Origin of the sequence: Halomonas stenophila (assembly GCF_014192275.1) — a bacterium.
Classification (GTDB): Bacteria; Pseudomonadota; Gammaproteobacteria; order Pseudomonadales; family Halomonadaceae; genus Halomonas; species Halomonas stenophila.
Genome location: NZ_JACHXR010000018.1, coordinates 1 through 49,120 on the forward strand (window position 1 = coordinate 1; position 49,120 = coordinate 49,120).

Consider the following 49,120-nt stretch of genomic DNA (forward strand, 5'->3'; position numbering starts at 1 on the left):
CCGCTCGTGTTGATTGAGATCTTGGTCGTGATCAATCAACAGGATACGCCACCCTTCCTACCTCCTCCCGTACACCAGAAATCACCATAGCTCCGTGGTGATCTGGCAGTCCTATAATCAGGATGGCTCCAACTATGGTATCTATGGGCAGCGCTATGCGGCTGATGGAACGGCCGCGGAAGGAGAATTTCAAGTCAATACTTTCAACTTTAGCAGTCAATCCACTCCGTCCGTAGCCGCTTTGGCCGATGGCGGCTTTGTGGTGAGCTGGCATTCCAATGGTCAGGATGGCTCCGGTTGGGGCATCTACGGCCAGCGCTATGCAGCGGATGGCACGACCGTGGCGGGGGAGTTCCAGATCAATACATACACTACGAGTACCCAAGCAAATCCGTCTGTGGCAGCCTTGGATGATGGCGGCTTCGTGGTGACATGGGAGTCCTGGGAACAGGATGGCTACCTCTCTGGCATTTACGGTCAACGCTATGATGTCGAGGGCAATACTGTCGGAGTCGAGCAATATTTGCATGCATCAACCCTCAGCAGTCAGAGCCAATCCAAGGTCGTAGAACTCTCGGATGGCACCATCGCCATGGCGTTTCTAGATTCATCTGAAGGCTTGGTGGTTTCCCTCGATGGTGAGGCACCAGCCATAGGAGGAGAAACCGCTTCCTTTGCAGCGGACGATGCCGTCACTAGCACAAGCCCTTATTCAAAGGGTTTACCCGTCCCTGGCAAACATATCACGCCTTTGGCCGATGGGGGCTACGTGGTGACCTGGGTATCCTATGATCAGGATGGATCCCAGTATGGTGTCTATGGGCAGCGCTATGCCGCCGATGGCACCGCCGTGACAGGTGAATTCCGTGTCAATACGACCACTACGGCTAATCAATATTATCCTTCGGTGGCTTCCCTCGCTGATGGTGGCTTCGTGATGACCTGGTCATCTTATGATCAGGACGGCTCCGGGTATGGCATCTATGGTCAGCGCTATGACGCCTACGGCACAGCTGTAGGAAGTGAGTTTCAGATCAATACCTATTCGGTGGACGATCAGCGTTATTCTTCAGTGGCCGCGCTGGAAGATGGAGGTTTCATGGTGACCTGGTCATCGGATGGTCAGGACGGCTTCGGGTATGGCATCTATGGCCAGCGCTTTGCGGATGACGGCACGGCTGTGGAGGGCGAGTTCCAGGTCAATGCAACCACGGCGAGCAACCAGCTGCGATCATCGGTTGTTTCCCTAGCCGATGGTGGCTTTTTGGTGACCTGGGAATCCTCTGGTCAGGACGGCTCCGGTTGGGGCATCTACGGCCAGCGCTATGCAGCGGATGGCACGACCGTGGCGGGGGAGTTCCAGATCAATACATACACTTCGAGCACCCAAGCATCTCCGTCTGTAGCTGCCCTGGTTGATGGCGGCTTCGTGGTGACTTGGCAGTCCTTTGGCCAGGATGGCTCCAACAATGGTATCTATGGGCAGCGTTATGCCGCCGACGGCACTACCGTAGGGGGGGAATTCCAAGTCAATACATACACCACGGGTAACCAAGTGTGGCCGTCGGTGGCCTCCCTCGCCGATGGCGGATTCGTGGTGTCCTGGGGATCTCAAGATCAGGATGGCTCCGAGTATGGCATCTATGGTCAGCGCTACGATGCCGATGGCATGGCCGTGGGCCCCGAGTTCCGTCTTTCGCAAGAGGTTTCTGGTCAGCAAGCTAGCCCGAGCATCGTGGAACTCGCCGGCGGAAGCCTGGCGCTGGCTTATCAGGAGGGTAACCAGATCGCCGTACGGCATCTGGTGGATTTAAACCAAGAAATTGCCATATCTAAGGATATCACCGGCACCGAGGGAAACGACACCCTGATCGGCAGCGATGTCGCCGACACCCTGGATGGGGCGAGCGGGGACGATAGCCTGACCGGCGGAGCTGGTGACGACACCCTGACCGGCGGGACGGGCAATAACCGCTTTATCTTCGAGCCGGTCGACGACCTCGGCGTCGATACCCTCCTCGACTTCACCATGGGCAGCGGCGAGGACGCGGATGTGCTGGTCGTCGCTCCCCTGTTGCAGGGCTACGACCCGCAGACGTCCACGCTGGCGGATTTCGTCCAGGTCCGGGAGGAGAACGGCGATAGCGTGGTCAGCGTGGATCGCGACGGTGCCGGGGAGGCGTATGCGGCCGAGGATGTGGCCGTTCTGGTGGGCGTGAGCGGTATCGATGCGGACGCGCTGCTGGCAAACCAGAATCTAGAGCTCCTCTGATCGCTCGCCGGTCTCGGAGGCGCCGCCTGGTGCACCTTGCCAGGCGGCATGTTGTTACTGCCATGACGCATCGGTGAACGGGGAGCCATGCCAAGTATTGTTCGTACCTTAACATGGCCCATGTCTGCATGATGTGCGTTCGATGATCATGATATCAAGACGTTACTAAGTTGTTATCGGGTGGCTATTAAACTCTCGACTACTTTATTGAAGGGGCTTTTGTAACAGCGGAGCTTATGTGCCTTACCCGATGATGCTGCTTGGACAAGGCCATGTCCGGAGCGCTGGTGATAGGGCGGAAGGCAGTTAGTCACTCATTGAAGTGGTAGGGAGGATGGCATGGCTGACCCCCATTCAAACGATGAGCTTTGGCAAGTCCTGGGAACCTGCCGCAAATCCTTCCTGATGGTCGGGTTCTTCAGCCTGTTCATTAACCTGCTGATGCTGGTTCCAGCCATCTACATGCTCCAGGTTTATGATCGCGTCATCACCACCTACAGCGAGGAGACATTGCTACTGTTGACACTGATCGCGGTCTTTCTCTTCCTCGTCATGGGCGGGCTCGAACTGGTTCGTTCCCGGATCCTGGTCAGGGTCGGTAACCGGCTGGAGACGCTACTCGGCGAACGGCTCTATGGGGCCATGATAAAGAAGACCCTGACGGTTCCCGGCCTGCCGTCGGTGCAGCCCCTCAACGACCTGGCCAGCATCCGCCAGTTTCTTACGGGTAACGGGCTCTTCGCCTTCTTCGACGCGCCCTGGATTCCGCTCTACTTGGGCGTCCTGTTCTTGTTCCATGTGTGGCTTGGGGTCTTTGCCACCGTGGCGGGCCTCCTGCTGCTGGCATTGGCGATCGCCAATGAGATATCGACCCGGCGACTGCTGTCGGCCGCTACCAGCGAGAACATCCAGTCCCGGGACCTGGCCAGCAGCAATCTGCGCAACGCCGAGGTGCTGCAGGCCATGGGCATGGTGCCTCAGGTCATGCAGCGGTGGGCGTCGAGGCATCACGATGCCCTGTGTTATCAGTCAGCAGCCAGCGATCGGGCGGGCATCCTGATCAACCTTTCCAAGATGCTGCGCATCATGTTCCAGTCCCTGATCCTGGGGCTAGGGGCCTACCTGGTACTCCAGAGGGAAGTCTCGCCGGGCATGATGATCGCGGGCTCCATCATCATGGGCCGCGCGTTGGCTCCCATCGACCAGATGATCGGTGGCTGGAAGGGCGTGGTCGGGGCCCGTGGCGCCTATCGGCGTATTGCCGACTTGCTCGCCAAGATACCCCCCGATGGCGACAGCATGGAGCTGCCGCCCCCGAAGGGCCATGTCAGCGTGGAAGCCGTCGCGGCGGCGGCCCCGGGGGAGCGACAACCGGCCATTACTGGCATCCACTTCACGGTACAGCCAGGCGAACAGGTCGGAATCGTCGGGCCCAGTGCCGCGGGCAAGTCGACCCTGGCCAGGGCCGTGCTGGGCATCTGGCCTGCATTGGCGGGCACGGTGCGCCTCGATGGTGCCGATATCACGCAATGGAATCGACAGGAGGTGGGCGCCTACCTCGGCTACCTGCCCCAGGACATCGAGCTCTTCCATGGCTCTATCAGCGAGAATATTGCCCGCTTCGATGAAATCGACGCCGCTCAGGTCGTAGAGGCGGCCAGAAAGGCGGGGGTGCATGAGATGATCCTTCGCCTGCCTCAAGGATACGATACCCAGATCGACGGCAACGGCACCCTTTCCGGCGGTCAACGCCAGCGCATCGGGCTGGCTCGGGCCCTCTATGGTCGCCCGGTATTGGTCGTGCTCGATGAGCCCAACGCCTATCTCGATGCTGAGGGGGACAAAGCACTCACCGCATGCCTCCAGCAGCTGAAGCGAGAGGGCACCACCCTGTTCGTGATCAGCCATCGCTCGGCGATCCTCCAGGGAGTGGACAAGCTGTTGGTGCTGAAGGAGGGGCGCATGGATCGATGGGGGACTGCCTGCGAGGTCCTTGGTCAGATCACCCGGCCTGCGACAGGCGTCAGGCTGAATGGCAAGGGGGTGGGGGTGAACGGGCGCTTGTCTCCCTTGAGTCAGTCCGTTAACGAGGCCGCCACCCAACGGGGTGGCGGCGAGGAGCCGTCCTGATGAGCCACCCAACGCCAGCGTCGAGTGTGAAGGCTCGCCCCACAACGCTTCCCCTTGCCGACCAGGCCTGTTGTCGCTGGGGATTGGCGCTGCTCCTGGTGGCTTTCGGGGGATTCGGGGGCTGGGCGCTTTCCGCCAATCTCGCCGTCGTGGTGGTCGCACCCGGCTCCCTCTCGGTGGAATCCTTCAAGAAGACCATCCAGCACCTTGAAGGGGGCATCGTCGAGCGGATTCTCGTCGAGGACGGCCATGGCGTTGACGCCGGTGAGCCCCTGTTGGTCATCGACGATACCCAGGTGCGTGCCGCATTGCAGATCGCCCAGTCCCAGTACGCCATCGCCCGGGCGCGCGAAGTTCGCCTGCTGGCCGAACAGGCCGGGGAGGCCACCTTGGCGTTTCCGCAGGACCTGATCGATGTCGGCTCGTCGCGAGTGGCGGAGGTGATCCGTGTCCAGGGGCGCCTCTTCCATGCCAGGCGTGAATCCTTGCAGGGCACCCTGTTGTCCCTCGATGCCCAGGTCGTGCAGATGCAGGAACAAATCGCCGGGTTGGAGACCAAGGACCGGATCATGTTCCAACGCATTGATTCGCTGAGCCGCGAGGCGGCGGATCATCGTGCCCTGCTCCGGCAGAGACTGGGCAACAACGTCCGCTTGCGAGAGGTGGAGCGGCAGATCCTCGAGTTCGAGAGCGAGATGGCGGAGGACCGTGCCCGCGTCGCCAGCCTGAAGGCGCAGATCGGCGAGACCCTGCAGAACAAGGAGGTCCGCCTCCAGGAGTACCAGCAGGAGGTTGGCGAGAGGTTGTGGGACGTCCAGGCCCTGGTCACGGACGCCGAGGAGCGTATCGCGGCCCTTCAGGACGAGGCACGCCGTACCTTGGTGACGGCCCCCGTGGCAGGCACCGTGGTGGATCTGAAGGTGCACACCCTGGGGGCCGTGGTGGGGCCAGGAGACCCCCTGCTGGATATCGTGCCCAGCGGCGATGGCCTCGTGGTCGAGGCCCGGGTCGTGGACCGGGACGTCGACAACGTCTATGTCGGCCAGCCGGCCGAGATCCGCTTCAGCGCCTTCAACCAGCGGCTGTCCAACGTCATCGAGGGAAGGGTCGTGCATGTCTCGGCGGACAGCTTCGTGGATGAGGCTACCAGCACTCGGTATTACAGGGTACGAGTCCAGGTGACCGAGCGGGGCCACGAGGACATGACCGATAACATGCAGTTGCTGTCCGGTATGCCCGCCGAGGTGATGCTGCGTACCGGGGAACGGACACTCGCCAGTTATATCGCCAAGCCCATCAACGACATGCTGGCGCGCGCCATGCGCGAAGACTGACTCCTTGGTAGCGTAAGGCGCGTGGAAGGGAGGGGCCTGTAATGGATACTGAGGTTTCGATGTGTTGAGTCTTGGGGAAACGGGGCCATCACGTCGCTCCCGCCGGAAAATCCCGCTCGGCCGAGGCCACCGCGCGCACCAAGCGCCGGGGCTGAGGGACAGCCCCGGGGTCAGCCCCGTCGGCGCAGCAGCGCCTTCTCCGCCTCGACGATCAGCAGCACGGCCACCGCGGTGGCCAGGATCGCCACCCAGTGTGCCGGGGCCAGGCCCGCGGCGCCGAACAGCCGCTGCAGGACGGGCACGTAGGTCCAGGCCAGCTGGATCACGGCGATCAGGCCGATGGCCACCCACACCGGACGGCTGCCGAACAGCCCCTGTCGGGACAGCACGCTGCGGGTCAGGTAGCGGCTGTTGATCAGGTAGGCGGCACAGCCGGCCACCAGCATGTTCACCGCGCCGGCCCGAGCCTGGGCGATGTCGCCTCCCTGGGCGTTGTGGATCCAGGAGAAGACGCCGTAGGTGGCCAGCAGCAACAGCGTCGAGACGAAGATCACCCGCCACAGCAGGAAGAGGTCCAGTAGCGCCGCATCCGGGTCCCGCGGGGGACGTCGCATCAGGTCGTGCTCGCCGGGCTCGAAGGCCAGCGCCAGGCCCAGGGTCACGGCCACCACCATATTGACCCACAGCGCCTGGATCGGGGTCACCGGCAGCAGCGACCCGGACAGCACCGCCAGCATGATCGCGAGTCCCTGGGCCCCGTTGGTGGGCAGCAGGAAGGTGATGGTCTTGCGGATGTTGTCGTAGACCTTCCGTCCCTCGCGGATGGCGGCGACGATGGTGGCGAAATTGTCGTCGGCGAGGACCATCTCCGCGGCCTCCCGGGCCGCCGCGGTGCCCTGGCGGCCCATGGCCACGCCGACGTCGGCGCGCTTGAGGGCCGGGCCGTCGTTGACCCCGTCGCCGGTCATGGCGCAGACCTTCCCCCGGGACTGCAGGGCCTCGACCAGGCGCAGCTTGTGCTCGGGGGCGGCCCGGGCGAAGACATCGACCGTCAGGACGGCATCGGCCAGCGCCGCGTCGGATAGCGTCTCGAGCTCGTGACCGGTGATCACCCGCTGCGTCTGCTCGAACCCCAGGCGCTCGGCGATCGCCCGCGCCGTGGCGGCATGGTCGCCGGTGACCATCACCGGCCGGATGCCCGCCGCACGGCACTCGGCCACGGCGGCGGCGACCTCCTCCCGGGGCGGGTCCCACATGCCCACCAGGCCCAACAGCACCAGCCCCGCCTCGACGTGTTCGTCGGTCAGGTCGTGGAGGTCGTGCAGCGGCTTCTCGGCCAGGGCCAGCACCCTCAGGCCGCGGCTGGAGAGGGCCTGGAGGCGCTGCTCCCAGAGGGCAGGGTCCAGCTCGGCCTCGCCCTGCGCGGTGCGCACGCTGTGGCACCTCGCCAGCAGCCGGTCGGGGGCGCCCTTGACCAGCAGGACCGGTTCCCCTTCCACCTTGTGGAGGGTGGCCATGTACTGGCGCCCGGACTCGAAGGGGATGGCGTCGTGCCGGTCGTGATCGCCGCGGATCTCGGCCGCCGACAGGCCGGCCTTGGCCGCGGCCACCACCAGGGCCCCTTCGGTGGGGTCGCCGTGGATGCGCCATTCTTCACCTTCGCGGACCAGCTCGGCGTCGTTGCACAGCACACCGACCTTCAGGAAGTGACGCAGGGCTGGATGGTCGTCGAGGTTCAGCGCCTCCCGGCGGGCCGCGTCGCCCTCGACCGCATGCAGCTCGCCTTGCGGGGCGAAGCCCGTGCCGTCGAGACGGATCTCGCCTTCGGGCAGCCAGATCGCCTGGGCGGTCATCTCGTTGCGGGTCAGGGTGCCGGTCTTGTCCGAGAAGATGGTCGACACCGAGCCCAGGGTCTCCACCGCGGGCAGGCGGCGGATGATGGCCTGGCAGCGGGCCATGGCCTGCACCCCGAGGGCCAGGCCGATGGTGACGATGGCCGGCAGGCCCTCGGGAATGGCCGCGACCGCCAGTCCCACCGCGGCCATGAACATCGCCGCCACCGGCTGGTCGTGGATTATCACCCCGATCACGGCCGTGACCACCGCACACGCCAGGATGAGCGTCGCCAGCACCCGCCCCGCCCGGTCCAGCTGGCGCAGCAGCGGCGTGCGCAGCTTCTCGACATTGCCGAGCAGCGCGGAGATGCGGCCGAGCTCGGTATCCGCCCCGGTCGCCACCACCAGGCCCCGGGCGCTTCCCTGGGCCACCAGGGTGCCGGCATAGGCCATAGCGCTGCGATCGCCGAGCTCGGCGTCTTCCGGCACCGGAGCGCTGTCCTTGTCCACCGGCAGCGACTCGCCGGTCAGCGTGGCCTCCTGATGGCGCAGCCGGCGAGCCTCCAGCAGGCGCAGATCGGCCGGTACCCGATCGCCGCTCTCGAGCAGCACGATATCCCCGGGGACCAGCGCCTCGGCGGCGATATCGCAGCGGCGACCGTCACGCAGCACCTGGGCCCGCGGGGCGAGCAGGTCGCGGATGCGGGCCAGGGCCTGTTCGGCGCGGCCCTCCTGGATGAAACCGATCAGGACGATGATGCCGACCACGCCGAGGATGGCGGCGGCGTCCACGACCTCCCCGAGCACCAGGCTGCCGACGGCGGCCACGACCAGGATGAGCATCAGCAGGTTCGCGAACTGGGCCAGCAGCCGCCGCCAGGCGGAGCGGGGGCGCGCCTGGGGCAGGCGATTGGGGCCGAAGCGGCGGTAGCGGGTCTCGGCCTCGGTGGCGGCGAGCCCCTCGGGGCGGCTGTCCAGGCGGGCGAGCGCCTGCTCGACGCTCAGGGCGTGCCAGGCAGGGGGAGTGGGGCGATAGCCGACATCCATGGTCGAGGCCTCCGGGGCGAGGACGATGAAGACGACTATGCTGCAGCGCAGCGCGGGCGGCAAGGATGGGGCGGGATCCGCTATCATCGCGGGGACCATCCTTGATCCGGATCAAATACCATGACCGACACCGATCCCTGCCCCTGCGGCAGCGGCCTGCCGCTTGCCGACTGCTGCGGGCCCTATCATCGAGGCGAGCCGGCACCGACCCCCGAGGCACTGATGCGCTCGCGCTACAGCGCCTTCGCCCTGGGGCTCACCGACTACCTGCTGGCCACCTGGGCGCCGGAGACCCGGCCGGCCTCACTGCCGCCTGACGACGCCACCCGCTGGGTTGGCCTGGAGATCCTCGACCACGAGCACGCCGGCGACACCGGGCGGGTGCACTTCCGCGCCACCTTCCGCGAGGGGCGTCGCTGGGGCGTGCTGGAGGAGGTCTCCCGCTTTCGCCGCGAGGCGGGACGCTGGCGCTACGTGGACGGCGCCCCCTCGGTGACGCGTCTCAAGCCGGGGCGCAACGATCCCTGCCCCTGCGGCAGCGGCAGGAAGGGCAAGGCCTGCTGCGTGCGCGGATAGCCCGCCCCCAGTGCGTAGGACTGATCGACGATGCGAAGAGGCCCTGCCGGTAGGTAGCGGCGGGCCTCCTGTATCTGGCCTGGGAGGGGGCCGGATGCCTAGAGCGTCATGGCGGCGAGCCAGCCGAAGGCGATCAGCGGGAGGTTGTAGTGCAGGAAGGTCGGCACCACGCTGTCCCAGATGTGGTCGTGCTGGCCGTCGGCGTTGAGGCCGGCGGTCGGCCCGAGGGTGGAGTCCGAGGCCGGCGAGCCGGCGTCGCCCAGGGCGGCGGCGGTGCCCACCAGGGCGATGGTGGCCATGGGCGAGAAGCCGAAGTTGATGGCCAGGGGCACGTAGAGCGAGGCGATGATGGGGATGGTCGAGAAGGACGAGCCGATGCCCATGGTGATGAACAGGCCGACCAGCAGCATGACCAGGGCGGCCAGGCCCTTGTTGTCGCCGATCAGCTCGGTGGAACTCGCCACCAGGGTCTCGACCTGGCCGCTGGCCTGCATGACGCTGGCGAAGCCGGCCGCCGAGATCATGATGAAGCCGACCAGCGCCATCATGCGCATGCCCTCGGTGAAGATGCCGTCCTGCTCGTGCCAGTGGAAGACGCCGCTCACCGACAGCAGGGCGAAGCCGAACAGCCCCCCGAGGACCATGGAGCCGCTCATCAGCTGCACCACCACGGTGCCCACCAGGGCGAGCGCCAGTACGCCCATCTGCCAGGGCTTGAGGTGCCGCGCGGCCTCGGCGGGCGTCTCGTCGCCATGGGCCAGGTCACGGTCCTCGTAGTCCCGCTTGCCGCGATAGCTCACCAGCACCGCCACGGCGAGCCCCAGGGCCATGCCGGCGATGGGCACCACCATGGCCATCGGCACCATCTGCGCGGTGACGTCCAGGCCGTTGTCGTTGAGGTTGGCGAGCAGGATGTCGTGGAGGAAGATCGAGCCGAAGCCCACCGGCAGCAGCATGTAGGGGGCGGTGATGCCGAAGGTGATCACGCAGGCCACGACGCGGCGGTCGAGCTTCAGGTGGTTCATCAGCTTGAGCAGCGGCGGCACCAGCACCGGGATGAAGGCGATATGCACCGGGATCAGGTTCTGGGAGCTGACCGAGAAGGCCAGCAGCACGCCGAGCAGGGTGAGGACGATGGCGCGGCGGTGGGGGATGCCCGCGTCGAGGTGCAGGCCGGCGATGGCCTTCTGGGAGAGCAACTGGGTGACGCCGGAGCGCGACAGCGCCACGGCGAAGGCGCCGAGCACGGCGTAGGAGATGGCCACGGTAGCGCCGTTGCCGAGGCCGTCGTTGAAGGCGTCCATGATCTCGCCGACCGGCATGCCGGCGTAGAGGCCCCCCACCAGGGAGGCGGCGATCAGCGCGAAGACCACGGAGACGCGGGCGAGACTCAGGGTGACCATCACCAGGATGGCCAGGACGACGGCATTCATGAGCGGTCCTTGCGGGGCGACGACTTTAGGGGGCGAATCAACGAAGCGCCCCATTGTAGTCATCTGGGCCCTCGATGCCAGGAAACCGGGAGCGCCGGCAGGGCAATCGCAGTTGGGGCTGGCGAGGGGCGCCGGGGACAGGTCGAAGAGGGGGTCCTACGCCATGGGTGAGGAGGATTCCTCCGAACGGGCTGGCCATGGATGGCCAGCACCGGACCTGCAAGCGGAGCGGGACGCGAGAGCGCCGCAGGGCGTCGGTAGCGCCCAGGGAGGGGTTCACAGCGCCCCCTCGCAGACCTGTCGACGGATCGGCCCCGAGCGACAACGCTAACTGCGATAGCCCTGGGAGCGCCGGCCCGTGGCGGGCCGGCCTGTCGTGGGGCCGGATCAGAGCGTCATGGCGGCGAGCCAGCCGAAGGCGATCAGCGGGAGGTTGTAGTGCAGGAAGGTCGGCACCACGCTGTCCCAGATGTGGTCGTGCTGGCCGTCGGCGTTGAGGCCCGCGGTCGGTCCGAGGGTGGAGTCCGAGGCCGGCGAACCGGCGTCGCCTAGGGCGGCGGCGGTGCCGACCAGGGCCACGGTGGCCATGGGCGAGAAGCCGAAGTTGATCGCCAGGGGCACGTAGAGCGAGGCGATGATCGGGATGGTCGAGAAGGACGAGCCGATGCCCATGGTGATGAACAGGCCGACCAGCAACATGATCAGCGCGGCCAGGCCCTTGTTGTCGCCGATCAGGTCGGTGGAGCTGTTGACCAGCGCCTCGACCTCACCGCTGGCCTGCATGACGCTGGCGAAGCCCGCCGCCGAGATCATGATGAAGCCGACCAGGGCCATCATGCGCATGCCCTCGGTGAAGATGCCGTCCTGCTCGTGCCAGTGGAAGACACGGCTCACCGACAGCAGGGCGAAGCCGAAGATGCCACCGAGCACCATGGAGCCGGTGACGAGTTGGGTGGCCACGGTGCCGCCCAGGGCGATCGCCAGGACGCCGAGCTGCCAGGGCTTGAGGTGCTGGGCGGCCTGGGCCGGGGTTTCGTCGCCATGCGCCAGGTCCAGGTCCCGATACTCGCGCTTGCTGCGGTAGCTGAACAGGGTGGCGACCAGCAGCCCCAGCGCCATGCCGCCGATGGGCACGATCATGGCGGTGGGCACCATGCCGGGGGTCACGTCGAGCCCCAGGGCGCCGCCCGCCTCGTTGAGGTTGGCGAGCAGGATGTCGTGGAGGAAGATCGAGCCGAAGCCCACCGGCAGCAGCATGTAGGGGGCGGTGATGCCGAAGGTGATCACGCAGGCCACCGCCCGCCGGTCGAGTTTCAGGTGGTTCATCAGCTTGAGCAGCGGCGGCACCAGCACCGGGATGAAGGCGATATGCACCGGGATCAGGTTCTGGGAGCTCACCGAGGCGGCCAGCAGGATCCCGAGCAGGGCGAAGACGATCATCTTGCGATGGGGTATCCCCTCATCGAGATGCAGGCGGTCGATGGCCCGCTGGGACAGCAGCTGGGTGATGCCGGAGCGCGACAGCGCCACGGCGAAGGCGCCGAGCACGGCATAGGAGATGGCCACGGTGGCGCCGTTGCCGAGGCCGTCGTTGAAGGCCTCGATGATCTCGCCGACCGGCATGCCGGCGTAGAGGCCCCCCACCAGGGAGGCGGCGATCAGCGCGAAGACCACGGAAACGCGGGCGAGACTCAGGGTGACCATCACCAGGATGGCCAGGACGACAGCATTCATGTTGTGGATGCCCCTTGGGAATCGATGGTTGTTGTTGGGTCGCGCGAGGACCGTCCGCCTCCCCATGAGGGAAGCGGATGGTCGGTCGGGATGGCGTCAGTGGCTGGGCAGCAGGTCGCCGGGCACCAGGCGACTGAGGGTGCGCTTGGCCAGCAGCTCGCTGGCCGCCTCGATGTCCGGCGCGAAGAAGCGATCCTCGTCGTAATGGGCGACACGCGCGCGCAGCGCCTGACGCGCCTCCTCCAGGGCCGGCGTGGTGGTCAGGCCGTGGCGCATGTCGATGCCCTGGCTGGCGGCCAGCCATTCGATGGCCAGGATGCCGCGCACGTTGTCGGCCATCTCCCACAGGCGCTTGCCGGCGGCCGGCGCCATGGAGACGTGATCCTCCTGGTTGGCCGAGGTCGGCAGGCTGTCGACGCTGTGCGGATGGGCCAGCGCCTTGTTTTCGCTGGCCAGGGCCGCGGCGGTGACCTGGGCGATCATGAAGCCGGAGTTGACCCCGCCTTTCTCGACCAGGAAGGGCGGCAGCTGGGACATGTGCTTGTCCATCATCAGCGAGATGCGCCGCTCGGTGAGCGAGCCGATCTCGGCGATGGCCAGCGCCAGGTTGTCGGAGGCCATGGCCACCGGCTCGGCATGGAAGTTGCCGCCGGAGAGGATGTCGTCCTGCTCGGCGAATACCAGGGGGTTGTCCGAGACCGCATTGATCTCGACGGCCAGCACTTCGGCCACCTGGCGGATCTGCGTCAGGGCGGCGCCCATCACCTGGGGCTGGCAGCGCAGGGAGTAGGGGTCCTGGACCTTGTCGCAGTCGGCATGCGAGTCGCTGATCTCGCTCCGGCTGCCGAGCAGGTGGCGATAGGTGGCGGCGGCGTCGATCTGGCCGCGCTGACCGCGCACTTCATGGATGCGGGCATCGAAGGGGGCTCGCGACCCCAGCGTCGCCTCCACGGTCAGGGCACCGCAGACGCTGGCGGCGGCGAACAGGTCCTCGGCCTCGAACAGGCCCTTGAGGGCGTAGGCGGTGGACACCTGGGTGCCGTTGAGCAGGGCCAGTCCCTCCTTCGGGGCCAGGGTCAGCGGCTCGAGGCCGGCGATCTTCAGGGCCTCGGTGGCCGGCAGCCACTCGCCCCGGTGGCGGGCCTTGCCTTCCCCGAGCAGCAGCACGCTCATATGGGCCAGCGGGGCCAGGTCGCCGGAGGCGCCCACCGAGCCCTTCAGCGGGATCTGCGGATAGACCTCGGCGTTGACCAGGGCGATCAGCGCATCCAGCACCTGGCGACGGATGCCGGAGAAACCGCGCGCCAGGCTGTTGACCTTGAGCACCATGATCAGGCGCACCAGGGCGTCGTCCATGGGCGCCCCGACACCGGTGGAATGGGACAGCACCAGGGAGCGCTGCAGGTCCTCGAGCCGGTCGTCCTCGATGCGGGTCTGGGCCAGCAGGCCGAAGCCGGTATTGATGCCGTAGACGGTGCGACCTTCCGCGACCACACGGTTGACGCAGTCGACGCCCCGCTGGATGTCGGCATCGGCGCTCTCGGGCAGGCTGACCGTCACGGGGGCCTCGAAGACCCGGCGCGCCTGGGCCAGGGTCATGTGACCGGGGGGGATCTCGATATGCGACATGGGTGATTCACTCATGGGTGTCATTGGGTTGACCCTCGACAGGGCCAGGTCGTTCTCGGTGCCCGCCGCCGGCGCTACATCGCCGGCGGCGGGCGGTTGAGGGGAGGCGCGGGTGACCCGCTCAGCGCTGGGTGGCCTCGACCATCGGCAGGTCGAGGCCGTTCTCGACGGCGCAGCGCTGGGCGATGTCATAGCCGGCATCGGCGTGACGCATCACCCCGGTACCCGGGTCGTTGCGCAGCACCCGGCCGAGGCGGACGTGGGCGTCCTCGCTGCCGTCGGCGACGATCACCACCCCGGCGTGCTGGGAGTAGCCCATGCCCACGCCGCCGCCGTGGTGCAGCGACACCCAGGTGGCGCCGCCGGCGGTGTTGAGCAGGGCGTTGAGCAGCGGCCAGTCGGACACGGCGTCGGAGCCGTCCTGCATCGCCTCGGTCTCGCGGTTGGGGCTGGCCACCGAGCCGGAGTCCAGGTGGTCGCGGCCGATCACCACCGGCGCCTTGAGTTCGCCGTTGGCGACCATCTCGTTGAAGGCCTGGCCGAGGCGCGCGCGATCCTTGAGGCCGACCCAGCAGATCCGCGCCGGCAGCCCCTGGAAGCTGATGCGCTCGCGGGCCATGTCCAGCCAGTTGTGCAGGTGCGGGTCGTCCGGGATCAGCTCCTTGACCTTCTGGTCGGTCTTGTAGATGTCCTCGGGGTCGCCGGACAGCGCCGCCCAGCGGAACGGGCCGATGCCCTGGCAGAACAGCGGGCGGATGTAGGCCGGGACGAAGCCAGGGAAGTCGAAGGCGTTCTCGACCCCTTCCTCCTGGGCCATCTGGCGGATGTTGTTGCCGTAGTCGAAGGTCGGGATGCCCTGGGCCTGGAAGTCGAGCATGGCCTGGACGTGCACCGCCATGGACCGCTTGGCGGCCTGGACCACCGCCTCGGGCTCGCTCTGGCCGCGGGCCACGTACTCGTCCCAGGTCCAGCCGGAGGGCAGGTAGCCGTGCAGCGGATCGTGGGCGCTGGTCTGGTCGGTGACCATATCCGGCCGCACGCCGCGCTTGACCAGCTCGGGGAGCACGTCGGCGGCGTTGGCGCACAGGCCGATGGAGATGGCCTGGCCCTCGGCGGTGTAGCGCTCGAGGCGGGCCAGGGCGTCGTCCAGGTCCTCGGCCTGCTCGTCCAGGTAGCGGGTGCGCAGGCGGAAGTCGAGGCGCGACTGCTGGCACTCGATGTTCAGCGAGCAGGCGCCGGCCAGGGTGGCGGCCAGCGGCTGGGCGCCGCCCATGCCGCCGAGGCCGGCGGTGAGGATCCAGCGGCCCTCGAGGTTGCCGTCGTAGTGCTGGCGGCCGGCCTCGACGAAGGTCTCGTAGGTGCCCTGGACGATGCCCTGGGAGCCGATGTAGATCCAGGAGCCGGCGGTCATCTGGCCGTACATCATCAGGCCCTTGCGATCCAGCTCGTTGAAGTGCTCCCAGTTGGCCCAGGCCGGCACCAGGTTGGAGTTGGCGATCAGCACCCGGGGAGCGTCCTTGTGGGTCTCGAACACCCCCACCGGCTTGCCGGACTGGATCAGCAGCGACTGGGTGTCTTCCAGGCGCTGCAGGGTCTCGACGATCCTGTCGAAGCACTCCCAGTCGCGGGCGGCGCGGCCGATGCCGCCGTAGACCACCAGGTCCTCGGGGCGCTCGGCGACGTCCGGGTGCAGGTTGTTCATCAGCATGCGCAGCGGCGCTTCGCTGAGCCAGCTCTTGCAGGACAGTTCGGGCCCGGTGGGGGCGGCGATCCGGCGGCTCGGGTCGTGACGCTTGTCGGTAGGGGACATGCTCGGAATCCTCGCTGGGTTTTCGCGGTAAGGGGGCTGACGGCTGGCGTGCCGGTTCAGCCGTTCAGGGTCAGCAGATGGACGAGCCGCGCCGCCGCCTTGGCGGTGCGGGCGTCCACGTCGAAACGGGGGTTGCACTCGGCCAGGTCGGCCAGGCGCAGCTTGCCGCTGTCGCGGACCGCCTCGAGCAGTGGTTCGAGCAGGGCCAGCGACACGCCGCGGGGGGCGGGCGCGCTGACGCCCGGCGCCTCGGCGGCAGGCAGCACGTCCAGGTCGATGGTGAGGTAGAGGTGGTCGCAACGGGCGGCGAAGCGCCCGACGTCGCGCCGGATGGCGTCGAGGCGCAGCGGGTCGAAGTCGCGATCCTCCCGGACCAGCACGTCGAGTGCCTCGGCACGCTGGAAGAGGGCGCGGGTATTGGCGGCCCGGCTGACGCCCAGGCAGGCGTAGCGGAAGGGCCAGCCGCGGGCCTGGCAGCGTTCGGCGATCTGGGCGAAGGGCGTGCCGGAGGAGCGCACCTGGGCCGGGTCGCGCAGGTCGAAGTGGGCATCGAAGTTGATGATGCCGATCCGGGGCGCGCGCTCCCGGGGCTCGATGTGCCTGGCCAGCCCGGACCAGCTGGCGTAGGCCACCTCGTGGCCACCGCCCAGCACGATGGGCAGGTGGCCGGCGTCGAGCAGCGGCGCCAGGCGTTCGGCCAGGGCCTCCTGGGCGGCCTCCAGGGCATCGCCCTGGCAGCGCACGTCGCCGGCGTCGTAGGCGGGCCCGTCGCGGTGCCAGGCCAGCGGGGCCAGGGCGCGGCGGATGGCCGAGGGGCCTTCGGCGGCACCGGGGCGCCCCTGGTTGCGGGCCACGCCGGCGTCGCTGGCGAAGCCGATCAGCACGCTGCCCGGGAGGGCGTCGTCCTGCAGGGGGCGGATGCACTGATGCCAGCGCTCGCTGTTCGGCTCCGGATCCGTGCGGCCCTGCCAGAGGGTCATGTCGACGGTGGGACAGTCACGCTTGGACGTCATGGCTCGGGACTCCCTGGAAGACACGTTGACGCAGGCGGCCCGGCTGGACGGCGTAGGCCAGTTCCGCCGGCGAATCGATGTTCCACACGCAGAGATCGGCCGGCGCCCCTTCCTGGATCCGGCCCAGCTCCGGTCGACCCAGCGCGGCGGCGCCATGGGCGGTCATCCCGGCCAAGGCCTCGGAGGGCGTGAGACGGAAGAGGGTGCAGGCCAGGTTCAGCATCAGGCTCGGCATGAACAGCGGTGAGCTGCCGGGGTTGGCGTCGGTGGCCACGGCCAGGGGGACGCCGGCCGCGCGCAGGGCGGCGATCGGCGGCGCCTGGGTTTCGCGCAGGGTATGGAAGGCCCCGGGCAGGATCACCGCCACGCTGCCGGCCTCGCGCATGGCCTGGATGCCGGCCTCGTCGAGGTATTCGATATGGTCCGCGGAGAGGGCGCCGTGGCGTGCCGCCATGGCGGTGCCGCCGAGGTTGGAGAGCTGCTCGGCGTGGGCCTTGATGGGCAGGCCATGGGCGCGGGCGGCCTGGAAGACCCGTTCGCACTGGGCCACCGAGAAGGCGATCGTCTCGCAGAACACATCGACGGCATCGGCCAGGCCCTCGTCGGCGGCCGCCGGAATCATCTCCTCGCAGACCAGGTCGATGTAGGCATCGGCGTCGTCCCGGTATTCCGGCGGCAGGGCGTGGGCGCCGAGCAGGGTGGTGACCACGCGGACGGGCAGGGCCTCGCCGAGGCGGCGGGCCACGCGCAGCATCTTGAGTTCGTCCGCCACGGTGAGGCCGTAGCCCGACTTGATCTCCACGGTGGTGGCGCCGTCGGCGATCATCGCCTCCAGGCGGGGTAGGGCGGCCCGGAAGAGCGTCTCCTCGTCGGCCTCGCGGGTGGCACTCACGGTGCTCAGGATGCCGCCACCGCGACGGGCGATCTCCGCGTAGCTGACGCCCTCGAGCCGGGCCTCGAACTCGTCGGCGCGGCCACCGCCGAAGACGATATGGGTGTGGCAATCCACCAGCCCCGGGGTCATCACCCCGCCACGGCCCATGTCCTGACAGGCGTCGGCCAGGCCGGCCTCGAGGTCCTGCATCGGGATCAGGCGCGCGATGCGCTCGCCCTCGACGAGGACCGCCATGGGCTCGGGCCGGGTGGCCAGCCCGTCGAAGACGGTCACGTCGCGCCAGAGTCGGCGGGTCGCTGTGGTCTGGGTCATGGGGGAGCCCTCCTGCTCGATTTGTATATACAAATGCTAGTCGATCTTTCGCGACGCGTCACCCCCTGCCTGCGATTCCGTTTCGACGGTGAAAGAGGCGGGAAGAGGGCGCGGAAACGGATTAAACACAAACAAAAACAATAGGATATTTTTTCTTGTGGTCGCGGAGTGAGGTCATTCGGCAAGCGGCATAGACCAAAGTATGAGGCGTGGCGCCGGGAGATTGTTGGCGCTCCGTACGGCCTTATTGTATATACATTACACGGCACCCCGAGGCCGCCACCACAACGACAACCCAGGAGCGTTCCATGTCTGTTCCTCCCTCCATTCCCCGGGCCGAGCGCCGGCATTCGGCCGCCACCGTGCTGAAACTCTTCCTGCCCAGCCTGCTGGGCGTGCTGATCTTCTTCGTGCCGCTGACCCTGGGCGGCACGACCACCATCCCGCTGGATCACATGGTCACCGGCGCCAGGCGGCTGCTGGGCGAGGCCAGCGGCGTCTATGCGCTGGCGCTGATCGTGGCGGGGGCCCTCTACCCGCTCTACACGGGCAGCTGGCGGCGCAGCCTGACGGACGGGATCTTCACGGTGCTCAAGTTCGCCGGCATCCTGACCGCGGTACTGGCCCTGACCGGCTGGGGGCCGGCCTTCCTGCACACGCCGGACATGCTGCCCTTCCTGTTCGAGAAGCTGGTCATCCCGGTGGGCCTGATCGTGCCGATCGGTGCCGTCTTCCTGGCGCTGCTGATCGGCTTCGGCCTGCTCGAGCTGATCGGGGTACTGGTCCAGCCGATCATGCGCCCGATCTGGCGGACGCCGGGGCGCAGCGCCATCGACGCCGTGGCCTCCTTCGTGGGCAGCTACTCCATCGGCCTGCTGATCACCAACCGGGTCTATCAGGCCGGCGAGTATTCGGCCCGGGAGGCGGCGATCATCGCCACCGGCTTCTCCACCGTCTCGGCGACCTTCATGATCATCGTCGCCAAGACCCTGGACCTGATGAGCGTCTGGAACGCCTATTTCTGGCTGACCCTGGTCATCACCTTCCTGGTCACTGCCATCACCGTGCGTATCCCGCCGTTGTCCGGCATGGATGACGCCAAGACCGACCCCGAGCCCGAGGCGGTGCCCGGCAAGCGGCTGGCCACCGCCTGGCATACCGGGCTGGACGTGGCCGCCAAGGCGCCGAGCCTGCCGGCCAGCGTGGCGCTGAACGTTCGTGAGGGGCTGGTGATGGCGATCAGCATCCTGCCCTCGATCATGTCGGTGGGACTGGCGGGACTGCTGCTGGCCAAGTACACCCCGGTGTTCGAGTGGCTCGGCTGGCTGTTCTACCCCTTCGTCGCCGTCTGGGGCCTCGAGGAGGCGGCGGGCGTGGCCCAGGCCGCGGCGGCGGGGCTGGCCGAGATGTTCCTGCCGGCCCTGCTGATGGGCGATGCCGGCTTCGTGGCCCGCTTCGCCACCGGCGTGGTCTCGGTGTCCGCGGTGCTGTTCTTCTCCGCCTCGATCCCCTGCATCCTCTCCACCAGCATTCCGCTGTCGGTGGGACGCATCGTCATCGTCTGGTTCCTGCGGGTGGCGCTGAGTCTGCTGCTGGCGGTGCCGGCCGGCTACCTGGTACAGCCCCTGCTCGGCTAGGCGGGGCGCCGGCCGAGTCGGCGGGGAGAGACGGGAAGGGAGGCCCGCAGCGGCCGGAGGCGAGAGGCCTCCGGCCGCACTGTATGGGGGAGGGCGTCAGCCGGTATGCAGGGAGGAGCGCAGCTTGTAGCGGTCCCCCGGGTGGATCAGCCGGGCATAGCTGACCAGGTGGTCGCCGGACCAGGTGCGCCGGATCATGCGCAGGCAGGGCTGTTCCGGGCGAATCTCCAGTCGGTCGGCGGTGGTGGCATCCACCAGCACGGCCTCGACGACATGTTCCACGTCGCTGATCGGGCAGGCCGCCACCAGCACCTCGTTGGGCGTCACGGTGGTGAAGTCCGTCTCCAGGTAGTGGGGCACATGGCGCGGATTGACGTAGCGGTCCTCCAGCTGGATGGGCACGCCATCCTCGCGATGGATGATCAGGGTATGGAAGACCCGGGTGCCCAGGCGGACCCCGAGGCGCATCGATACCTCGTCGCTGGCCTCCAGGGCCTCGGCGGACAGCACCTGGCTGGTGTGGCCATGGCCGCGGCCGGCCACCTCGGCGGCGATGTTGTGGACCTCGACCAGGGAAGACTCCGCCTTGTGGTCGGTGACGAAGGTCCCGACCCCCGGCTGGCGCGTCAGGTAGCCCTGCTGCACGAGGTCGCGGATCGCCTTGTTGGCGGTCATGCGACTGACGCCGAAGTCGCGGGCCAGCTGTTCCTCGGGGGGAATCTGGTGATGAGGGGGCCATTCGCCGCCGCGAATCTTCTCCAGCAGGTGCTGCTGGATCCTGAGGTAGAGCGGGAGAGTACTGCCCATGGTCGGCCGTGAATCCTTCACTGTGGTGTCGATGGCGTCGTGCCGAACAGTCTACCCGGGGGCGTGGCCCGGAGCACCCCATGACGGCCGCGTTGAGGCGCCGGGAGCCCCATTCGGCGGTGCGGCATGGTGGCTTCACTTGCCGGGACGTCGAACTTCCACGATGTTGATATCAATGCGTCCCCTGACGCGCGGGTCGACGAAGTCGCCACAAGCATTCCACGGGGGAAGTTCGCGACGGGAAGTGGCAGGCACGGGGAGAGGTGCACCTTGTGGCGTCGTGTCGCCCGCTCCAGCAAGTGGAGGGTGAGTCATGTCACGTCTCTATTTCCTGACGCCTGACCTGGATACGACCGTCAACATCGCCCAGGAACTCGACGAACTCGGGCTGACCCGCGAACAGGTGCATGTCACCGGGCGCGACTGGCAGCATCTCGAGGAACGCGGGGTCAACAATGCCACGCTGCGCCAGACCTCGGATGTGGTTCATGCGGCCTATCGGGGGGTACTCTATGGGGCCCCCCTGGGGGGGCTGCTGGGGGTGCTGGTGTATTTCGTCCTGGGCTCGGACATCGGTGTCGGGGCCATGGCCATCATCGTCGGCATGGCCATCGGCGGTGGCCTGTTCGGGGTGTGGGTCAGCACCATGGTCGGCGTATCGGTGCACGACGCCAAGGTCGACAAGTATGAGGACGAGCTCGAGCGAGGCGCCTTCTTGATGATGGTCGACGTCTCGGATCAGCGCGAGGAGCGGATCCGCTCGATCATCCACCGCCACCACCCCGACGTCACCATCGACAAGGTCACCGCCTGGGAGCGCCAGCATCACCTGGGGACGGGCGACTAGGAGCCACCGGTGTCCCCGGGAGAGGTGGGCCGGGACGACGTCGCGGCGTCCGCCGGGTTACCATCGCCTGCCCCAGTGACGCGACAACCGAGGTGACCATGACCGATGCCCGCCTGCAGAGCCCCGCCGCATCGCGCAACCGTGTCCCGATCCTCGAGGTGTTGGCCGGGCTCCTGCCCGAGCGGGCCCGGGTGCTGGAGCTGGCCGCCGGTAGCGGCGAGCATGCGCTCCACTTTGCCCGCGCGATGCCCGGTTGGGACTGGCAGCCCAGCGACCCGTCCCCTCGGGCCCGGGCATCGATCGCCGCCTGGCGGGATGCGCTCGGGCCGTCCAACCTGCGTGTCCCCCTCGAGCTGGATATCACGAGCGACTGGCCCGACGGCGAGTTCGAGGCGATCGTCGCCATCAACCTTCTGCATATCTCTCCCTGGGACGTGACCGCAGCGCTGATGGCCCGGGCCGGGCGGTACCTGGTGCCGGGGGGCGTGCTCTTCCTCTATGGTCCCTATCGGCGGAGTGGGCGGCACACCTCGGACAGCAACGCGGCCTTCGACGCGAACCTCCGAGCCCGTGACCCGCGCTGGGGGGTGCGAGATCTCGAGGCCGTGGTCGCCGAGGCCCACCCTCATGGCCTGGTTCTGGAGTGTATAGTCGAGATGCCGGCCAACAACCTCGGCCTGGTCTGGCGCCGCCCCTGACACCGCGCCCTGGTTGGCGATCTCCCAGGCGAGTCACTAGAGTGATCACAGAGGTCTGCCATTCGCGCGCTGCGAGGCCGTGTGGCGGGCAAGGGGGGCCACCGATGGCGATGGCGATTGCCTTGATCGTACTGGCCGGGGGCTCGGTGTTGTTCTATTTCCTGAGCCCTTGGCACCTGACTCCCCTGGCGTCCAATTGGGGGGCCATCGATGTCACGATCGGCATTTCCTTCTGGGTGACCGGCGTGGTCTTCCTGGCGATTTCCCTGTTCATGGCCGTCGCCCTGATCCGCTATCGCCACCAGCGCCACAGGCGCGCCCTCTACGAGCCGGAGAACAAGCGGCTCGAGCTCTGGCTGACCGGCATCACCACGCTGGGCATCGCTGCCCTGCTGGCCCCCGGGCTCTTCGTCTGGGGCGACTTCGTTCGCGTTCCGGACGATGCCCACGAGGTCGAGGTGGTCGGCCAGCAGTGGCATTGGAGCTTTCGTTTCCCGGGCCGGGACGGTGTCTTCGGCGGCGCCCGCAATGCGCTGATCGACGAGGCCAATCCCTTCGGCCTCGTCTCCGATGACCCGCATGGCCAGGATGATGTGCTGGTGGATCGTCCCGGTGTGCTGTTGCCCGTCGACCGCCCGGTGAAGGTGCTGCTGCGTTCCAAGGATGTGCTGCACAACTTCAAGGTGCCGGCGTTCCGCGCCAAGATGGATGCCATCCCGGGCCAGGTCTCCTACTTCTGGTTCACCCCCACGCGTACCGGTGAGTTCCAGGCGGTGTGCGCCGAGCTGTGTGGTATCGCGCACTTCGCCATGCGCGCCCGGGTGCAGGTGGTCGAGCCGGAGCGCTTCGAGGCCTGGCTGGCCGAGCAACCCACCCATGGCGAGCTGATCGCCCGTGGTCCGGGAAACCCCGAGGCGGGCAAGGCGCACTATGCGGCCTGCCAGGCCTGCCACGGGGCCCGGGGCCAGGGCCAGCAAGCCACCAACGCGCCACGCCTCGCCGGCCTGGACGCCGACTACCTGCGCCGCCAGCTGCACAACTTTCGCGTCGGCGCCCGTGGCACCCGGGAGGGTGACGACTATGGCCGGCAGATGCGGCCCTTCGCCCAGTCCCTGCCGGACGAGGCGGCGATCCGCGACCTGGCGGCCTATATCGAGACGCTGCCGGTGGCGCCCACGGCCGCGACCGTCGAGGGCGATCGGCGGATGGGAGAGCGGCTCTACCGCAGCTGTGCCACCTGCCACGGCCCCCAGGGGCAGGGACGGTCTGCCTATCGGGCCCCGCGCCTGGCGGGCATGAGCGACTGGTACCTGGTGCGTCAGCTCCAGCACTTCCGCGCCGGCATCCGCGGGCGACATCCCCGGGATGCCTATGGCAACCAGATGGTCGACATGGCCCAGGTCCTGGTGGATGATGCCGCCATCCGTGACGTGGTGGCCTATATTCACGACCTTCCCGGTACCGCCTCGGCCGTGGCGAGAACGCCGGGCGAGGAGGAATGAGCCATGCACGAACGCGAATATGACGCCAGCTCCCAGGCGCCCCCCGCCGAGGTCGAGGAGATGGAGCTCGTCCATCCCAGGACCTTCCTCGGCAAGTACATCTGGAGCCAGGACGCCAAGGTCATCGCGGTCCAGTACGCGCTCACCGCCACCGCCATCGGCCTGGTGGCCTTGGTGCTGTCGCTGTTGATGCGCCTGCAGCTGGGCTTTCCCAACAGCCTCTCGCTGATCGACCCCGGCAGTTACCTGCAGTACGTGACCATGCACGGCATGATCATGGTGGTCTACCTGCTCACGGCGATCTTCCTGGGGGGCTTCGGCAACTACCTGATTCCGTTGATGTGTGGCGCACGGGACATGGCCTTCCCGTACCTCAACATGCTCAGCTACTGGGTCTACCTGGCGTCGGTACTGATCCTGGTGGCCGGCTTCTTCGTGGACGGTGGCAGTTCCGGCGCCGGCTGGACGCTGTACCCGCCGCAATCGATCACCCCGGGCACGCCGGGGGCCGACGCCGGCATCATCCTGATGCTGGTGTCGCTGGCGGTGTTCATCATCGGCTTCACGATGGGGGGGCTGAACTATGTGGTGACCGTGCTCCAGGGGCGGGCCCGGGGCATGACCCTGATGCGCCTGCCGCTGACGGTGTGGGGCATCTTCATGGCCACGGTGATGGCCCTTCTGGCCTTCCCGGCCCTGCTGGTGGCGGTGCTGATGATGCTCCTCGACCGGACGCTGGGCACCAGCTTCTTCATGCCGGAGATGCTGTCGATGGGGGAGGGCGGGGACCACCGCGGTGGCAGCCCGCTGCTGTTCCAGCACCTGTTCTGGTTCTTCGGTCATCCCGAGGTCTACATCGTGGCCCTGCCGGCCTTCGGCATCGTCTCGGACCTGATCGCCGTCCATGCCCGCAAGAACATCTTCGGCTACCGCATGATGGTCTGGGCCATCATCATCATCGGCGCGCTGAGCTTCGTGGTCTGGGCGCACCATATGTACGTCAGTGGCATGAGCCCCTACTTCGGCTTCCTGTTCGCGACCACGACACTGGTGATCGCCGTGCCCACGGCGATCAAGGTCTACAACTGGGTGCTGACCCTGTGGCGGGGCAACATCCATCTCACCGTGCCCATGCTGTTCGCCATCGGTTTCCTGTTCACCTTCGTCAATGGCGGCCTCAGCGGGCTGTTCCTCGGCAACGTCACCGTGGACGTGCCGCTGTCGGACACCTACTTCGTGGTCGGCCACTTCCACATGGTGATGGCGGTGGCGCCGGTCCTGGTGATCTTCGGTGCCATCTACCACTGGTATCCCAAGGTGACCGGCCGAATGCTCGACCCCACCCTGGGCAAGGTGCACTTCTGGGTGACCTTCCTGGGGACCTATGCCATCTACTACCCCATGCACTTCATCGGTCTGCAGGGCGTGCCACGCCGTTACTACGCCTACGGCGAGACCACCTTCATCTCCGATTCGGTCCAGAGCCTGAACGCCTTCATCACCATCGCGGCCTTCGTGGTGGCCCTGGCCCAGCTGCTGTTCCTGTTCAACCTGGCCTGGAGCTACTTTCGGGGGCGCGAGGCTGGCCCCAACCCCTGGCAGGCCACCACCCTCGAGTGGCAGACCCCGCACACCCCGCCGCGTCACGGCAACTTCGGCGAGGAGCTGCCGGTGGTCTATCGCTGGCCCTATGACTACAGCGTCCCCGGCGTGAGGGCAGACTTCATTCCGCAGAACGTGCCACCCGAGGCCGTGGAGCGTGAGGCCCCGGCGGGGCAGGGAGGCGGGTCATGACCCTCACCCTGGTGCTGATGGCGGTATTGATGGGAGGGATCGCCCTCTGGCTGTTCCGTCAGTCCCTGCACGTGCAGCCCTGGGTGGCCGAGTCGGGGCCCGGGCGCAGCGTGCCGGCCCCCATGACCGCGTCACGCACCGGCCTGGGGGTGTTCCTGGCGGTGGTGACCTCCGTGTTCTCGTTGACGATCAGCGCCTACCTGATGCGACGGGAGATGGGCACCGACTGGCGCTCCCTGACGGTGCCGGGGGTCATATGGGTCAACAGCGCCCTGCTGGTGCTGGCCAGCCTGGCCCTGCAACTCGCCTGGCGGGCCGCCGGACACGGGCAGGAGGGACGGCTGAGGCAGGCTCTGTTGGCGGGAGGCGGACTGACGCTCGCCTTCGTGGCCGGCCAGGGCGTCGCCTGGGTGCGACTCGAGGCCGCCGGCTATTATCTGGCGGCTAACCCGGCCAATGCCTTCTTCTACCTGTTGACGGTGCTGCATGCCCTGCACTTGCTGGGCGGCCTGGTTGCCTGGGGGCGGGTGCTGGTGCGCGCCCGGGGCGGGGCACCGGCCGTACAGCTGCGTCCCAGTGTCGAGCTTTGTGCGCTCTATTGGCATTTCCTGTTGCTGGTCTGGGTCGTGATCCTCGGCCTGGTGCTGGCAACCTGAGGGGAGGACGACACCATGGGGGAGACGACGCCACGAGGCCCGACCCTGGAGCCCGGCCTGCGAGGGCTGGTCACGGACCTGGCCTCCGATCAGCGTGCCTTCAAGAACGTGCCATGGAGCAAGGCGATGATGTGGCTGTTCCTGCTCAGCGACATCTTCATCTTCGCCTGCTTCCTGGTGGGTTACATGCAGGTGCGGATCACCACGACGGTGGCCTGGCCGAATGCAAGCGAAGTCTTCGCGCTCGAGATCGGCGGGGTGCACATGCCGCTGCTGCTGATCGCGATCATGACCTTCATCCTGATCAGCAGCAGCGGGACCATGGCCCTGGCCGTCAAGTCTGGCTATGAACAGCGGCGCCTGGCCACCGGTGTGCTGCTGATCCTGACGGCGCTGCTCGGGGCCTCCTTCGTCGGCATGCAGGCCTTCGAGTGGACCAAGCTGATCGGCGAGGGGGTCCGGCCCTGGTCCAACCCCTGGGGGGCGGAGCAATTCGGTGCCGCCTTCTTCCTGATCACCGGCTTTCATGGCACCCATGTCAGCATCGGGGTGCTTTTCCTGATCATCATGGCGGTCAAGGTGATGCGCGGCTCCCTGGCGGCGGGCCGCCCCGGCTTCCTGACCCGCCGCCGGGGACGTTACGAGATGGTCGAGACACTGGGCCTGTACTGGCATTTCGTCGACCTGGTATGGGTATTCATCTTCGCGTTCTTCTACCTCTGGTAGGCGGCGCGGGGGAGGCAGACATGGCGCATGGCGAGGCACAGCGACATCCCATCGGGATCTATCTCTGGGTCTGGTTCCTGCTGTTCGTGCTCAGCGTGGGTTCGTACCTGGTGGACGTCATCGGCCTGGAGGGTTACCTGCGCTGGACCCTGATCACCCTGTTCATGCTGTTGAAGGCCGGTCTGATCATCGCGGTCTTCATGCACATGGTCTGGGAGCGTCTGGCGATCATCTGCGTCGTGCTGGTGCCGCCAGGCGTGCTGCTGTTCCTGATGCTGCTGATGGCCATCGAGGGCAACCACGTCCTGTTGAGTCGGCTGGAGTATACCGGCTCTTGAGCGCCTATTCGGGGAGCTCGCCGGGCACCCGGTAGCGCACGCCTTCGGCTTGCCGCTCCTCGCGCGTCCTGGTCTCGTCCTCGGCGGGCACGCCCCACACCGTCTCGCGGCTGCCGTCGGGCCAGGTGTAGGTGGTGCAGCCGCCGGTGGTCGCGAACAGCAGCAGCGTCGCCAGCAGGAGGGCGCGATGGATTCGGGGCATGCCAGGTCTCCGGGCAAGGCGTGGGTATCGATGGCGGTGCCTGGGGCTTCGGCCGGATGCCGTCGTCGGCCGACCGGGACCGCCCGGTGCCGCCATCAAGGGATGTTGCCGTGCAGTATCACACGTGTTCGGGATCGTGTGTCCAGACCTTCACGCCGTCCTCTTCGCCGGGCACCACCACCGAGAACTCGCCCGGCCCGAGCAGGGTGACCTCATGGCCGTCACGGGTCTTGAAGGCGGGCAGGCCACGATGGATCGCACCGCCATGCGGCGGGGTGTCGATCTCCCTGATGTCGTTGTACTGATCGATGACGTACTCGTTGCCCTGTTCGTCGAAGGCGATGATGGTCTTCTCGTATTGCCGCATAGGGGTGACCTCCCGTCGAGGGTTTGCCATCAGTATCGCAATGGCTTCGCCGAAAGGCGAATGGGGCCGGCCCGGCGGCTTCACGCCGGCGCTTTCCGGGCGTCTCCGGCCGGTTGTACGATGATTTCCTAATGGACTCCGGGGCATGACTTGCTAGGATGCAGGACTCGAGACGTTGCCGGAGAACAAGATGCGTTCGATATTCCTGTTGCTGAGTGTTGCCCTCGTGGTGGGGCTGGCGGGATGCAGCTACGATCCCGCGCGGGTTTCCACCGAACCCCTGGTCATCTTCGATGATGACGGGCACGGGGGTGGCGGCGATTTCTGTCCGCCGGGACAGGCCAAGAAGGGCAATTGCTGATCCCCACCCCGATGATGTCCCGGGCTGGCGTGTTCGCGCCGGCCCGTGGGCATGCCTCGACGCGGGACCCACGCCAGGCCAAGGCGCGTGGGCCGCCGTTTCATGCCGCTGGCCTCGAGCGGCTCATCTCAGGAAGAGATCATGTTCCCCGACTACACCTGGATCGCCTGGACGCTGATCCTGCTTTCCACCTATCTGACCGGCGTCTCCAAGGGGGGCTTCGCCGGAGGCTTCGGAAGCCTCTCCGTGCCGATCATGGCGCTGGCGATCGGGCCCATCGAGGCCGCCGGCCTGCTCCTGCCGCTGCTGCTGGTCATGGACGCCTTCACGGTCAAGGCGTGGTGGGGGCGACAGGACGGGACCGAACTGCGGCGGATGACGCCGGGGCTGGCGCTCGGCGTCGTCATCGGCACCCTGCTGATCGGCCGCCTGGACGAGGATGGCGTTCGCCTGCTGCTCGGCGTGATCTCGCTGCTGTTCGCCTTCTACATGGTGGTTCGGCCGGCCGCCGGCCGGCCCATCGCCCCCTTCTGGGCCCTGCCGGCGGGGGCCGGCTGCGGCTTCACCAGCTTCCTGGCCCATGCCGGGGCGCCGCCGGCCAACCTCTACCTGATTCCCCGGCGGTTGCCCAAGGAAACCTTCATCGCCACCAGCGCGATGCTGTTCGCGACGGTCAACCTGATGAAGCTGGGACCCTATGTCTGGCTCGGCGAGATCAACCTGACTAGCCTGTGGGCCTCCGCGCTGCTGGTGCCGGTGGCCTGGCTGGGGGTGAGGAGCGGACTCTGGCTGCAGCATCGCGTCAGCGAGGTGCTGTTCTATCGGCTGGTGATCCTGGCCATGGCCATCGTCGGCGTGCAGCTGATGCTCAAGGCGCTACTTTGATGAATCAATGTGCCCCCCGCCCGGAAGAGTCATTGCGGAGCCAGTGTGCAGGGGGTGAGCCGCTGATGACTGGCTTACCTCCTTCGGCCTGATCTGGCTTACCCATGAGATATTCGTCTTTACTCAACCGAGTGTCGGTGTTGACGCGCGAAACCGGCCGGCACCAACCGGTGGCCTGCTGGCTCTACCGTAGAAGGTGCCCAATGAGGCCCCTGCACCGTCACCCCGCGCGTCGATGGGCCAATCGGGTGGTGTGAAGAATCAATGCCACCAGGGTTCCATGGCATCGGTGTAGTCGTCGCTCCCCATCGGGTAGTGCATGTCGCTGCTTCCCTGGCTGGCGCAACCGCCCAGCATCAGGGCCATCAGCAACGCGGTGGTCAAGGTCTTGATGTTCATGTGTCACCTCACACCAGAAGGCTGCTCGGTCCTGTCATGGCGATCGTCAGGCGGGCCGTTGTCATGCGCGGATGGCGTGGCGGCGTGTGGCGAACGTCTCCTCCCCCGTTGGGGCTCGTTTGGTCGGCATATTACCCTGCCACTTACAGTCTAGCCCTGCGCTGGCAGTGTGCCGTGGGTGATGGACTGGTATGTCGAAGGAGAGGGCGCGCCTGGGGCGGGACGGTCATCAGGTGGTAGCGGTAAGTCAAAGGCTCGCTTCAACGCTTGCGACGGGCATGGGCTGCTACATTGATTGTGCAGTGCAATAACGAACGTGATGGCCGCTTTCCACGGTTATCGCTACCACGGAGGGTGTGAGCACTGTGGTTTGATGAGTCACGGATGGGCGCTTGGCCAGGGATGGCCAACTCCTCCTGCTGATGCCTCTTGCCTTAAAGGGGGGGTGTGGGTGATTCCGGTTAGTGTCACCTAGAGAATGTACCAACGAAAAACCGCCACCCGGCATGACCCGTAAGTGGCGGTTTCTCTTGATGTTCATGGTCGGAGCGACAGGATTCGAACCTGCGACCTTTGCAACCCCATTGCAACGCGCTACCAAGCTGCGCCACGCTCCGACGTTCTCTTTCAGCCTGGGCCCTGATGCTGCCTGGCCCCCGAGAACGAGGCGTATACTAGCGCGTTACGTGGCAAATGGAAAGCCCCTTTTGCGCTTTTGTTTCAATTGCTTGGCCCTCGTGGCCCGGGCGGTGCCGGTATTGCCTGGGTTTGTCACAATAAGGACCTGAAACGGATGCTGTGAGACACGAGCCGAGCGAGGGAGGGCGACGATGTCACTGATCATGGGAATGAGCATGCTGCTGGCATGCCAGATGCTTGGGGAACTGGCGGCCAGGGGGCTGGGCCTGGCGATACCGGGGCCGGTGATCGGCATGGTGATCCTGCTGGTGGCCCTGATGGCGTTCGGCAAGGTGCCGGCGAGCCTGAGGGTCACGGGCGAGGGACTGCTGCGCTACCTGACGCTGCTGTTCGTGCCGGCGGGCGTGGGGCTGATGGTCCATGGGGCCCTGATCGGCGCCGACTTCTGGCCGATCGTGGTGACCCTGCTCGGGGCGACCGCCGTGACCCTCGCGGTGACCGGCTGGGTGCTGATGCGCCTGACACGGCTCCAGGGGCGACGCCCCCGGCGGTCGTCATGAGGGCCGCGGCCCTGGATCAGCTTTGGGTCTACCTGTCGGGCAACCCGCTGCTGTCGCTGCTGATGACCCTGCTGGCGTTCCTGCTGGCGGTGAGGATCAACCGTGCCCTGGGCGGCACGCCGCTGCTGCACCCGGTGACGCTGGCCATCGCCATGCTGATCGGCTTCCTGCTGCTGGTGGACATGGACTACGCCACCTACTTCGAGGGGGCCCAGTTCATCCACTTCCTGCTCGGCCCGGCCACGGTCGCGCTGGCCATCCCGCTCTATGATCATCGCGAGCGCGTGCGGCGCCTGTTGCTGCCGTTGCTGGTGGCCTGCATTACCGGCATCGTCACCGCCGTGGCGAGCACCCTGGGGCTGGCCATGCTGTTCGGGGCGCGTCACGAGACCCTGATGTCGCTGGCGCCGCGCTCGGTGACCTCGCCCATCGCCATGGGCATCGCCGAGCAGATCGGCGGCATCCCCTCGCTGGCGGCCGGGCTGGTGCTGCTGACCGGCTCCATCGGCTGCATCCTCGGTCCCGCCATCTTCCGCCTGTTGGGGGTCACGGACCCGGCGGTACAGGGCTTCACCATGGGGCTGGCCGCCCACGGCTTCGGTACCGCGCACTCCTTTGCGCGGCTCGGCGCCGTCGCGGGGGCGTTCTCGGGGCTCTCCATGGGGCTGACGGGGCTGCTGACGGCCTTCCTGCTGCCGGGGATCACGCGCCTGCTGGGGCTCGGCTAGTCGACCCCGCGGGGCAGCAGGCCGGCGGGGTCGAGGCTTTGGGGTCAGATCTCTTCCCAGATCCGATTGCGAAAGTCCTCTGACAGCTCGGCGACCTTCTCGAGCCGCTGCATATGGGTCCGGGTGACGTGGTGCATGAGCTGCTGGTAGCACTCTTGGATGTCCTGCGGGTTGGCGGGGGTCTCGCTGCTCATGCACACGGAGAGCCGTTGGCCGCTCTCGGCCAGCGCATGCAGGCACTGTGCCTCGAACTGCATGGCTTCCGCGAGGCTCTCCATCCAGGCCAGTTGCATGCGAGCCATGGGCGTGACGCCCTGGAGCCACTGCTGGCTCCACCACTGCATCATGGCGTCATTGGGCGCCTTGAGCGCATCGGGGGCATCACCCTGTTGTTCAGTCATCACGGGTCTCCTGGAGGTGGCGGGGACGGGCATTGCGGGGGCCGCGATCATGGCGCCTTCCGCATCATCACCAGTATAGAAGGGCTGCCTGCCCCGTGGGTCCCTTTGTGCGGTGCCGTCGGGTTCGCTGATGTGGATCAACGCCCCGTCGCCGTCACGCTGGGCCATACTCCCGGGGCAGACGCCCAACGCTGAGGAGTTCGCCCATGTGGAACGTGATCAAGTCGGTGCTGGCCGCCTTCTTCGGGGTCCAGAAGGAGGCGCGTCGGCGCGAGGACTTCGCGAAGGGACGAGCCGGCCCTTTCATCGTCGTCGGCGTGGTGATGGGCATCGTCCTGGTCGTGCTGATCGCCCTGGTGGCCTCGCTGGCCGCGAAATGACGCCTCGCTGAACGTTGATAACCGCGTTTACGGGGGACGACGCCCGTCGCCGGTGTCGCGCCATCGGGCTTCTATACTCGATCAAGGCTTGGCTAATACAACAACACGATCAGGAGGGGGCGATGCGCAAGCGGCTCGTGTTGATGGCGGCGGGAACCGCCTTCACGGGACTGTCCCAGGGTGTGCTGGCCAACGGCTGGAACATGCCGGCCGGGGTGACCGACGTCAGTCGCGAGATCCACTCCCTGCACATGATCATCTTCTGGATCTGCGTGGCCATCGGGATCGTCGTCTTCGGCGCGATGTTCTACTCGCTGTACCGCTACCGTCGCTCCCAGGGGGCCAAGGCCACCCAGTTTCATGAGCACACCACGGTCGAGATCATCTGGACCGTCATTCCCCTGCTGATCCTCGTCGGCATGGCCGTCCCGGCCACCGCCACCCTGAAGACCATGTACGACGCCTCCGAGGCGGACCTCGATGTCATGGTCACCGGCCAGCAGTGGCGCTGGCGCTACGACTACCTGGGGGAGGAGGTGTCCTTCATCTCGAACCTGGCCACGCCCCGCGCGCAGATCGAGGGCAGCGACGCCAAGGACGACACCTACCTGCTGGAGGTCGACGAGCCCCTGGTCCTGCCGACGGGGCGCAAGGTGCGCCTGCTGCTCACCTCCGACGACGTCATCCATTCCTGGTGGGTGCCCGACCTGGCGGTCAAGCAGGATGCCGTGCCCGGCTTCGTCAACGAGAACTGGGTGCGCATCAACGAGCCTGGCATCTATCGCGGCCAGTGTGCCGAGCTGTGTGGTCGCGACCACGGCTTCATGCCGGTGGTGGTCAAGGCGGTGGAGCCCGAGCAGTTCGATACCTGGCTCGCCCAGCGCAAGGAGGCGGCGGCGCAGGAGGCCATGGGCGTGGATCGCGAATGGTCCCGGGAGGAGCTGATGGAGCGGGGCGAGCAGGTCTACGGCACCATCTGTGCCTCCTGCCACCAGCCCGACGGTTCCGGCAACCCGCCGACCTTCCCGGCCCTGGCCGGCAACCAGGCGCTGCTGGACGATCGGGAAGGGCATATCGATACCGTCGTCAACGGCGTCTCGGGCTCCGCCATGCCGGCCTTCCGCAGTACCCTCAATCCGGTGGAGATCGCCGCCGTGATCACCTATGAGCGCAATGCCTGGGGCAACGAGACCGGCGATGTCATTCAGCCCTCGGCCATGGCCGAGCAGCTTTCCGAGTAGCCGGGCAGTATCCCACCCTCACGAGACGGCAACCAGGGAGAACTTCGATGGCGTCGCACCTGCCTCCCAAGCCCATCGCGCAGTATGAAGAGACCGCGGGCGGCGGCCTGGCCGCCGGGGCGCAGCATGCCCCGCGTGGCCTGATGCGCTGGCTTTTGACCACCAACCACAAGGAGATCGGGACCCTCTACCTGATCTTCTCCCTGACCATGTTCTTCATCGGCGGCATCTTCGCCATGGTCGTCCGGGCGGAACTCTTCCAGCCGGGGCTGCAGCTGGTCCAGCCGGAGTTCTTCAACCAGATGACCACCATGCATGGCCTGATCATGGTGTTCGGGGCGGTGATGCCGGCCTTCGTGGGGCTCGCCAACTGGATGGTCCCCCTGCAGATCGGCGCGCCGGACATGGCCCTGCCGCGGCTCAACAACTTCAGCTTCTGGTTGCTGCCCGTGGCCTTCCTGATGCTGCTGTCGACCCTGGTGATGCCCGGAGGGGCGCCCGACTTCGGCTGGACCTTCTATGCACCGCTGTCCACCACCTATGCGCCGCCGTCCACGACCTTCTTCATCTTCTCGCTGCACATGGCCGGGATCAGTTCGATCCTGGGGGCCATCAACATCATCGCCACCATCCTCAACCTGCGGGCCCCGGGGATGCGCATGATGGACATGCCGCTGTTCGTGTGGACCTGGCTGATCACCGCCTTCCTGCTGATCGCGGTGATGCCGGTGCTGGCCGGCGTGATCACCATGATGCTGATGGACATCAACTTCGGTACCAGCTTCTTCAACGCGGCGGGGGGCGGTGATCCGGTGCTCTTCCAGCACCTGTTCTGGTTCTTCGGCCATCCCGAGGTCTACATCATGATCCTGCCGGCCTTCGGCATCGTCTCGGTGATCATCCCGACCTTCGCCCGCAAGCGGCTGTTCGGCTATGCCTCCATGGTCTATGCCACGGCCTCCATCGCCATCCTGTCGTTCCTGGTCTGGGCCCACCACATGTTCGTCGTGGGCCTGCCGCTGGTGGCGGAGCTGTTCTTCATGTACACCACCATGCTGATCGCGGTGCCCACCGGGGTGAAGGTCTTCAACTGGATCGCCACCCTGTTTGGCGGCTCGATCAGCTTCGAGCCGCCGATGCTGTTCTCCCTGGCCTTCGTCGTGCTGTTCACCATCGGCGGCTTCTCCGGGCTGATGCTGGCCATCTCGCCGGCCGACTTCCAGTACCACGATACCTACTTCGTGGTGGCGCACTTCCACTATGTGCTGGTCCCCGGGGCGGTGTTCGCCATCATGGCCGGGGTCTACTACTGGCTGCCCAAGTGGACCGGCCACTATCCGCACCTGCGCCTGTCCCAGTGGCACTTCTGGCTGTCGGTGATCGGCGTGAACCTGACCTTCTTCCCCATGCACTTCGCCGGGCTCGCGGGCATGCCGCGGCGCATCCCCGACTACGCGCTGCAGTTCGCCGACTTCAACATGGTGACCAGCCTCGGCGCCTTCCTGTTCGGCGCCTCGCAGCTGCTGTTCGTGTGGGTGGTGATCAAGTGCGTGCGCGGCGGCGAGAAGGCGCCGGCCCGGGCCTGGGAGGGGGCCGAGGACCTGGAGTGGAGCGTGCCGAGTCCGGCGCCGTTGCACACCTTCGAGACGCCTCCCGACTTCCAACCGCAGCAGCACTGAGCACCGGGGGCTGGCATGGCCGCGAACGGCGAGCAACAGGCGAGACAGGCGGGGGTCCGGCGCACCGTGGCCCGGACGCTGGTGGTGCTGGCCGGCATGTTCGTCTTCGCCTTCGCGCTGGTGCCCCTCTATGACGTCTTCTGCCAGGTGACGGGACTCAACGGCAAGACCAGCGGCCGCGCCCAGGCCCTCGTGCATGCCGATGTCGATACCTCGCGCACCATCACCGTGCAGTTCATCACCCGGGGCAGCGCCGGCTTGCCCTGGGAACTGGAGGCCGATACGCGTCAGCTGCGCGTGCACCCCGGCGAGAGCCGCGAGGTCGTCTTCCGGTTTCGCAACCGGGGCGAGGAGGCGAGCCGGGCGCGGGCCGTGCCCAGCGTGTCGCCCTCCGAGGCCTCCCTGCACCTGCGCAAGATCACCTGCTTTTGCTTCCAGGAGCAGCGGCTCGCCGGCGGGGAGCGGCTCGAGGCACCGCTGGTCTTCCAACTGACGCCCGGCCTCCCCGACGACATCAAGACCGTGACCCTGGTCTACACCCTCTATCCCGTGGAGCAGGCGCTGGCACGGCGCTATCTGGGGTTCATCAGTGAAGGAGACCAAGCATGAGCGGTGGCAGCTACTACGTACCGGCCTCCAGCAAGTGGCCGGCGCTGGCCTCCCTGGCGCTGGGGGCGATGATGGCGGGGGCCGGTACCCTGCTGGTTCATGGCATCGCCGGGCTGCCGGTGATGGTGGTGGGCCTGCTGGCGATCCTCGCGGTGATGACGCTGTGGTTCCGCGACGTCATCCGCGAATCGCGCAGCGGCCTCTACGATGCGCAGATGGACCGCTCCTTCCGCTGGGGCATGGGCTGGTTCATCTTCTCGGAGGTGATGTTCTTCGCCGCCTTCTTCGGCACGCTCTTCTATGTGCGCACCTTCGCGCTGCCCTGGCTGGACGGCGAGGGCGCCAAGGGGGTGGCCGCCCTGCTGTGGCCCGACTTCACCGCCTCCTGGCCGCTGATGAACCCGCCCGATGCGTCCATCGAGGGGCCCCACGAAACCTTCAGTCCCTGGCACCTGCCGCTGGTCAACACCCTGATCCTGGTCACCTCGAGCATCACCCTGACGGTGGCCCACGAGGGCCTCAAGGAAGGCTACCGCGCCACCGCCCGCCACTGGCTGCTGGGCACCGTGCTGCTGGGGCTTTGCTTCATCACCATCCAGGGGTTCGAGTACTACGAGGCCTACAGCCACTACGGCATCACCCTGCAGGCGGGCATCTACGGCGCCACCTTCTTCCTGCTGACCGGCTTTCACGGCCTGCACGTGATCATCGGCACCATCATCCTGATCTCGATCCTGGTGCGGGTCCAGCGGGGCCACTTCTCCCGCGACGACCACTTCGGCTTCGAGGCGGCCGCCTGGTACTGGCACTTCGTGGATGTGGTGTGGATCGGCCTGTTCACCTTCGTCTATGTCTTCTGACCGGCCTCAGCCGGCGAGGTCGCCGATGTAGAAGCCGTACATGAGCAGGGTCATCAGCAGCGCCGCCAGGCCTACCCGCAGCTTGAGGGAGACGAGCACCCGCCGCGAGCGACCGCCGTCCTTGATCAGGAAGCCGGCACCGGCCGCAAGGCTCGCCACCATGGCAAGGAAGACGAAGGCAATCAGGGTCTTGAGCAGCATGAAACACTCCGTGAAAGGGTCATCCACCAAGCGGCATGCCGGGCGGCGCCTGACCCTCTGGTACGGGTTCTGGACCTGCCTGGTGGGACTGGGGCTGGTACTGGGACTATGGCAGTGGGAACGGGCCGCCGACAAGCGGGAGATGCTGGCGCGCTTCGCCTCGGCGCCGCGCCTGGAGGCCCCCGGGACGGCACCCCCGAACGGGGCGCGCCTGACCCTGGAGGGGGAATACCTCGCCGACGAGACGCTGTTTCTGGATAACCGGACCCATGATGGCCGGCTCGGGGTGGCGGTGCTGACGCCCCTGCGCGGCGAGGATGGCCGCCTATGGCTGGTCGAGCGGGGCTTCCTGGCCACCGGCCCGAGCCGGGCGACGCCCGCCGTCACCACCCCGGAGGGGACGGTGCGGCTGAGGGGGCGCTGGCAGGTCGCCGGCGAGGCGGCCCCGGTGTTCGGGCCCAACCGCGAGGGGCAGCGGCTGCAGCGCATCGACCTGGCCGCCTGGCCGTCTCCAGGGGGGTTCGCCCATGCCGGCTGGCTACACTTGGAGAGCGGCTCCGGCCATCTCGCCTCCTGGTGGCAGCCCAGCGTCCTGCCCCCGGCCCGTCATCTCGGCTACGCCGTGCAGTGGTGGGGGCTGGCCCTGGCCGCCCTGGTGATGATGGTCGTCGGTGGCCGCCGGCTGTGCCGAGACCGCCGTGCCTGTCAACGATCCCCGGAGGAGTCGCACCCATGAGCCTGTCCCGTCTCGCCCGTTCCCGGCTCAAGCTGGCCGCCCTGTTCGCGGTCTTCACGCTGCCCATGGCCATGGCCTGGGGCATGGTGGAGTGGCGCCTGGGCATCCCCGAGGGACGCACCGCCCACGGCACCCTGCATCCCGAGGTCCCCGGGCTGGCGAGCTGGCCGCTGACCGGCGTGGCCAAGGACGGCGCCGATGACTGGCTGCTGGCCTTCGACTGCCCGCAGGCCTGCCCGCAGGCGGCCGATCGCTGGTGGCGGCTGCACCGCGCCCTGGGGCGCGATGCCCACCGGGTCAGCCGGCTGCGCATCGGCGGTCGCGCCCCGGCGCTGCCGGGCGAGGCCGTCGCCGCCTGGACGGGGGCGGTGCCGGCATGGCGGGAGCCGGGCGCGCTGTGGATCCTCGATCCCGAGGGCCGGGCGGTGCTGCGCTACGGGGCCGAGGTCGAGACCGCGCAGGTCCTCGAGGACCTCGAGCGGTTGCTGCGCCTCAACCCCGAGCCGCCCCTGGCGCGGCTCCATGCGGAGTGAGGACGATGGCCATGGTCGCGGAGCGGGAGCGGGAGCGGGAGCGTCAGCGACGCCGACTGCGCTGGCTGTGTCGGCTGACCCTGCTGGGGGCCGTCTTCACGGCCCTGGTGGTCCTGGCCGGGGCCTGGACCCGGCTGGTGGATGCCGGGCTGGGATGCCCCGACTGGCCGGGCTGCTATGGGGCCCTGGTGGTACCGGATGCCGGGCGGGCCATGGCGCACACGCCGGAGGTCCCGCTGGAAGCCGCCAAGGCCTGGATGGAGATGATCCACCGCTACCTGGCGTCCACCCTCGGGCTGCTGGTCATCGCCGTGGTCGTGCTGGGCGCTTCCCTGCGTCGTCGCGCCGGCTATCCCTGGTGGCTGTCCCTGGCCCTGCTTGGGGCGATCCTGCTGCAGGGCGCCTTCGGGGCCTTCACCGTCACCCTCAAGCTGTGGCCCCAGGTGGTGACCCTGCACCTGCTCGGTGGCCTCGCCATCATGGGGCTCTTCCTGTGGCTGCACCTGCGCTTGCGGCGGCTGGTTGCCGGTGTCGCCTCGCCGCCTCCCCGGCGCCTGACGCCGCTGTGGGCGGCGGCCGTGGTGTTGCTGGTGGGCCAGCTGGCCCTGGGCGGCTGGACCTCGAGCAACTATGCCGGCATCGCCTGCCAGGGCTTCCCCACCTGCAACGCCCAGTGGTGGCCGGCGCTAGACTGGGCCGAAGGCTTCAACCTGGCCCAGACCGTGGGCCCCAGCTACCTGCATGGCCAGCTCCATGCCGAGGCTCGCTCGGCCATCCAGGTCGGCCACCGCCTCGGCGCCCTGGCCCTGGTGGCCTGCCTGCTGACACTCGGGCTGCGCCACCGGCGTGACCCGCGGCTGCGCGGCTGGCTCGGCATGCTGTGCAGCGCCTGCCTGCTGCAGGCATTCCTCGGCATCGCCAATGTGCTGCTGTGGTTGCCGCTGTGGCTCGCCCTGTTGCACACGGCGGGGGCGGTGATGCTGGTCGCCGCCATGCTGCTGGCGGTCTGGCACTGGCGCTGGCCGGCCGCGCGCTGCGCGGCCACCACTCGACGACACGCGAAAGGAGGGCAGCCATGGCTGACGGCATCGTGATGGCGCAGACGCGCCTCGAGGGGAGTGCGACCTGGACCTGGCGCGACCTCCTCACCCTGTGCAAGCCCAGGGTGGTGGCGGTGATGCTGGTGTGCAGCCTGGTCGGCATGCTGCTGGCCGGGCCCTGGCCGGGAGCGGGCACCCTGGTGTTCGGGTTGGCCGGCATCGGCCTGGCGGCCGGCGGGGCGGCGGCCTTCAACCACGTGGTCGATCGGCGGCTGGACGCCCTGATGCTGCGCACCGCACGGCGGCCGCTGGCCAGCCGGCGCCTGCCGACCCCGCTGGCGCTGGGCTGGGCGACGCTGCTGTCGGTGGCCGGGATCTCGCTGTTGCACTGGCAGGTCAATGCCCTGACGGCCTGGCTGACCCTGGCCTCGCTGATCGGCTATGCCCTGGTCTATACCGCCTTCCTCAAGCGGGCCACCCCGCAGAACATCGTCATCGGCGGGGTGGCGGGGGCGGCCCCTCCGCTGCTGGGTTGGACCGCGGTGACCGGCCAGCTGGGACCCGAGCCGCTGCTGCTGATGCTGATCGTGTTCGCCTGGACCCCGCCGCACTTCTGGGCCCTGGCCATCCACAAGCGCGACGAGTATGCCCGCGCCGGGGTGCCGATGCTGCCCGTCACCCATGGCGAGGCCTTCACCCGGCTCCAGGTGTGGCTGTATGGCTGGCTGACGGTGGCGGTGACGATGCTGCCCTTCGTCATCGGCATGAGCGGGGCGCTGTACCTGGTCGGGGTGCTGGCCCTGAATGCCCGCTTCATGGTGTGGAACTGGCGTGTCTGGCGTGGGCGCGACCCGGCCGCGCCGATCGCGGCCTTCTGGTTCTCGATTCGCTACATCCTCGGCGTGTTCGGGGTCCTGCTGCTGGACCACTATGCCATGGCCTGGCCGCTATAGCCGGCGAGACGCAGGGACCAGCACCAGCGGCAGCGTGGAGGTGGCAGGCAAGCACATGGCAGTCACGGGTTTGGGACGCATCCCGCGGACAGTATAGAATGCGCTGTCCATTCAACGCTCGTCGGGAAGCTACCCATGACCACCACCACCGCGCTGATCCTGCTCGGCCTTGCCCTGGCCGTCGTGGCCGGCCTCGGGGCCTATGCCGTCACCCTGTGGCGGGAAGTGAAACGTCGCCGGGACTTCCGCGAGGAGGAACTGCGCCGGGCCCACGAGAACTGTCTCGAGAACCTCGAACTGGTCGCCTCGGCCCTGATGCAGGAACAGGTGGACATCACCGAGGGCGCCTGGCGCTGCAAGACCCTGCTCGAGATCCTCGACCCGAGCCTGATCGAGCGTCCCGAGTTCCGCGCCTTCGGGGAGGTGCACGGTCGTACCCGCCACCTGCATACCCACTCCGCCCGCCAGGCCCTGAGCCCCAAGGCCCGCTTCCACGAGGACCGCGAGCGACTGGCCGTCGAGGACGAGCTGCGCGATGCCGTCCTCGAGGCGGCCGGCGCCGTGGTCACCTTTCGACGGGGCTGGCCCGGGTCGCTGCATTGATCCCGGTCAGGGCCGTCTTTATCCGGGCTCGACGGCCCTTTTGATTGCATCATCCGTCAGACTTCGGCAAGCTTGCCCCCGAGCCGTAGATGGCTGATATGTGGAAGGAGTCCGCAGTCATCTCGCGGCGTTGACTGGCTGAAAAGGCATATCCGTGCTTTCTTGGTCGGAGAGGGCGGGGTTTGCTCGCCTCGCCTTATCTGCAGATCGGACCCACTGCTTACTGGATGGCTTCACTGACTGTTGCCCATGCCAGATTTGTGTCAAGAAGGAGTCTTACATGAAGAAATCAACGACTGGCTTGCTGCTCGGTTCCGCTCTGGTTGTCGGCCTTTCCGGCTGCGCCAGTTCGGCCTCTCAATCTTCCGGCATGGGGGATACCGCCTCCTCCGATCGCGCCTGGTACCAGCACCCCTTCGTCTGCGGCCTGGCCGGCGGCGTGGTCGGTGGCGGCATCGGCTATGCCACCAGCAGTGAGTCCGACGAGGACCAGGGGGCGGCCATCGGCAGCACCGCCGGTGCCACCATCGGTGCGCTGCTGTGTGCCGAGCCCAACCGCACCCCGGCACCCGAGCGGGAGGCACGCGACACGGACGGTGACGGCGTCATCGATGCCAACGACCAGTGCCCGGGCACCCCGGCCGGTGTGGCCGTGGACGCCGTCGGCTGCCCGCTGGATTCCGACGGCGACGGCGTGCCGGACTTCCAGGACCAGTGCCCGGGAACCCCGGCCGGTGCCGAGGTCAACGCCCTGGGCTGCGAGGAAGACCTGGTGCTGCGTGACGTCAACTTCGAGTTCGACTCCGCCACGCTGACCATGGGCGCCGAGCAGATCCTGGCCGATGTCGCCGAGAAGCTGCGCGCCAACGAGAACGTTCGCGTGCGCATCGAGGGTCACACCGATTCCGTGGGCAGCGAGGCCTACAACGAGGATCTGTCCCAGCGTCGTGCCGACTCCGTCGCCGACTACCTGGCGACCCAGGGTGTCGATCGCAACCGCATGCGCACCATCGGCTATGGTGAGTCGCAGCCGGTCGCGACCAACGATACCGATGCCGGCCGCGCCGAGAACCGTCGCGTGGAGCTGGGCGAGTGGGAGTGATCCCGCGCTGACCCCTCATGCCCCGGCTCGCCGGGGCATGTCGAGTCTCTGGGAGGCGCCTTCGGGCGCCTCTTTTCTATGTCGCCTCCACCGCCGGCCATGGCGTCGAGGGGGGGGCGTCTGCTAGGCTAGGCGGCGCTTTTTTCGAGCGCCCCGACGACCATTCTTTCTGGCGACACGTGATCCCTGGTATGGATCACCACTGCGCACAAGGAACCTCCTCATCATGCCCATCGTGACCCTGCCGGACGGCAGTCAGAGATCCTTCGACGAACCGCTCACCGTGATGCAGCTGGCCGAGAGCATCGGCACCGGCCTGGCCAAGGCCTGCGTGGCCGGCCGCATCGACGGCGTGCTGGTGGATGCCGCGGACATCATCGACCATGACGCCGAGGTGGCCATCATCACCGCCCGTGACCCGGAAGGGCTGGAGATCATTCGCCACTCCTGTGCCCACCTGGTCGGCCACGCCGTCAAGCAGCTCTATCCCGATGCCAAGATGGCGATCGGGCCGGTGATCGAGGACGGTTTCTACTACGACATCGACTTCGGCCGCTCGGTGACCCCCGAGGACCTCGAGGCCATCGAGCAGCGCATGAAGGCACTGATCGACACGGGCTACGACGTGGTCCGCGAGTACGTCGACCGCGACCAGGCCATGCTGGCCTTCCTGCACCGCGACGAGCCGTACAAGCAGGAGATCGTGCGCGAGATTCCCAAGGGCGAGACCATCCGTCTCTACCATCACCAGGAGTACACCGATATGTGCCGGGGCCCCCATGTGCCCAATACCCGGCACCTCAAGGTGTTCAAGCTCACCAAGCTGGCCGGCGCCTACTGGCGGGGGGACGCCGAGCGTCCCATGCTGACGCGCATCTACGGCACCGCCTGGGGCGACAAGAAGCAGCTCAAGGGCTACCTCAAGCGCCTCGAGGAGGCCGAGAAGCGCGACCACCGCAAGCTGGCCCGCAAGATGGATCTCTTCCACCTGCAGGAAGAGGCCCCGGGCATGGTCTTCTGGCACCCCAACGGCTGGACCATCTACCAGGCCCTCGAGCAGTACATGCGCCGGGTGCAGATCGAGAACGGCTACCAGGAGATCAAGACGCCCCAGGTGGTCGACCTCTCGCTGTGGAAGGCCTCCGGTCACTGGGGCCACTACAGCGAGCTGATGTTCACCACCGAGTCGGAGAAGCGCGAGTACGCGGTCAAGCCCATGAACTGCCCGTGCCACGTGCAGGTGTTCAACCAGGGCCTGAAGAGTTACCGCGACCTGCCGCTGCGCCTGGCCGAGTTCGGCAGCTGCCACCGCAACGAGCCCTCCGGCTCGCTGCATGGCCTGATGCGCGTGCGCGGTTTCACCCAGGACGATGCCCACATCTTCTGCACCGAGGGCCAGATCCAGTCCGAGGCCGAGGCCTTCATCGCCCTGACCCTCAAGGTCTACCGGGAACTGGGCTTCGAGGACGTGGAACTCAAGCTGTCCACCCGCCCCGAGGGCTTCATGGGCGAGCCGGAACTCTGGGACCGGGCCGAGGCGGGCCTCGAGGCCGCCCTGGATGCCACCGGCCTGGACTGGGCGCTGCAGCCGGGGGAGGGCGCCTTCTACGGCCCCAAGATCGAGTTCTCCCTGCGCGACTGCCTCAACCGCGTCTGGCAGTGCGGCACCCTGCAGCTGGACTTCAACCTGCCGGGGCGCCTGGGTGCCCAGTTCGTCGACGAGGACGGGGTGCGCAAGACCCCGGTGATGCTGCACCGCGCCATCCTCGGCTCCTTCGAGCGCTTCCTGGGTATCCTCATCGAGCACTATGCCGGTGCCATGCCGCTGTGGCTGGCCCCGCAGCAGGCGGCGGTGTTGACCATCACCGATGCCCAGCGCGAACATGCCCTCGACCTCGAGCGGCGCCTGCAAAAAATCGGCCTTCGCGTCAAGGCGGACTTGAGGAACGAGAAGATCGGCTTTAAAATCCGCGAGCATACGTTGCAGAAGGTCCCCTATCTCCTGGTGGTGGGAGATAAGGAAGTCGAGGCCGACTCGGTCGCCGTGCGCACCCGCACCGGCGAAGATCTCGGTATCATGACGGTGGACGCCTTCATCGACCTGGTACGGGCCGAGCGGCAATAGCGACATCTTCCCTAGGCGAAAGTGGAGACGGAACCATCAAGCGAAGCAACCCTAGAGGGCGCCCGCAGGACAAGCGCCCCCCGATGAACGAGCGCATTACCGAGGATCAGGTTCGCCTGATCGACAGCGACGGCGAGCAGCTGGGCATCGTGCCCACCAGCGATGCGCTGGAGCGTGCCGAAGCGGCCGGTATGGACCTCGTCCAGATTTCCAATGCCGATCCGATCGTCTGCAAGATCATGGATTACGGCAAGTTCGTCTTCGAACAGAAGAAGCAGAAGGCGGCACAGAAGAAGAAGCAGAAGCAGATCCAGGTCAAGGAAGTCAAGTTCCGGCCTGGCACCGACGAGGGCGACTACCAGGTGAAGATGAAGAACCTGGTGCGCTTCCTCGAAGGTGGCGACAAGGGCAAGGTCACGCTGCGTTTCCGCGGTCGCGAGATGGCCCATCAGGACCTCGGTCGCAAGCTGATGGAGCGGATCGCCGCCGATCTCGAGGAGATCGGTACCGTGGAGTCCTTTCCCAAGATGGAAGGGCGCCAGATGATCATGATCATTGCCCCCAAGAAGAAGTGATCCGACGGCCCGGTCAACGGGTGGCCGGCGAGACGCCGGCCATCGGCCCCGGATTTTCTAAAGAATCTCGAGCGGAGTTCATCTCATGCCGAAAATCAAGAGCAACAGCGGCGCTGCCAAGCGCTTCAAGAAGACGGCCAACGGCTTCAAGCACAAGCAGTCGTTCCGCAGTCACATCCTGACCAAGAAGTCCACCAAGCGGAAGCGTCAGCTGCGTGGGATGAAGCAGATCCACGACGCCGACAAGCAGCTCGTGCAGCGCATGCTGCCGAACCTGTAACCCCTTGGTCGCAACCCTCTACCGTCAGGAGTAAGCCATGACTCGCGTCAAGCGTGGCGTCGTTGCACGTCGCCGTCACAAGAAGATCCTCAAGCAGGCCAAGGGCTACTACGGTGCCCGTTCACGCGTCTTCCGCGTGGCCAAGCAGGCCGTCATCAAGGCCGGTCAGTATGCCTACCGTGACCGTCGCCAGCGCAAGCGCCAGTTCCGCGCCCTGTGGATCCAGCGCATCAACGCCGGTGCCCGTCAGCACGGTCTGTCCTACAGCCGCTTCGTCGGCGGCTTGAAGAAGGCCGGCATCGAGATCGACCGCAAGGTGCTCGCCGACCTGGCCGTTCACGAGAAGGCCGCCTTTGCTGCCATCGTCGAGAAGGCCAAGGCTGCCCAGTAAGTGATCGCGATTCCGGGAGGGTGCGGACCACGGTGCGCGCCGTCCCGATGATCGTCGCAGGGGAAGAGCAGCCGCTCTTCCCCTGTTTTTTTCGCATGCGACAAAGCAAGCTCAATACTTCGGAGCATCAACGGATGGACCACCTTCCCACTCTGGTCGCCGAGGCCCGCGACGCCATCCACGCCGCCGACGACATGGCCGCGCTGGACGAGCTGCGCGTGCGCTATCTCGGCAAGAAGGGCGAGATCACCGCGCTGCTCAAGGGCCTCGGCAAGCTGCCGGCGGAAGAGCGCCCGGCCGCCGGCGAGCGCATCAACCAGGCCAAGCAGGCCCTGGCCGAGGAACTCGACGAGCGCCGTCAGACCCTGGAGAAGGCCGCCCTGGAGGCCCGCCTGGCCGCCGAGCGCCTCGACGTGACCCTGCCGGGTCGCGGCCAGCCGAGTGGCGGCCTGCACCCGGTGACCCGGACCCTGGAGCGCATCGAGGGGCTGTTCACCCGCATCGGCTACGACGTGGCGGTGGGCCCGGAGATCGAGGACGACTACCACAACTTCGAGGCGCTCAACATTCCCGCCCACCACCCGGCGCGGGGCATGGCCGATACCTTCTACTTCGATGCCACCCGGTTGCTGCGCACCCATACCTCGCCGGTCCAGGTGCGGACCATGAAGGAAGCCGAGCCGCCGATCCGCATCGTCTGCCCGGGGCGGGTCTACCGCAGCGACTCGGACCTGACGCATACCCCGATGTTCCACCAGGTCGAGGGGCTGCTGGTGGACGAGGACGTCAGCTTCGCCGACCTCAAGGGCACCATCGAGGACTTCCTGCACGCCTTCTTCGAGCGCGACGACCTCTCGGTGCGCTTCCGCCCGTCCTACTTCCCCTTCACCGAGCCCTCGGCGGAGGTGGATATCCAGTGCGTGATGTGCAACGGCGACGGCTGCCGGGTCTGCTCGCACAGCGGCTGGCTGGAGGTGATGGGCTGCGGCATGGTGCATCCGGAGGTCTTCCGCCACTCCGGCATCGACACCGAACGCTACCAGGGCTTCGCCTTCGGCATGGGCGCCGAGCGCCTGGCCATGCTGCGCTACGGGGTCAACGACCTGCGGCTGTTCTTCGACAACGACCTGCGCTTTCTCAAGCAGTTCGCCTGAACGTCTCAAGAACACGGCCAGGGTACTCGTCGTTGGGCTGACGAGAGCGTCGGGGACAGGTCCAAGAGGGGGTCCTACGCCAGGGATGGCGTCGGTAGCGCCCAGGGAAGGGTTTACAGCGCCCCCTCGCAGACCTGTCGCCGAATCAGCTCCGACATCCACTGGACGGCGAGAGCCCTGAGACCACAGCGATAGGATCCGACATGAAATTTTCCGAACAGTGGCTGCGTGAATGGGTCTCCCCGGCGCTGGCGACCCAGGCCCTGGCCGACCAGATCACCATGGCCGGCCTGGAGGTCGATGCCATCGAGCCCGTGGCGTCCGTCTTCGAGGGCGTGGTGGTGGCCGAGGTCGTCGCCAAGGCCCCGCACCCCGACGCCGACAAGCTCAGCGTCTGCCAGGTCGACGACGGCAGCGGCGAGCCGGTGCCGGTGGTCTGCGGCGCGCCCAACGTGGCCGAGGGCCAGCGGGTGCCCTTCGCCCGGGTCGGCGGGGTGCTGCCCGGCGACTTCAAGATCAAGAAGGCCAGGCTGCGCGGGGTCGAGTCCCGCGGCATGATCTGCTCCGCCTCGGAGCTGGGCCTGGCGGAGGAGACCTCCGAGGGCATCCTGGTGCTGCCGGCCGGGGCACCGGTCGGCGAGGACTTCCGGGCCTTCCTGGGCCTCGACGATCACACCATCGAGGTCGACCTCACGCCCAACCGCGGCGATTGCCTGAGCGTGAAGGGCATGGCCCGGGAGGTCGGCGTGCTCAACCGTCTGGCGGTCGAAGGGCCGAGTATCGCGCCGGTGACCCCGGCCCATGACGAGACCTTCCCGCTGCGCGTCGACGACGCCGAGGGTTGTCCGCGTTATCTGGGGCGGTTGATCAAGGGCGTCGACGTGACCGCCGAGACGCCGCTGTGGATGGTCGAGCGGCTGCGCCGCAGCGGCATCCGCGCCATCGACCCGGTGGTCGATGTCACCAACTACGTGATGCTCGAGCTCGGCCAGCCCCTGCATGCCTTCGACCGCGCCAACCTGCAGGGCGCCGTGGTGGTCCGCCAGGCGCGGCAGGGCGAGCGCCTGGTGCTGCTCGACGGCCAGGAGATCACCCTGAGCGGCGGCACCCTGGTCATCGCCGACGAGCGCGGCCCGCTGGCCATCGCCGGCATCATGGGCGGCGAGCACTCCGGCGTGAACGCCGGGACCCGGGACATCTTCCTGGAGTCGGCGCACTTCTCGCCGCTGGCCGTGGCCGGCCAGGCGCGTGCCTATGGCCTGCACACCGACGCCTCCCACCGCTTCGAGCGCGGCGTCGACCCGACCCTGGCCCGCGAGGCCGCCGAGCGGGCCACGGCCCTGCTGCTGGCGATCACCGGCGGCGAGGCTGGGCCGCTGGTCGAGGTCGTCGACACCGACCGCCTGCCCGGCGAGCGCGAGGTGCTGCTGCGCCGGGCCCGTCTCGACCAGGCGCTCGGCAAGGAGCTGCCCGTGGGGGACGTCGGCGAGATCCTCGAGCGTCTCGGCATGGCGGTGGCGGCCGGCGAGGAGGGCTGGCGCGTCCGGGTGCCGAGCTGGCGCTTCGATGTCGCCATCGAGGAGGACCTGATCGAGGAAGTGGCGCGCATCCACGGCTACAACCGCCTGCCGGTGCGGCGTCCCCAGGCGCGACTGGGGCTGCGCCCCGATCACGAGGCGCGCACGCCGCTGGCGCGGCTGCGTCGGCAGCTGGTGGCCCGGGGCTACTTCGAGGCGGTGACCTACAGCTTCGTCGCCCCCGAGCTGCAGGCGGCCCTGTTGCCCGAGGCCGTCTCGCCGACGCTGGCCAACCCCATCTCCAGCGACCTCTCGGTGATGCGGGCGAGCCTCTTCCCGGGCCTGGTGCGGGCCCTGCAGCATAACCTGAATCGCCAGCAGACCCGGGTGCGGCTGTTCGAGACCGGCCTGGTGTTCCGCGGCGAGCTGGAGGCGCTGAGCCAGGTGCCGATGCTGGGCGCGCTGGTCTGCGGCGCTCGCGAGCCCGAGGGCTGGAGCGGCGGCAAGGACAGCGTCGACTTCTTCGACCTCAAGGGCGACCTGGAAAGCCTGCTGGCCATGGGCGGCGAGCCCGAGGCCTGGCGCTTCGAGCCCGGCGAGCATGCCGCCCTGCACCCCGGGCAGTGCGCGCGTCTCCTCTATCGCGGCGAGGAGGCCGGCTGGATCGGCACCCTGCATCCGGCGGTGCGCGCCCAGCTGGGCCTCAAGGTGGACGCTCTGCTCTTCGAGGTGCGCCTGGACGCCCTGACCCACGGCAAGGTGCCGGCCTTCCGGCCGCTGTCGCGCTATCCGGAGGTGCGCCGCGACCTGGCCTTCCTGGTCGATGCCGACCAGCCGGTGCAGGCGTTGCTCGACACCCTCCGCGCCCAGGCCGGGGAGTGGCTCGTGGAGGCGCGCCTGTTCGACGTCTACCAGGGCAAGGGCGTGCCGGAAGGACGCAAGAGCGTGGCCCTGGGCTTGACCTGGCAGCATCCTTCGCGCACGCTAAATGACGAGGAAATCAATCAGTTGGTCGATGCCATCGTCGAGGAGTCACGGCTGCACCTGGGTGCCGAGCTTCGCGCATGACGACGAGGGAGGTCGACCATCAGCGTGAGGAAAGCGACATGGGGGCGTTGACCAAGGCCGAGCTGGCCGAACACCTGCACGCCGAACTCGGCCTGTCCAAGCGCGAGGCCAAGTCCATGGTGGAGGCCTTCTTCGAGGAGATTCGTGGTTGCCTGCGCGAGAACGAGCAGGTCAAGCTGTCGGGGTTCGGCAACTTCGACCTGCGCGACAAGCGCGAGCGGCCCGGGCGGAATCCCAAGACCGGCGAGGAGATCCCCATCTCGGCCCGGCGCGTGGTGACCTTCCGGCCCGGGCAGAAGCTCAAGACCCAGGTCGAGGACTACCATCCCGAGGAGCGCTGACGCCCCCGCCGAAGACGACGACGCCACCCCGCGGGGTGGCGTCGTTACTTCGTCTCCGCGACCCGACTGGATCTAGGCAATGTCCGAAAAGTGCCTGCGCTCGGCTATACGGCGTTAAAAATCGGCTCAAAGTGCTCATTTACTACCTGTAAACTCCGCCTTTTC

General features: G+C 67.3%; 47 protein-coding genes and 1 tRNA gene. 34 read left to right on the top strand and 14 right to left on the bottom strand.

All coding sequences use genetic code 11. The annotated features are described in order from the left end of the window. Positions 1 to 94 precede the first annotated feature (94 nt). The 3 genes from FHR97_RS20660 to FHR97_RS18975 all read left to right on the top strand — a co-directional run bounded on the left by FHR97_RS20660 (position 95) and on the right by FHR97_RS18975 (position 5,736). Entirely contained in the window at positions 95 to 2,272 is a 2,178-nt protein-coding gene (locus FHR97_RS20660; RefSeq protein WP_183385364.1) for a type I secretion C-terminal target domain-containing protein, read from the top strand. Between the two features lie 339 nt (positions 2,273 to 2,611). After that, complete coding sequence (locus FHR97_RS18970; RefSeq protein WP_183385365.1) at positions 2,612 to 4,402, top strand: type I secretion system permease/ATPase; 1,791 nt, start codon at positions 2,612 to 2,614, stop codon at positions 4,400 to 4,402. Then, complete coding sequence (locus FHR97_RS18975) at positions 4,402 to 5,736, top strand: HlyD family type I secretion periplasmic adaptor subunit (protein ID WP_183385366.1); 1,335 nt, start codon at positions 4,402 to 4,404, stop codon at positions 5,734 to 5,736. Before FHR97_RS18970 ends, FHR97_RS18975 begins: the two co-directional genes overlap by 1 nt. A gap of 170 nt (positions 5,737 to 5,906) precedes the next feature. Here FHR97_RS18975 and FHR97_RS18980 read toward each other — a convergent pair whose 3' ends face one another. Then, positions 5,907 to 8,705 (bottom strand): cation-translocating P-type ATPase, encoded by a 2,799-nt coding sequence (locus FHR97_RS18980; RefSeq protein WP_246404135.1) that lies wholly within the window; start codon positions 8,703 to 8,705, stop codon positions 5,907 to 5,909. A 33-nt stretch (positions 8,706 to 8,738) separates the two neighbouring features. Between FHR97_RS18980 and FHR97_RS18985 the strand changes: the two genes are divergently transcribed. Further along, positions 8,739 to 9,194, top strand: a complete 456-nt coding sequence (locus tag FHR97_RS18985) for a YchJ family protein (RefSeq protein ID WP_183385367.1) — start codon at positions 8,739 to 8,741, stop codon at positions 9,192 to 9,194. Positions 9,195 to 9,292: 98 nt separating this feature from the next. On the opposite strand, the gene FHR97_RS18990 is transcribed toward FHR97_RS18985, so the two are convergent. The 6 genes from FHR97_RS18990 to hutI form a co-directional block, all read right to left on the bottom strand. Further along, positions 9,293 to 10,627, bottom strand: coding sequence for a Na+/H+ antiporter family protein (locus FHR97_RS18990; protein ID WP_183385368.1), 1,335 nt, complete (start codon positions 10,625 to 10,627; stop codon positions 9,293 to 9,295). Between the two features lie 387 nt (positions 10,628 to 11,014). Continuing rightward, on the bottom strand, positions 11,015 to 12,361 hold the full coding sequence (locus FHR97_RS18995) for a Na+/H+ antiporter family protein (protein ID WP_183385369.1): 1,347 nt from the start codon (positions 12,359 to 12,361) through the stop codon (positions 11,015 to 11,017). A gap of 96 nt (positions 12,362 to 12,457) precedes the next feature. After that, on the bottom strand, positions 12,458 to 13,990 hold the full coding sequence (hutH, locus tag FHR97_RS19000; protein ID WP_183385406.1) for a histidine ammonia-lyase: 1,533 nt from the start codon (positions 13,988 to 13,990) through the stop codon (positions 12,458 to 12,460). Between the two features lie 121 nt (positions 13,991 to 14,111). Continuing rightward, a complete protein-coding gene (hutU, locus tag FHR97_RS19005) occupies positions 14,112 to 15,800 on the bottom strand; it encodes a urocanate hydratase (RefSeq protein ID WP_183385370.1) in 1,689 nt (562 codons plus the stop codon). Positions 15,801 to 15,856: 56 nt separating this feature from the next. Continuing rightward, a complete protein-coding gene (gene hutG / locus FHR97_RS19010; RefSeq protein WP_183385371.1) occupies positions 15,857 to 16,813 on the bottom strand; it encodes a formimidoylglutamase in 957 nt (318 codons plus the stop codon). Next, on the bottom strand, positions 16,797 to 18,020 hold the full coding sequence (gene hutI / locus FHR97_RS19015) for an imidazolonepropionase (RefSeq protein ID WP_183385372.1): 1,224 nt from the start codon (positions 18,018 to 18,020) through the stop codon (positions 16,797 to 16,799). The genes hutG and hutI overlap by 17 nt, the downstream gene beginning before the upstream one ends. Before the next feature lie 308 nt (positions 18,021 to 18,328). On the opposite strand from hutI, the gene FHR97_RS19020 reads away from it, so the two are divergent. After that, on the top strand, positions 18,329 to 19,657 hold the full coding sequence (locus tag FHR97_RS19020; protein WP_183385373.1) for a YjiH family protein: 1,329 nt from the start codon (positions 18,329 to 18,331) through the stop codon (positions 19,655 to 19,657). Between the two features lie 96 nt (positions 19,658 to 19,753). Here FHR97_RS19020 and hutC read toward each other — a convergent pair whose 3' ends face one another. Continuing rightward, positions 19,754 to 20,464 carry a histidine utilization transcriptional repressor HutC gene (hutC, locus tag FHR97_RS19025; RefSeq protein ID WP_183385374.1) on the bottom strand — a complete coding sequence of 237 codons (711 nt, stop codon included), beginning with the start codon at positions 20,462 to 20,464 and terminating at the stop codon, positions 19,754 to 19,756. A 313-nt stretch (positions 20,465 to 20,777) separates the two neighbouring features. On the opposite strand from hutC, the gene FHR97_RS19030 reads away from it, so the two are divergent. From FHR97_RS19030 to FHR97_RS19060, 7 genes are all read left to right on the top strand, one after another. Next, positions 20,778 to 21,311, top strand: coding sequence for a DUF1269 domain-containing protein (locus FHR97_RS19030; protein WP_183385375.1), 534 nt, complete (start codon positions 20,778 to 20,780; stop codon positions 21,309 to 21,311). A 98-nt stretch (positions 21,312 to 21,409) separates the two neighbouring features. After that, on the top strand, positions 21,410 to 22,009 hold the full coding sequence (locus FHR97_RS19035) for a DUF938 domain-containing protein (RefSeq protein WP_183385376.1): 600 nt from the start codon (positions 21,410 to 21,412) through the stop codon (positions 22,007 to 22,009). A 104-nt stretch (positions 22,010 to 22,113) separates the two neighbouring features. Further along, entirely contained in the window at positions 22,114 to 23,511 is a 1,398-nt protein-coding gene (locus FHR97_RS19040) for a c-type cytochrome (RefSeq protein ID WP_183385377.1), read from the top strand. A gap of 3 nt (positions 23,512 to 23,514) precedes the next feature. Continuing rightward, complete coding sequence (gene ctaD, locus FHR97_RS19045; protein WP_183385378.1) at positions 23,515 to 25,305, top strand: cytochrome c oxidase subunit I; 1,791 nt, start codon at positions 23,515 to 23,517, stop codon at positions 25,303 to 25,305. Beyond that, positions 25,302 to 25,961 (top strand): cytochrome c oxidase subunit 3, encoded by a 660-nt coding sequence (locus FHR97_RS19050; protein WP_183385379.1) that lies wholly within the window; start codon positions 25,302 to 25,304, stop codon positions 25,959 to 25,961. The genes ctaD (FHR97_RS19045) and FHR97_RS19050 overlap by 4 nt, the downstream gene beginning before the upstream one ends. A 15-nt stretch (positions 25,962 to 25,976) precedes the next feature. After that, positions 25,977 to 26,687, top strand: a complete 711-nt coding sequence (locus FHR97_RS19055) for a heme-copper oxidase subunit III family protein (protein WP_183385380.1) — start codon at positions 25,977 to 25,979, stop codon at positions 26,685 to 26,687. A 20-nt stretch (positions 26,688 to 26,707) separates the two neighbouring features. Beyond that, positions 26,708 to 27,025: a cytochrome C oxidase subunit IV family protein gene (locus tag FHR97_RS19060; protein WP_183385381.1), complete on the top strand. Its 318-nt coding sequence runs from the start codon at positions 26,708 to 26,710 to the stop codon at positions 27,023 to 27,025. Between the two features lie 4 nt (positions 27,026 to 27,029). On the opposite strand, the gene FHR97_RS19065 is transcribed toward FHR97_RS19060, so the two are convergent. Next, positions 27,030 to 27,227, bottom strand: coding sequence for a hypothetical protein (locus FHR97_RS19065; protein ID WP_183385382.1), 198 nt, complete (start codon positions 27,225 to 27,227; stop codon positions 27,030 to 27,032). 118 nt (positions 27,228 to 27,345) lie between these two features. Then, entirely contained in the window at positions 27,346 to 27,594 is a 249-nt protein-coding gene (locus FHR97_RS19070) for a hypothetical protein (RefSeq protein ID WP_183385383.1), read from the bottom strand. Between the two features lie 190 nt (positions 27,595 to 27,784). Between FHR97_RS19070 and FHR97_RS19075 the strand changes: the two genes are divergently transcribed. Beyond that, entirely contained in the window at positions 27,785 to 27,955 is a 171-nt protein-coding gene (locus tag FHR97_RS19075) for a hypothetical protein (RefSeq protein WP_183385384.1), read from the top strand. A gap of 141 nt (positions 27,956 to 28,096) precedes the next feature. Further along, entirely contained in the window at positions 28,097 to 28,840 is a 744-nt protein-coding gene (locus tag FHR97_RS19080; RefSeq protein ID WP_183385385.1) for a sulfite exporter TauE/SafE family protein, read from the top strand. Between the two features lie 261 nt (positions 28,841 to 29,101). Here the strand turns inward: FHR97_RS19080 and FHR97_RS19085 are convergent, their stop codons facing one another. Further along, complete coding sequence (locus FHR97_RS19085; protein ID WP_183385386.1) at positions 29,102 to 29,239, bottom strand: hypothetical protein; 138 nt, start codon at positions 29,237 to 29,239, stop codon at positions 29,102 to 29,104. Positions 29,240 to 29,779: 540 nt separating this feature from the next. Further along, a tRNA-Pro gene (locus tag FHR97_RS19090) sits at positions 29,780 to 29,856 on the bottom strand. A gap of 213 nt (positions 29,857 to 30,069) precedes the next feature. Between FHR97_RS19090 and FHR97_RS19095 the strand changes: the two genes are divergently transcribed. Next, complete coding sequence (locus FHR97_RS19095) at positions 30,070 to 30,438, top strand: CidA/LrgA family protein (protein ID WP_183385387.1); 369 nt, start codon at positions 30,070 to 30,072, stop codon at positions 30,436 to 30,438. Then, complete coding sequence (locus FHR97_RS19100) at positions 30,435 to 31,166, top strand: LrgB family protein (RefSeq protein WP_183385388.1); 732 nt, start codon at positions 30,435 to 30,437, stop codon at positions 31,164 to 31,166. The genes FHR97_RS19095 and FHR97_RS19100 overlap by 4 nt, the downstream gene beginning before the upstream one ends. A gap of 44 nt (positions 31,167 to 31,210) precedes the next feature. On the opposite strand, the gene FHR97_RS19105 is transcribed toward FHR97_RS19100, so the two are convergent. Further along, positions 31,211 to 31,567 carry a hypothetical protein gene (locus tag FHR97_RS19105; protein WP_183385389.1) on the bottom strand — a complete coding sequence of 119 codons (357 nt, stop codon included), beginning with the start codon at positions 31,565 to 31,567 and terminating at the stop codon, positions 31,211 to 31,213. Between the two features lie 206 nt (positions 31,568 to 31,773). Between FHR97_RS19105 and FHR97_RS19110 the strand changes: the two genes are divergently transcribed. The 5 genes from FHR97_RS19110 to FHR97_RS19130 all read left to right on the top strand — a co-directional run bounded on the left by FHR97_RS19110 (position 31,774) and on the right by FHR97_RS19130 (position 36,336). Beyond that, a complete protein-coding gene (locus FHR97_RS19110) occupies positions 31,774 to 31,947 on the top strand; it encodes a DUF2970 domain-containing protein (RefSeq protein ID WP_183385390.1) in 174 nt (57 codons plus the stop codon). A 122-nt stretch (positions 31,948 to 32,069) separates the two neighbouring features. Further along, entirely contained in the window at positions 32,070 to 33,188 is a 1,119-nt protein-coding gene (gene coxB / locus FHR97_RS19115) for a cytochrome c oxidase subunit II (protein WP_183385391.1), read from the top strand. A gap of 47 nt (positions 33,189 to 33,235) precedes the next feature. Then, positions 33,236 to 34,867: a cytochrome c oxidase subunit I gene (ctaD, locus tag FHR97_RS19120; protein ID WP_183385392.1), complete on the top strand. Its 1,632-nt coding sequence runs from the start codon at positions 33,236 to 33,238 to the stop codon at positions 34,865 to 34,867. A 15-nt stretch (positions 34,868 to 34,882) separates the two neighbouring features. Next, positions 34,883 to 35,476 carry a cytochrome c oxidase assembly protein gene (locus tag FHR97_RS19125; protein WP_183385393.1) on the top strand — a complete coding sequence of 198 codons (594 nt, stop codon included), beginning with the start codon at positions 34,883 to 34,885 and terminating at the stop codon, positions 35,474 to 35,476. Continuing rightward, positions 35,473 to 36,336, top strand: a complete 864-nt coding sequence (locus tag FHR97_RS19130) for a cytochrome c oxidase subunit 3 (RefSeq protein WP_183385394.1) — start codon at positions 35,473 to 35,475, stop codon at positions 36,334 to 36,336. The genes FHR97_RS19125 and FHR97_RS19130 overlap by 4 nt, the downstream gene beginning before the upstream one ends. A 6-nt stretch (positions 36,337 to 36,342) precedes the next feature. Here FHR97_RS19130 and FHR97_RS19135 read toward each other — a convergent pair whose 3' ends face one another. Next, a complete protein-coding gene (locus tag FHR97_RS19135; protein WP_183385395.1) occupies positions 36,343 to 36,537 on the bottom strand; it encodes a DUF2909 family protein in 195 nt (64 codons plus the stop codon). 10 nt (positions 36,538 to 36,547) lie between these two features. Between FHR97_RS19135 and FHR97_RS19140 the strand changes: the two genes are divergently transcribed. From FHR97_RS19140 to ihfA, 13 genes are all read left to right on the top strand, one after another. Beyond that, complete coding sequence (locus tag FHR97_RS19140; RefSeq protein ID WP_343065637.1) at positions 36,548 to 37,273, top strand: SURF1 family protein; 726 nt, start codon at positions 36,548 to 36,550, stop codon at positions 37,271 to 37,273. Beyond that, entirely contained in the window at positions 37,270 to 37,806 is a 537-nt protein-coding gene (locus FHR97_RS19145) for a hypothetical protein (RefSeq protein ID WP_183385397.1), read from the top strand. Before FHR97_RS19140 ends, FHR97_RS19145 begins: the two co-directional genes overlap by 4 nt. A gap of 5 nt (positions 37,807 to 37,811) precedes the next feature. Next, positions 37,812 to 38,900: a COX15/CtaA family protein gene (locus tag FHR97_RS19150; protein WP_246404136.1), complete on the top strand. Its 1,089-nt coding sequence runs from the start codon at positions 37,812 to 37,814 to the stop codon at positions 38,898 to 38,900. Next, positions 38,882 to 39,799, top strand: a complete 918-nt coding sequence (gene cyoE, locus FHR97_RS19155) for a heme o synthase (RefSeq protein WP_183385398.1) — start codon at positions 38,882 to 38,884, stop codon at positions 39,797 to 39,799. The genes FHR97_RS19150 and cyoE overlap by 19 nt, the downstream gene beginning before the upstream one ends. 135 nt (positions 39,800 to 39,934) lie before the next feature. Continuing rightward, positions 39,935 to 40,402, top strand: coding sequence for a DUF2489 domain-containing protein (locus FHR97_RS19160; RefSeq protein WP_183385399.1), 468 nt, complete (start codon positions 39,935 to 39,937; stop codon positions 40,400 to 40,402). 280 nt (positions 40,403 to 40,682) lie between these two features. Continuing rightward, positions 40,683 to 41,504 carry an OmpA family protein gene (locus tag FHR97_RS19165; RefSeq protein ID WP_183385400.1) on the top strand — a complete coding sequence of 274 codons (822 nt, stop codon included), beginning with the start codon at positions 40,683 to 40,685 and terminating at the stop codon, positions 41,502 to 41,504. Positions 41,505 to 41,730: 226 nt separating this feature from the next. Further along, complete coding sequence (gene thrS / locus FHR97_RS19170) at positions 41,731 to 43,629, top strand: threonine--tRNA ligase (protein ID WP_183385401.1); 1,899 nt, start codon at positions 41,731 to 41,733, stop codon at positions 43,627 to 43,629. Positions 43,630 to 43,664: 35 nt separating this feature from the next. Beyond that, on the top strand, positions 43,665 to 44,204 hold the full coding sequence (infC, locus tag FHR97_RS19175) for a translation initiation factor IF-3 (RefSeq protein ID WP_343065638.1): 540 nt from the start codon (positions 43,665 to 43,667) through the stop codon (positions 44,202 to 44,204). Positions 44,205 to 44,289: 85 nt separating this feature from the next. Further along, a complete protein-coding gene (gene rpmI, locus FHR97_RS19180) occupies positions 44,290 to 44,484 on the top strand; it encodes a 50S ribosomal protein L35 (protein ID WP_016854829.1) in 195 nt (64 codons plus the stop codon). 37 nt (positions 44,485 to 44,521) lie between these two features. Continuing rightward, on the top strand, positions 44,522 to 44,875 hold the full coding sequence (rplT, locus tag FHR97_RS19185) for a 50S ribosomal protein L20 (protein WP_021817421.1): 354 nt from the start codon (positions 44,522 to 44,524) through the stop codon (positions 44,873 to 44,875). A gap of 134 nt (positions 44,876 to 45,009) precedes the next feature. After that, on the top strand, positions 45,010 to 46,029 hold the full coding sequence (gene pheS, locus FHR97_RS19190; protein ID WP_183385403.1) for a phenylalanine--tRNA ligase subunit alpha: 1,020 nt from the start codon (positions 45,010 to 45,012) through the stop codon (positions 46,027 to 46,029). Between the two features lie 203 nt (positions 46,030 to 46,232). Further along, positions 46,233 to 48,614, top strand: coding sequence for a phenylalanine--tRNA ligase subunit beta (gene pheT / locus FHR97_RS19195; protein ID WP_183385404.1), 2,382 nt, complete (start codon positions 46,233 to 46,235; stop codon positions 48,612 to 48,614). A 38-nt stretch (positions 48,615 to 48,652) separates the two neighbouring features. Next, positions 48,653 to 48,955: an integration host factor subunit alpha gene (ihfA, locus tag FHR97_RS19200; protein ID WP_183385408.1), complete on the top strand. Its 303-nt coding sequence runs from the start codon at positions 48,653 to 48,655 to the stop codon at positions 48,953 to 48,955. Positions 48,956 to 49,120: the final 165 nt, after the last annotated feature.

Excerpts from the sequence above, each read along its gene's own strand:
- FHR97_RS19075 (WP_183385384.1), top strand. The coding sequence starts at position 27,785 with ATGCGTTCGATATTCCTGTTGCTGAGTGTTGCCCTCGTGGTGGGGCTG.
- FHR97_RS18970 (WP_183385365.1), top strand. The coding sequence starts at position 2,612 with ATGGCTGACCCCCATTCAAACGATGAGCTTTGGCAAGTCCTGGGAACC.
- FHR97_RS19035 (WP_183385376.1), top strand. The coding sequence starts at position 21,410 with ATGACCGATGCCCGCCTGCAGAGCCCCGCCGCATCGCGCAACCGTGTC.
- FHR97_RS18985 (WP_183385367.1), top strand. The coding sequence starts at position 8,739 with ATGACCGACACCGATCCCTGCCCCTGCGGCAGCGGCCTGCCGCTTGCC.
- thrS (WP_183385401.1), top strand. The coding sequence starts at position 41,731 with ATGCCCATCGTGACCCTGCCGGACGGCAGTCAGAGATCCTTCGACGAA.
- cyoE (WP_183385398.1), top strand. The coding sequence starts at position 38,882 with ATGGCTGACGGCATCGTGATGGCGCAGACGCGCCTCGAGGGGAGTGCG.
- pheS (WP_183385403.1), top strand. The coding sequence starts at position 45,010 with ATGGACCACCTTCCCACTCTGGTCGCCGAGGCCCGCGACGCCATCCAC.
- rpmI (WP_016854829.1), top strand. The coding sequence starts at position 44,290 with ATGCCGAAAATCAAGAGCAACAGCGGCGCTGCCAAGCGCTTCAAGAAG.
- hutG (WP_183385371.1), bottom strand. The coding sequence starts at position 16,813 with ATGACGTCCAAGCGTGACTGTCCCACCGTCGACATGACCCTCTGGCAG.
- FHR97_RS19145 (WP_183385397.1), top strand. The coding sequence starts at position 37,270 with ATGAGCCTGTCCCGTCTCGCCCGTTCCCGGCTCAAGCTGGCCGCCCTG.
- FHR97_RS19125 (WP_183385393.1), top strand. The coding sequence starts at position 34,883 with ATGGCCGCGAACGGCGAGCAACAGGCGAGACAGGCGGGGGTCCGGCGC.
- FHR97_RS19040 (WP_183385377.1), top strand. The coding sequence starts at position 22,114 with ATGGCGATGGCGATTGCCTTGATCGTACTGGCCGGGGGCTCGGTGTTG.
- FHR97_RS19130 (WP_183385394.1), top strand. The coding sequence starts at position 35,473 with ATGAGCGGTGGCAGCTACTACGTACCGGCCTCCAGCAAGTGGCCGGCG.
- FHR97_RS18980 (WP_246404135.1), bottom strand. The coding sequence starts at position 8,705 with ATGATAGCGGATCCCGCCCCATCCTTGCCGCCCGCGCTGCGCTGCAGC.
- FHR97_RS18975 (WP_183385366.1), top strand. The coding sequence starts at position 4,402 with ATGAGCCACCCAACGCCAGCGTCGAGTGTGAAGGCTCGCCCCACAACG.
- rplT (WP_021817421.1), top strand. The coding sequence starts at position 44,522 with ATGACTCGCGTCAAGCGTGGCGTCGTTGCACGTCGCCGTCACAAGAAG.
- coxB (WP_183385391.1), top strand. The coding sequence starts at position 32,070 with ATGCGCAAGCGGCTCGTGTTGATGGCGGCGGGAACCGCCTTCACGGGA.
- FHR97_RS19055 (WP_183385380.1), top strand. The coding sequence starts at position 25,977 with ATGGGGGAGACGACGCCACGAGGCCCGACCCTGGAGCCCGGCCTGCGA.
- FHR97_RS19135 (WP_183385395.1), bottom strand. The coding sequence starts at position 36,537 with ATGCTGCTCAAGACCCTGATTGCCTTCGTCTTCCTTGCCATGGTGGCG.
- FHR97_RS19030 (WP_183385375.1), top strand. The coding sequence starts at position 20,778 with ATGTCACGTCTCTATTTCCTGACGCCTGACCTGGATACGACCGTCAAC.
- FHR97_RS19065 (WP_183385382.1), bottom strand. The coding sequence starts at position 27,227 with ATGCCCCGAATCCATCGCGCCCTCCTGCTGGCGACGCTGCTGCTGTTC.
- FHR97_RS19160 (WP_183385399.1), top strand. The coding sequence starts at position 39,935 with ATGACCACCACCACCGCGCTGATCCTGCTCGGCCTTGCCCTGGCCGTC.
- hutU (WP_183385370.1), bottom strand. The coding sequence starts at position 15,800 with ATGTCCCCTACCGACAAGCGTCACGACCCGAGCCGCCGGATCGCCGCC.
- FHR97_RS19020 (WP_183385373.1), top strand. The coding sequence starts at position 18,329 with ATGTCTGTTCCTCCCTCCATTCCCCGGGCCGAGCGCCGGCATTCGGCC.
- hutI (WP_183385372.1), bottom strand. The coding sequence starts at position 18,020 with ATGACCCAGACCACAGCGACCCGCCGACTCTGGCGCGACGTGACCGTC.
- FHR97_RS19165 (WP_183385400.1), top strand. The coding sequence starts at position 40,683 with ATGAAGAAATCAACGACTGGCTTGCTGCTCGGTTCCGCTCTGGTTGTC.
- FHR97_RS19100 (WP_183385388.1), top strand. The coding sequence starts at position 30,435 with ATGAGGGCCGCGGCCCTGGATCAGCTTTGGGTCTACCTGTCGGGCAAC.
- ctaD (WP_183385392.1), top strand. The coding sequence starts at position 33,236 with ATGGCGTCGCACCTGCCTCCCAAGCCCATCGCGCAGTATGAAGAGACC.
- FHR97_RS19150 (WP_246404136.1), top strand. The coding sequence starts at position 37,812 with ATGGCCATGGTCGCGGAGCGGGAGCGGGAGCGGGAGCGTCAGCGACGC.
- FHR97_RS19095 (WP_183385387.1), top strand. The coding sequence starts at position 30,070 with ATGTCACTGATCATGGGAATGAGCATGCTGCTGGCATGCCAGATGCTT.
- FHR97_RS19070 (WP_183385383.1), bottom strand. The coding sequence starts at position 27,594 with ATGCGGCAATACGAGAAGACCATCATCGCCTTCGACGAACAGGGCAAC.
- FHR97_RS19110 (WP_183385390.1), top strand. The coding sequence starts at position 31,774 with ATGTGGAACGTGATCAAGTCGGTGCTGGCCGCCTTCTTCGGGGTCCAG.
- FHR97_RS18990 (WP_183385368.1), bottom strand. The coding sequence starts at position 10,627 with ATGAATGCCGTCGTCCTGGCCATCCTGGTGATGGTCACCCTGAGTCTC.
- hutC (WP_183385374.1), bottom strand. The coding sequence starts at position 20,464 with ATGGGCAGTACTCTCCCGCTCTACCTCAGGATCCAGCAGCACCTGCTG.
- ctaD (WP_183385378.1), top strand. The coding sequence starts at position 23,515 with ATGCACGAACGCGAATATGACGCCAGCTCCCAGGCGCCCCCCGCCGAG.
- FHR97_RS19105 (WP_183385389.1), bottom strand. The coding sequence starts at position 31,567 with ATGACTGAACAACAGGGTGATGCCCCCGATGCGCTCAAGGCGCCCAAT.
- FHR97_RS19060 (WP_183385381.1), top strand. The coding sequence starts at position 26,708 with ATGGCGCATGGCGAGGCACAGCGACATCCCATCGGGATCTATCTCTGG.
- ihfA (WP_183385408.1), top strand. The coding sequence starts at position 48,653 with ATGGGGGCGTTGACCAAGGCCGAGCTGGCCGAACACCTGCACGCCGAA.
- FHR97_RS19050 (WP_183385379.1), top strand. The coding sequence starts at position 25,302 with ATGACCCTCACCCTGGTGCTGATGGCGGTATTGATGGGAGGGATCGCC.
- hutH (WP_183385406.1), bottom strand. The coding sequence starts at position 13,990 with ATGTCGCATATCGAGATCCCCCCCGGTCACATGACCCTGGCCCAGGCG.
- FHR97_RS18995 (WP_183385369.1), bottom strand. The coding sequence starts at position 12,361 with ATGAATGCTGTCGTCCTGGCCATCCTGGTGATGGTCACCCTGAGTCTC.
- FHR97_RS19080 (WP_183385385.1), top strand. The coding sequence starts at position 28,097 with ATGTTCCCCGACTACACCTGGATCGCCTGGACGCTGATCCTGCTTTCC.
- FHR97_RS19085 (WP_183385386.1), bottom strand. The coding sequence starts at position 29,239 with ATGAACATCAAGACCTTGACCACCGCGTTGCTGATGGCCCTGATGCTG.
- pheT (WP_183385404.1), top strand. The coding sequence starts at position 46,233 with ATGAAATTTTCCGAACAGTGGCTGCGTGAATGGGTCTCCCCGGCGCTG.